Below are 57,671 nucleotides of genomic sequence, written 5' to 3' on the forward strand. Positions count from 1 at the left end.
TAATTCCTTTAATATCTTGTATTTCTCTTCTGCAGAGTAAGATTTTTTGGACATAATAAATACTCCCCCATAAGCAGCCAGATTTTTATTTTTTAATCTGTCTACCTATAGGGGAGCATATCATAATGTAAAAGTGGGTTTTCTTTGTTATTTATAGATTTTTTTCATTATCGTTTAAACTGTTACAATTAACGTCGGTAAACCTGCCTGCTTCGCTCTATCTTCAAGGTTTCTAGCATTATTTATATCATTAAAAGCTCCTATTTGTACTTTGTATAGATTATCACTATAGGATATTGCCGCAGTAAACCCTAATGAACCCGCATATGCAGCAAGCTGATCTGCGTTGCTTCTTTCGCTAAATGCTCCTATTTGTACTCTGTAAAGTGTACCATTTCCGCTATTTCCATTAGAAGAATCTTGCTTTCTAGGCAAGGAAAATGATGTTACAATGCCATTTACATGCCCTCTAGCTATTGCAGAAATAAAGTTTGGGTCTTTCAATCTTTCTGCATCACTTGCAGTATCAATAAAGCCATTCTCTGTCAAAATAGCAGGCATGGTTGTTTCTCTTAACACATGGAAATTCGCTCTTTTTGTTCCTCTATTTTGGAAATTAGTTGCACCTACAATAGCATTATGCAAAGTTGTTTGATACGTTGTTGTAGGAGCACCAACACTAGGATAGATATAACTTTCAAATCCAGTACCGCCACCAGCATTAATATGAACAGATACAAAATAATCTGCATTCCAATTATTTGCTGCGGTTGTTCTTTGAGATAAACTTAATGAACTATCACCAGTACGACTCATTTGTATAGAAACATTATCATATTCATTTTCAAGAATATTTCTCATCTCTGTTGCAATAGCTAAGGTTAGATTTTTTTCTTGTAAGCCATTTGCGGTAGCACCAGGATCAGATCCTCCATGACCAGGGTCAATAAATATTTTCACCATGTTTTCTCACCACCTTACTAATAATTATAGTAAGAATGAAAGAATTTGCTTGTACTCAAACCTATATAAGATATTTATTCTGTACCCTTATAAATTATTTCATCCTGTTCCTGATTTCCTTTAAATGTAACAACATGGATGTTATTTTGATTATCTGAATAGTACAGTGATTTATTTATGATCGTTTGCTGATTCTCTGAGAAACTAAAGAATAGAACCTTTTTTAATTGCCCACTTTTTAATCCTTCAAGGTCCACACTATCAATGTTTGTATCATTCTGATAATCAGTCTTCGGACAAATATCAAATCTCCAAACTACATTATTATACATTTCTCCAGTAACTTCCTTATAGTCATTTCCTAAGATAGTCTTAATCTCTTCTTTTGTTTCTATGTTAGCTATTTGTTCCGTTAACTCGAGTGTAGTTTGATCACAATTATTCATTGTTTTCGCTGCATGATATTCTGTATGAAATGGCCCAATAGTTAGAATAGATATAAGCATTGTCATGATTAATAATTGCTTCGTTGGCAACAGACTTCCACTCCTTACTTCCTTCGTTTACTTTCAAAAATAGTTATATTTCATTTATATTACAAAGGTTATAAAATATTTACATCTTGAAAAAATATTTTTTTGAGTGCTTGTACCTTTCTAACAATATGAAGGTAAACAGCATTTCATGATAAAATACTCCAACCAATAGCTCGTCTGTCGCATACTCTAACAGGACATGCATACAATGAAAGAGAAGGAGGATTATGTGCATGAAAAATAAACGTATGATTGTATTCGTTGTTGTCCTACTCTTAGCTTTTATTGCATACATACAGACACCTACAGCTAGTATCAATAAAGACCAAGTATTATTCTATAGTGCGAACACTGAAGATGCAGAGGTATCATCAAGCCTTGAAGAATTATATGGTGCTCCCATCTTAGAATACAAACTAGAAGATACAAAAGAAGAAGATGGATTTCTCATTGAAACATATCGAGAATATGAAATCTATAAAGATAAAAACGGTGAAGTGGTAAAAACGGTAGCCACTGATCATACACAATTTTTACAATATGCCAAATAATACGAAAGAGTGTCCCTAACATATATTTCGTATAGGGACACTTTTTTATTTTATTCTTGCTTTTTCTTCTTTTCTTTCTCCGCACGATAAAACTCATGAAACATCTTCATTAAAGCTCTTTTTTCGATACGGGAGACATAACTTCTAGATATTCCTAATTCCTTCGCTATTTCCCGCTGCGTTTTTTCCTTTTTTAAATCCAGACCAAAGCGCCCAATGATTACTTCTTTCTCTCTATCATCTAACACATCGATGTATTCTTTTACTTTTTCTAATTCCATATTTAATTGTATCGTATTTACTACGTCTTCTGATTCTGATTTGAGAACGTCTATTAAGCTAATTTCATTCCCCTCTTTATCTTGCCCTATTGGGTCATGAAGAGAGACATCTTTTTTTGTTTTTTTCAAAGCCCTTAAATGCATAAGTATTTCATTCTCAATACATCTCGCCGCATATGTCGCTAACTTTGTACCTTTTCCTTCTGAAAAACTCTCTATCCCTTTAATTAGCCCGATTGTACCAATGGAGATTAAGTCCTCTGAATCTTCTCCTGTATTCTCAAACTTTTTAACAATATGAGCTACTAATCGTAAATTATGTTCTATTAACATATTCCTCGCATAGGAGTCTCCATTTGCCATCTGCGTTAAGTATTTTTTTTCGTCAGCCGCAGATAATGGCTGAGGAAATGCATTGTTCTTTACATAGGAAACAAGAAATACCAATTCTTTTAACAAAGCACCGATCGATAATAAGATTCCAGTCATTCTTTCCACCTCCACTTTCAAGGACAATTGCCTATACTCATTACTATGTGAAGAAGACGGATGATTTGCATGTCCATTTCAGAATAAATATAGGAAAAATCTGTTTATTTTAGGTTTGAGAGCTTCTTACTTTGGGTAAATCCATGCAAAATATGGGGTGGAGCAGCCAAATATTAACAAGCTACCTTTTATAGGAACAACTACAGGAACAATAGAATTATTTACCAATCTTTAGCTATTTTTAATGTTTTTCCTATAAAAACTTGTATAATATGAATATTAATAAAATCCAATCATGTAAGGGGATGCAGTATGGATACAAAATATCTAGATTTACTAACAGAAAAGTATGACTCTGAGGAGAAGATTGTTACTGAAATTATCAATCTAGATGCAATACTTAATTTACCAAAAGGCACGGAGCATTTTGTTAGTGATTTACACGGTGAATATCACGCATTCCAACATGTCCTTCGAAATGGTTCAGGAAATGTGAAGGAAAAAATTCGAGATTTATTTAAGGATGAGCTTACAGATAAAGAGATAAATGAATTTGCTACATTAGTATATTATCCAGAGGAAAAACTAAAAATGATGGTTAATTCCTTTGCTAAAAACCAGGATCTTGAGGTTTGGTATGCTGAAACAATAGAACGAATGATTCGCTTAGTTTCTTATGCTTCTAGTAAATATACTAATTCTAAAGTTAGAAAAGCATTACCACAAAGCTTTGTTTATATTATAGAAGAGCTTCTTTATGAGAAAAATGAATTAAATAATAAAACGGATTATTATTCTAGTATTATTGCCAGAGTTATTTCGTTAGGACAAGCAAACAAGCTTATTACGGGACTAGCTTATACTATTCAGCGTCTTGTAGTAGATCATCTGCATGTTGTTGGTGATATATATGATCGAGGACCAGATCCTGATAAAATTATGGATACTTTAATGAACTATCACTCGGTAGATGTACAATGGGGTAATCACGATGTTTTGTGGATTGGAGCCTATTCTGGATCAATGGTATGCTTAGCAAACATTATTAGAATATGTGCTAGATATGATAATCTTTCCATCATTGAGGATGGCTATGGTATTAATCTACGACCATTATTAAACTTAGCAAATAAGTATTACGAAGACAATACTGCTTTCCGTCCTAAAATGAATAGCAAAAAGGAAGATGTTTTAGGAGAGAATATTCTACAAATCACCAAGATACATCAGGCTATTTCTATTATTCAATTTAAGCTGGAGATGTCTATTATAAAAAGACGACCAGATTTTAATATGCACCATCGACTTCTTTTAGAGAAAATTAATTATGAGGAAAAAACGATTGAACTCAATGGAATAACTTATCCATTAGAAAATACTTGTTTTAATACGATCGACCCAAACAACCCTTGTGAACTCACTAAAGAGGAAGAACAAGTGATGAATAAATTATTATTCTCTATTCATCATTCAGAGAAGCTAGCTAGACATATCCACTTTTTGATGAACAATGGGAGTCTTTACTTAAAGTACAATAGTAACCTGTTAATTCATGGTTGTATCCCATTAAATGAAGACGGTAGTATGAAGGAAATGGTACTAGATGGGAAAAGTTACTGTGGCAGAGAATTACTTGACCTTTTTGAAAATCATTTGCGATACAGCTTTAGGAATTCAAAAGTAACAAATGATTTTTCCACAGATTTAGTCTGGTACTTATGGACTGGAGAGAACTCTTCGTTATTTGGAAAGAAGGATATGACTACTTTTGAGCGCTATTTTATTAAAGATAAAGCAACTCATAAAGAATGGAAAAACCCATATTATACGTTAAGAGAGAATGAAGAGATATGTAGAGCTATTCTTTGTGAATTTGGACTAAATCCTGATCAAGGCCATATCATTAATGGACATACACCCGTGGAAGAAATTAATGGAGAGAATCCTATAAAAGCCAATAGTAAAATGATTGTCATAGATGGTGGTTTTTCAAAAGCCTATCAACCAAAAACAGGCATTGCTGGTTATACGCTGCTCTACAACTCCTATGGAATGCAACTTGTAGCACATAAACGTTTTAACTCAAAAGAGGATGTATTAGCAAATGGAACAGATGTTTTATCTGTAAAAAGAGTAGTAGATAGAGAATTACAACGCAAAAAGGTATCTGAAACAAATATTGGTCAAAAACTATTAGAACAAATAGCCGACTTACAACAGCTTCTTGAATATTGTTATAGAAAAAATAAGTGATTTATTCTTAAGAGGAAGTAAGCTCTTTAGCTTACTTCCCCTCTATTTCCCCTGTTATGCAGAATCTTTCTCTACCCATAAGATTGATTGCCGACATTGAAAGATTATTATTGCCATACTCCTTCACTCCTCTATAATTATTATATTATTTTCTTCCAATTACATATAAGGAAGTATGTTCACATGTTTTCTTTTTGTTTCTTCCATTAATTTTTCAATTTGTTCTTCATGTATCATTTGTTCTTCTGATTTTGGCTTATTACGAATAGTTATGGTAAAAAACAGCATATTTATAATCACTATTATCACCTCCTACACTTATTCTTGTTCGTTTTTTTTATAGATATCGAGTGGAATGACTAGAGTCCAAATATTTACGTTTGTTCTCTTCCATTATTCTTTCTATCTCTTGTAAATGCGAATGCTCCTCTTGGGACATTTTCTTTCTGTTAATCGTTATCGTTATAAAGAATATATTTAAGGTCATATTATCACCTCCTTAGGTTACATCCATTACAATGTTTGATTTATATAACCTAATTTTTGTAACTTTAATTGATTTTCGTCCATTTGCATTTGAATGTTTTGTTGCTGCATAATTTCTGATTCTGTCCATTTCTTTTTCTGAAGAGTAATACTCATAAAAATCAAATTTAGCGTCATTTTCATTCTCCTTTTATTTACTTTTTTGTAATATTTTTCTTAAAAAAGCACACAAAAAACCGCAGAGAAGTACAGATCTGCGGTTTTTAAAAAAGGGCATATAAAAACCGCAGGACAGAATTCACCTGCGGTTGGATATACTAATTTAAGAAGAATAATTAGTAAGAGAAAATCAATTCCATTCCTTAGTGGTTGAATTCATGTACATACCATATTTAATTACTTCTACATTGTTTAATTCTGGTAAAAATTTAGTCATTTTATTCAACCTCCTTTGATTTTTTTCTTACATTGGTAAGTATATCCTTTATTTCCAATTTTGTAAACCGCTTTTTGGATATTTGGGTGCTGATATTTTTTAAAACAAAAAAACCTAAATATTACTATTCGAAAACTTCATCTCGAAAGGTAGTATTTATGTTTGTATTATTTATTCTTCTTCTAAATCATTAATTTCACGTTGTATGCTTTTCGCTTTAAACAATAGGTAACTAGAAATACTTAAAAATACAATACATGTTACCATCATAGCAGTGTTAGCGTGAGTGGTTTTCTCTGGCATTGGTATAATTACTCCCAAATAAAAAAAGACTCCTGCAGCTAATAATACAATACCAAATTGTCTAAGGTCCGCCCATTTCCGTTTTAAGGTTTTTATATTCATTATTTATCCCCCTGCTTCCTATTAGACTATGTATCTACCATAACACATTACTAGATTAGCTGACTCTATGAAATTACTAGATGGATTAACAGTATTTTACAATCAGAAATAGCTTAGCATAGGTTTTCCTTTGCTAAGCTCACTTTCCAATCATTTCATTTATCTTACTCTAATGCTTGTTTTAAATCGTCTATTAAATCACTTATATCCTCTAACCCTACAGATATTCTTACTAACCCATCTGTTATTCCCAGTTCTGCTCTTCTTGAAGCTGGTATGGATGCATGTGTCATTCTAGCTGGCACAGATATTAAACTTTCCACTGCACCTAAACTTTCTGCCAGTGTAAAATATTTCACTTTTTGTAGAAGTAATTCTGCGGAATCCGCACTTCCCACATCAAAGCTTATCATACCGCCAAAGCCTAGAGCTTGTTCCTTTGCAATAGTATGGTTGGGATGTGTTGATAATCCAGGATAATAAACTGTAGAGACTTTCGGATGATTATTTAAATAATCCACTAACTCTTTTGCATTGTTTTCATGTTCTTCCATTCGAATACCTAGTGTCTTGATTCCTCTCATTAATAACCAAGCATCCTGCGGTCCCAATACCCCGCCAGTAGCATTTTGAATAAAGTGTAGATCTTCTCCTAGCTTTTCATCATTTACCACAGCAAGACCTGCCACAACATCACTGTGGCCTCCTAAATACTTTGTTGCGCTATGCAATACAATGTCAGCACCTAATGTTAAAGGAGTTTGCCAATATGGAGTTTGAAATGTATTATCTACAATGGTTAGTATATCCTTTTCTTTTGCTAGTTGAGATACTGCTTTTAAGTCAGTAATTTTCAATAATGGATTTGTCGGAGTCTCTATATATAGCGCAACTGTATTTTCTTTCATAGCACTCTTTATTTCTTCTATATCACTGGTATCAATAAACGTTACATCAATTCCAAACTTATTCAATACTTTCGTCATAATACGAAAGGTACCACCATAAACATCGTCTGTTAATAATATATGATCACCTTCTTTAAACAGCATCATCACTGCTGTTATTGCAGCCATACCAGAGCTAAAGGCAAATCCTCTCACACCCTCTTCTAAATCCTTTATTAATTCTTCTAGTGCATGCCGAGTAGGATTACCAGTTCTTGAATACTCAAATCCTTTATGAACTCCTATCCTTTCTTGTTTGTAGGTACTTACTTGATATATAGGAACATTAACAGCTCCTGTATGATTATCTCCCGAAATTCCACCATGTATTAATTTTGTTTTTCTTTTCATGTTATATTCCTCCTTCAAAAATCCGTTTACTCATATATCGATCACTAGAATCTGGGAACACCACAACTATATTTGTTTCCTGATATGCCTGTTTTGCTTCCGTTAAAGCTGCATATAAAGCTGCTCCTGATGAGCTTCCAATTAATAGTCCTTCTTTTAAGGCTACTTGTTTAACATAGGAGAAAGCATCTTCATCTGATACAGTGTGAATGGCATCAAAATAATCTGTTTCCATATAGGAAGGGAGAAACTCCATCCCAATTCCTTCTGTTTTATGTGACCCGCTTTCTCCACCATTAAGTATAGATCCTTCTGGTTCTACTATAACGGTTCTTATTAGTTGGTTTTGCTCTTTTAAATACTTTGCTGTTCCCATAAATGTTCCACCTGTTCCAGCTCCAGCAACAAAAACATCTAGTTTTTTATCTAGCTGCTCCCAAATTTCTGGACCAAGGGTTTTATAATAGGTATCTGGATTTTCTCTATTTTCAAACTGTCCAGGTATATAGGAGTTGGGTATTTTCTTATGCAATTCTTTCGCCTTATCCATTGCACCTTTCATCCCTAATTCTGTTGGGGTATGAATAACTTCTGCTCCAAGTGCTTTCATGATTTCTTGTTTCTCTATACTAAACTTCTGTGGCACACATACGATCACTTTTACTCCCCATTTTATAGCTGCAAGAGCAAGACCTATTCCTGTGTTACCTGCAGTAGGCTCAATGATTGTTCCTTCCGCCTTTAATTTTCCAGCGATTATTGCGTTTTGTATAAACTCATATCCTAATCGATCTTTAATACTTCCACCAGGGTTGTAATATTCTAGCTTCGCAAATATCCTCACATATTCTGGAATAGGGAATTGTGTTATTTCTATCATTGGTGTATTCCCAATCATCTGATGAACATTATCATACACTTTCATCTGCTGATCCCTCCCTTTGTATTCTTTCCAGATTTTCCTTAAACTCAAGTTTATCCAATAATTAACTACCCACTATTCTTATCTATTTACTTGTATTTAAGAGTTAAAAAGAGGTGAGAGTAAATCTCTCACCCATTTTTAACTCTTTACAACTTGTTCACAATACTCATAACAAGGTTAGCAGAATGAACTGCTGCCTTTTCTAGATATTGATCAAATGAAAGATGTGATTCTTTTCCTGCAATATCAGATAAAGATCTAATGATAACAAAAGGAATTCCATATTGATAAGCAACTTGGCTAATTGCTGCTGCTTCCATTTCTACTGCTTGTAATGCTTGGAATTTCACTTTAATAAATGCAGCTTGTTCAGGCTTATTAATAAATGAATCACCTGTTGTAATTAACCCTTTTACGACAGCATGATCGCCTATTTCTTGTGCACTTTCTTCTGCAATAGTAACCAATTTCTCATCAGCAATGAAACTAGCAGGCATTTGTGGAACTTGACCATACTCGTAACCAAATATAGTTGCATCAACATCATGGTGTCGAACCTCAGTAGAGATAACAACATCTCCAACTTCTAAATCAGGGTTGAGTCCACCTGCAGATCCTGTATTTATTAATACATCTGGTTTAAATGTTTGAAGAAGTATCGTCGTACTCATTGCTGCGTTTACTTTACCGATACCAGAACGAAGCAAAATTACTTCTCTTCCTGACATCTCTCCCTCAATAAAATCAAAGCCAACAATTGTCTGTTCTTTTTTATTCGTAATATGTTCACGTAATAAACTAACTTCTTCTTCCATTGCACCGATAATTGCTATTTTCATTTGTTAACCTCTTTCTTATTGTTTTACAGCTTCCATGATCCAGACAAAATCATTCATCTGGTGAAAACTTACAGAGAAACCATTCTTCCTTAATATATTTTTTAAAACAGGAATAGTGGTATAATATTCTCTTTTCAAATCTGCTACTAAATTAGCATACCCTAAATCTTCCGCCTTTTGAATAGCAGAATAATAAGCTTCCTTTGATTCAAATATTGTATCCGCAAAAACTATTTTACCACCAACTAATAAGAAATCACTATATAACTTAATAGCAGTAGCTTTTTCTTCATCTGTTAAATGATGAAAAGCATAAGAACTAGTAAAGGTATCAGGTTTGCAATCTATGCAAAAATTCAAGAAATCCCCATCTAGTATTGTGACAAAATCTCCAACTTTTTCTACTGTTCTTTTTCTCATAGAAATAGATGGTTCAATGCCTGTTACCTGTAAACCCTTATCTAATAGCTTAATCGTTAAATTTCCAGTTCCAGTTCCAAATTCTACAACATTGCCAAAAGATCGCTCAGCTACTGCATATAAAATGTTTTGATATGAAGAAAATACCGCTTCATATTCTTTATTTTCATGTATGCTCTCATCATAAGAGTCAGCCCAATTTTCAAAGATATCTAAAAACTCTCTTCCCATATCTGTTCCACTCCCACCAAACACTATAATTCCTATGAGTATACTATGATATAAACTAAAAGATGTTCTTCTTTTAGCATAGCTATTTCATTTTTTCATCAATCTAATTTCATAGATTAAATTTAATAGAAGCAAATCCATCATTTGAACCTTTCTTCGTTTCTATATGTTTTGATTATGGTATGATAGCTTTACTTAAAGTAATCTGGTTTTCCAGTTAGTATATAAAAGAAAGGATGTAGTCAGATGCATTTTCAAATGGAAATGATAGAGGATAAGGTGGAGTTTTTTGAAGGCGATAACCTCAAAACATTGGAAAAAAGGATACATGAACAAATTGAAATAAATAAAGCTATTTTACTTACGGTACATTCTGTTAGCCATCAAACCACCTTGCTCGAAAATGGACGAATGTATTATACCGCAGTCGTTCATTTTAAAATGAAGGGGAAATAAGCAATTGTAAAAAGCCTGAACTATTTGGAATTATTACGATTGTTTTCCATATAGTTCAGGCTTTTAGTTGTTATTACCATACTCTATGAACTCTATTAAATGGATAACAAACATTTGATTCCCTCCTTTAAAATTAGAAAGGAATGAAAATATTTGAAGCTCAATGAAACGAACTTGTTCATATTGGTAACGATTATCTGATATTTAAATCCTGTACTTCTTCTACTTTTGTAGGTTTCCATCCACTTCCGTTAACCCATTCAATGTATACGCGGTATTTTTCTGTCTTATCTTTAGAAGATACGGTACCGATTGATTTTTGTGGATCTTTATTATTGTTACCAAGGAACCATACTACCATGTTATCACTGTCTAAACCAGTTGCATAGGCAATTGCTTCTAATTGTTCATTCCAATCCGTTCCTTCAGAGTAGGTAGCAACATGTTCTCCAGTTTGTGTAGTACCCACTGGTTTCCATGAAGGGTTTTCAATTGTAGTAATAACATTCGAATCACTACCGCCTTCTGTAATAATGGCTCCATCTTCCCCTATTTCCTGATCCTCATCTTCCTTATCACTTGCTTTATTGCTGTCTTTGTTATCTTTTTGGCTAGCAGCAGATTCTGCATTTTGTTGGGTGTTAGTAGTTTCTGCTGTCTCTTCTTGATCATCCTTGTTGCTAAAGATAGAATACGAGACAACTACAATTAACAGAATCACAACGATAATTAGTCCATTTAGTATGAGGTTTGTTTTCTTTCTCTTGGAGCGTTGTTGATATCTTGTTCTACTTGCATTTGTTTCCTCATTAAGTTCTTGCTTGTTCAAGGTGTTTCTCCTCCTAGTTCATGCGAAAAGTATCTATTATCTATCTCTTTTTTAAAGTTCCATTTTCACGTACTTCCAAAGCATTCATTTACTACAAGACAGTAACTTTGATGGGTCACAACTGCCTTATAGACTGTAGATATTTTAACATGTTTTTATAGAATTAGAAAAGAAAAACCAAATTTTGAGTTCTAATACCTATGAATTTCCATTTAATTCATACGTTACTTTCACCATATCGGCAAAAACGGGGTTTACTCCACCCACATCTGAAAAAACGTCTAAATTTACAGTAACTAATGCATATTTAGGATTTTCATAAGGGAAGTAACCAGCGAACCATTTGTTATGAAGCTGTTTATCCTCTACATAAACACCAGTTTCAGCGGTCCCTGATTTTCCTGCAACTGTATAAGGGAGATCTTGAAACCATCTGCCCGTACCATTTTGGTTAACCACTACTTCTCTTAATAGTTCTTGTAATCTTGAAATGGTATAAGGGGAAAGGGTATCTCCTTCTAATTCTTTCTTTCCAAAAGAGTACAGAGTAGTCCCATTTTTATATTGAATTTGAGAGACAGCCTGTACACTTTCCTTTTTCCCACCTTTAGCAATGGTGGACATCATGTTGGCGACTGCAAGAGGTGTTACTCTTACCTCGTTTTGTCCTATTCCAGTCAGAGCTACATAATTATTATCCTTTTTCTCTTCTTCCTTTAAGAAAATTCTTCCTTCTTCCTCTCCAGTTAATTGTCTAAAGTTCTCTAAGTGAAATACATCCCCTTCCCACCCAGATATATTTGTTAGCGCTAATTTGTCAGCATATTCTGCTATTAAGTTCACATTAATATCTTTTAACTCTTTCGCTAATGTACTAAATGTATTATTACAGCTTACCGCAAAACTAGTAGTGAAATCTAGCATACCATGTTGATAAACAGTGTCAGGTTCTCCATTAATTTTTTTACTACAATCAAAAGTACGATTTCCCTCGATATTATTATCCATTGCAGCTGCAGCGACTACTGTCTTAAAAACTGAGCCTACAATTTGTTGTTTTAACATATAATTGTTAATTCCATTTGTTTCATACGGATTTTCTTCACTAATATGAGGTCTTGAAACCATAGCCGCAATAGAGTTATCCTCTAGGTTTAATAAAACAAGCCCACCTTTTTTTATACCATGCTGATCTACTAGCTCTTCTGCTCTTTGTTGTAAATCAAGATCAATTGTTGTTTTTATATTTACAGGATAAAATGGATTCCCTGGTTCGACATATTTAACATTAAGGCCAAATAGAGGATCACCTTTAGCATCCACATGATACACTAATTTAGAATCTCCCTCTGGTAATAGAAATTCATCAAAGCTTTGTTCTAAACCTGTTAACCCAATAAGCGTATCATTCGATAACTCTTTATCAGTATAGCGATTTCTTAAAAGATCTGTGTTTTGACCGGTAATTCCGATTAGTTGCTCAGCAATTGTTTGATTAAGGTGAAATTTCTTTTCTACAGCGAACACTCCAGGTATCTTCAAGTTATTGATTTCATCCACTTGACTCGTTGTTAATACTAATGGTTGTTTCCCTCCGTATACAACTGGCTCTTCTGCTTCTTTAATACTATTTTTAACATTATATTCACTAGTCCCAATAATATCCGCTATTTTTTGACTATTCCAATCCATCTTATTTAAGAAAGGAAATAGTATTAATACGGCTTTCGTTTGATCAGTTAAGGATTGTCCATTTTTATCAAGAAAGGAACCTCTTCCATTATCTAATTCCATTTCTTGTGATCTTTGTTTGACACTTGCCTCTACTAAGTTCACCCCATGTTTTGAAAAATGCTCTGTCTCTACTAATTGTATTTGAACTAGTCGGGCAATAAGTAACATTAAACCTGTAATAAATAATATACCAATACCTACCGTTCTTTTTCTCCACATAAAAAACACCTCATCAACAGTGTTGACGAGGTGTACCTTTTTCAAACCAACGATAGTTGGAGAATTATTTAATAGTAAGGATTTTTACGTTCATTTCTCCACCAGGAGTTTGTACTACTACTTTGTCTCCAACTTTTTTACCAATTAAGTTTTTAGCAATTGGAGAGTCGTTGGAAATTTTCCCTTCAAATGGATCTGCTTCTGCACTTCCAACGATTGTGTATGTTTCTTCGTCTCCATCTGGTAACTCAATAAAAGTTACAGAGCTTCCTAAAGAAACTTTATCACGATCTAATTCATCTTCTGAAATGATTCTTGCATTACGAATCATGTTTTCAATTGTTGTAATACGACCTTCAACAAATGCTTGTTCTTCTTTTGCCGAATCATACTCTGAGTTCTCTGATAAATCACCAAAACTACGAGCTATTTTAATACGCTCTACTACTTCTTTACGCTTAACCGTTTTTAATTGTTCTAATTCTTGTTCTAACTTTTCTTTACCTGCTAATGTCATTGGAAATTCTTTTTCGATTGCCAAAATCTTCACTCCTTAAAAGTATCGAGCCCTTACTTTATTTATTACCGCTTTACGTATTACAAACGGCTATAAGTAAGCAACTCTTTCATTATGTATTAAAGATATTAGCACACAAATCATTTCGCGCGCTTTAATTTCTAATAGAATGAGTTTAATACGGATTGCCAAAAAAAGAAAGCATTTTCTATCAAGAAAAGGAATGTTCCTTACAGTTTTCACTATTTTATGTTATTTTTGCAAGAATATCCATCTTCTTTTCGACTTTTCCTGTAGTCCTCCATAAGAGGGAAGGGCTGCTTCACATAAAGTTTTTCTTTCATGTGAAGGCAACCCTATCATTTAAGAATACTATCTACAACACACTAATTGTTTCACAATAATGACTTTTGTTCAAGAATGGTTTGTATTTTGGTAACCATTAAATCAATTGCTACATGATTTTGGCCACCCTCTGGAATAATAATATCTGCATATCTTTTCGTTGGTTCAATAAATTGATTGTGCATTGGTCTTACAACATTCACATACTGATCAATGACAGAATCTAATGTTCTTCCTCGTTCTTGAATATCTCTTGTCATTCTTCTAATAATACGGATATCCGCATCTGTATCTACATATAACTTCATATCCATTAAGTTTCTAAGTCCTTCATCTTCTAAGATAAGGATACCTTCGACAATAATAACATCCTTAGGCTCTACATGAATACTCTCTTCTGAGCGAGTATGCATCGAGTAATTATAAACAGGCTTTTCAACCGACTCATAATTTAATAACTTTTGGATATGATTTATTAAAAGTTCATTATCAAACGCTAAAGGATGGTCATAGTTTGTTTTTAGGCGCTCCTCAAAAGGCAAATGAGACTGATCCTTGTAATAATAATCTTGTTCAAGCATAAGAATAGAATGACCTTTAAAATGATCAAAAATTGCTTTTGTCACACTCGTTTTTCCAGATCCGGAGCCACCCGCGACACCAATTACTACTGGTTTTGGTTGCATTTTTATAGCTCCTTCCTCATCATATTATTAGGATATACAGGTTTGTCTACTTTAAAAGTGACAATTTGAAGTGGATGTCTTGCAGCATCTAATTCATTTCCTTTTTCATCCCATACTTTATCAATATTCATTGTAAAATTATCTATTTCAGGACCAAAGAATTCTACTTCTTGTCCAGGTTTAAAGAAGTTTCTTTGTTGCAATGTAACCATTTTTGTTTCTTCGTTATAGTCAAGAACTAAGCCTACAAAATCAAAGGTTGTCTTTTTGCTATGATTGCCAAACATTTGCTCTTTATACCCTGGTTGTCCTTCAAAGAACGCAGGAGCAGTTTCACGATTGGCACACTTGTCTAACTCCTTCAACCAACTCTCTTTAATAACAAAATGATCTGGATCTGCACAATAAGCATCTATTACTTTACGATAAACACTAACTACTGTTGCAATATAGTGAATGGACTTCATTCTTCCTTCTATCTTTAAACTGTCAATTCCTAATTCAATCATACGAGGAATAGATTCAATTAATTTTAAATCTTTTGGGCTCATTGCGAATGGAGCATCCTCTGTTTGGAATAATGGATTTTCTTGTGTACCATTTAATGCATACAGGTCATAATCCCAGCGACAAGACTGACAGCAGCCACCTCGATTGGAATCTCGTGCAGTCATATGGTTACTTAATGTACAGCGACCAGAGTATGCAATACACATTGCTCCATGAATGAATGTTTCAATTTCAATATCCACTTTTTCTTTCATTTCTTTAATCTCTTCCGCACTTGTTTCACGAGCTAATACTACACGCTCTAAACCTTCTTCTTTCCAGTACTGAACAGCTTTCCAGTTAGATAGAGATTGTTGCGTACTTAAGTGCACTTCAATTTCAGGTGCTACTCTTCTACAAGTCTCAATGATAAGCGGATCTGCTACGATAATACCATGAACTCCTGCTTCTTTTAATCCGAGTAGATATTCTTCTAACCCTTCAATGTTTTCATTATGGGCAAAAATATTAGTAGTAACATAAATTTTCGCATTATACTTTTTAGCAAATTCCACTCCTTCTTTCATTTCTTCAAAAGTGAAATTTCCAGCATTGGAACGCAATCCATATTCTTGACCACCAATAAATACAGCATCGGCTCCGTATGCTACAGCAATTTTTAATTTCTCTAAGTTACCAGCTGGCGCTAATAGCTCTGGTTTTTTTACAATTACTCTTTTTCCATTTCTTATTTCTGAAATAGAATCGAAAACAGTTGTCATTTTATATCCTCCTTTTCTCCTTAATAAACAGTTTCTTTAAAGAAGAACCCTGTATCTAAAGATCTATTTGCTGGTTGAATGCTTTCAATCTCTGAAAGGAGATTATCTTTCTCCTCATCATACTGATCTGGATTATCTAAGTACATTTCTATAGCTTTATTGTACAGCCCTGTCACAGCAATAATATATGCCGAGTCTTTTAGTACTCCATCAATTTTGAAGGCATCAATTTCCGCATCAATCATTTCTTGTAATTCATCAATTATACAAATATCATTAGGGCTCATGATATGAGTACCATTTTCATCTTCAAAAATTGGGTATTTATTTTCTCTTTCCTTATCATGTAAGAACAAGTTTTTATCCTTTTGATGCTCTTCCATCTCTTCTTGTTTGTCTTGATATTGGAAATAGTGACCTAATAAAGAACGCTTTGATTGAAACATAGTAGTCATTCCATGAACTTGTACTTCTATTTCCACTTCTGCATGCTCCTTTGTTTCAATAACAGCATCCATGCTTATTTCTCTAGCTAGAACCGCTCTTTTTGCACCTTTTCTTCCCCAATAATTACATGTATACCAATTAGTACCGATTGTTTCCGCATTCCAGTGCAGCTTTAATTCAGGTGCAACTTCTTTAGCTATCATTAATACAGCTGGATCTCCGTATACAAGTGCATCTACCTGTACTTCTTTTAAGAAAGCAATATAATCTGTTAATTCATCTATCTTCTCATTATGGAAGATTGCATTAACTGCTACATAAACTTTTTTATTTCTACTATGAGCCAATTCAACTACTTTTTCTACATCATCTCTGTTGAATTCTCCTGCCAATCTTAAGCCAAACTTTTGTTCTCCAATGATGAACGCATCTGCACCATTATCCATTAAAGGTACAATATCACTTATCTGAGTTGGAGTTACAAGTAATTCTGGTCTTTTCATTCTGATCCCCTCTTTTTACTGATAGCAATACCATCACCTACTGGCAGAATTGCTGTATAGTATTCTTGATTTTCCATAAGCCATTTGTTATAATCATTAATTTTACGAACGAGTTGTCGAACATTTCTACTTTCTACCTTTTCTGCGGCAACTAGTCCATGAAACAAAATATTATCTGAATATATTACTCCATTGTTAGCGAGTAGTTTTGAATATAAATGAAAGAATTTTTGATATTGTCCTTTAGCGGCATCAATAAAGATAGCATCAAATGGACCATAAGCTTTTACTTCTTCTTCTATCTCTAGCGCATCCCCTTTTAATAATATTACTTGGGATTCTTTTTGAAATTTTTTCACATTCTCAACAGCAATTAGGTACCGGGTATCATCTCTTTCGATAGACACGATCTGGGAGGATGGAAATGCATCGGCCATTCTTAGAGCAGAATATCCTATAGCAGTACCGATTTCTAAAACTTTTTTTGGTTGTTGGATACGAAGAAGCTGCAAAAGTGTCTCTATTCCAATTAGCTCCATTATAGGTACATCTTGTTGCTTCGCATATTCTTCTATTTCCATAAATTCCTTTTTTCTATCTGGAATCATCTTTTCAATATATTCCAATATTTGGTCATTCTGCAAGAAATGAGTCCCTCCTAGCTTAAGCTTAGCCCCTACCCTTTTAGCCCTCTACCTAAAAATAGTTAGCTTCTAATGAATAGAACCTAACACTTGACGTAAAATGAGTACATAACTGGCTACTCAAACAATATATATACGTAAAAACACTTGTACTATTTTATCATAAAATAAGTAGGAAAGCTATTAAAACTGCTTCCCTACTTTTATCAAACTATCTTAATTATTTCCTGTTATATATTTTGCTTTTAACTCATTATGTTCGTTTAAGCTTTTCGAGAAATATACTGTTCCATCTTTTGCAGCAAGAAAATAGAGGTACTCTGTTTCATCTGGATGTAGAGCAGCTTCCATTGAATCGGTTCCAGCATTTGCAATTGGTCCTGGTGGTAGACCAACATTTTTATAGGTATTATACGGAGAGTCTACTTCTAGATCCTTATATAATACTCTATCCTTGTGCTCACCTAATGCGTACAGTACTGTTGGGTCTGTTTGTAATGGCATTCCTTCTGCAATTCGGTTATAAAAGACACTCGCAATTTTCTTTCTATCCACATTTTCCGTTGCTTCTTCTTCAATTAAAGAGGATAGTGTTAAAAATTGGTGTACAGTCAATTGATCTCTTTCTATATCTGTTTGATAAGCACTAATTACACTTTGTGTTTTATCTAACATAACAGCAACGATAGACTCTAATGAAGGATTTTCTTCGTAATAAGAATAAGTAGCAGGGAATAAATAACCTTCTAATGGATACTTTATATTCTTTGCCCAAATATCTGTAGTGATAATATCTGGATATTTCCCCATTAGCTGTTGGATAAATGCTTCATCATTTAACTGATTCCAAATATCCTCCGGGTTTTGTTTGGTTTTCTCTGCAATAATATCTGCAATTTCTCTTAACTGCTTCCCTTCAGGAATGGCTAATGTAAATACTGGTTCTTGCATAATTTTCCCTGTTTTTAGACTATCAATGATCTCTTCCATTGTCATAGAAGGTGTCATATGATATTCTCCTGCCATAAAATCTGTTTCATTTTTAAACTTTACATAATACTTAAATACCTTTGCATTTTTTACTATTCCGTTATCTTCTAAGGTTTGAGCAATAGTTGTAACTCCTGATCCTATCGGTATATCAACAACTACTTCTTTATCACTGTTTGGATCAACAGGTTTTAATGATGAATGAATATATAAGTATCCAGAAACCCCAATAATTGCTACTAACAATAGAATACCAAGAGTAACCATGATTACTATTCTTCTAACAACTTTTGCTTCTTTTTGTCGTTCCTTCATATTTTCTAAAAATAACTCTTTGTTGCTCTTGGGAGTATTATTATCTTCTTTATATTTCGTCAATCTATTCCCTCCTTGAAACCAATAAAACATTTTTTACATATCTCGACTTATTATACTATATTCTGATAGGGATGTTGAAATTTTTATCAAAAACAGGAGGTAGATTTGTTGCAGTCTTACCGTATTCTGTAAGAGCATATAAAAAAGAGGACCACTCTGGTCCCCCTTTTCATATTATTCTTCTTCTTGTTCAGCAAGGAATGTATTTAGCATTTCTTCTACTAAATCCCACTCTTCTTCTGTTTCGATCGGAGAAAGTTCTCCATCGCCTGTTTCTTGATTTGGAATAAAAGATGATGCATGAATATCAATATCTTCATCTTCTTGGTCATCTTCTCCAATTGGATAGTACAGTACATATGATTTTCCGAATTCATCAGATTCAAATGTAAATAATATCTCACATAATTGCTCGTTGCCTTGCTCGTCTACAACGGTAATTGTATTAGTTTCTCCGTGTTCCATTATTTCACCTCATTATTTTTGGCTATCAAGATATCCTTGAAGGATAATAGATGCAGCCATTTTGTCTATCACTTTCTTGCGTTTTTTCCTACTCACATCTGCTTCTAAGAGTATTCTTTCAGCAGCCATTGTGGTAAGACGTTCATCCCAGAATACAACTGGAAGTCCAAATTTTTCTTCTAGAAGCTTACCATAATATTGACTTGCTTCTCCTCGAAAACCAATACTTCCATTCATATTCTTAGGAAGTCCAACCACTATTTTACCTACTTCATGCTCAACAATCAAGGAAGCAATTCGATCTAAGCCAAATTCTTCTTTCTCTTCGTCGATTTTAATTGTTTCTATCCCTTGTGCTGTCCATCCTAAAGCATCACTAACAGCTACTCCTACTGTTTTTGAGCCTACATCCAAGCCCATTAATCGCATTTTGTTATCCCTCTCGTTGCTGTTTTAAGTAAAACTTAACTAATTCCTCAATAATTTCATCACGCTCTAATTTGCGCATAACATTGCGTGCATCCATGTGACGGGGAATGTAAGCCGGATCCCCTGATAATAGATAGCCAACAATTTGATTAATAGGGTTATAACCTTTTTCTTGAAGTGCATCATAAACCTGGTAGAGGACTTCTTTTACATCATGTTCATATGGTTCTTCTGGAAAATTGAACCTCATTGTTTTATCGAATGAGCTCATTTAAGCAACACCTCATTTTTTTATCGAACAATTTCTGTTAAGAGTTATCTACATTTTACACTACTTGTCCGCAATATCAAATTGATTTGACGTATTCTTCAACAAATTGTAATGCAGACTCTAATTTAGATGGATCTTTCCCTCCAGCTTGGGCCATATCTGGACGACCACCGCCGCCGCCTCCACAGATAGAAGCTACTTCTTTCACAATCTTCCCAGCATGGAACCCTTTATCCATTAAATCTTTCGTTACACCTGCAATAATATTTACTTTTCCTTCATTAGCACTACCCAGCACTAGCACTACAGAACCAATTTTTTGCTTTAGTTCATCTGCCATTGTTCGTAGGTTGTTCATATCCGTATTCGGTATAGCAGCAGCTAATACAGGTATATCATTTATCATTTTCACTTGATCTACTATGTTACCTGCTTCAATATTGCTTAGTTTTGCTGCTAGTGATTCATTTTCACGTTGAAGTTGTTTGATTTCTAAAAGCAGGCTATCTACACGCGTAGGTACCTCTTTTATGTTTGTTTTCAATTTACTCGCTGCATCTTTTAATAAATGAATTTGATCATTTAATTGTTGATATGCAGCTTGTCCAGTTACCGCTTCAATACGTCTAGTTCCTGCACCTATACCCGACTCGGAAACTATTTTAAATAATCCAATTGCAGAAGTGTTGTCAACATGACAGCCTCCACATAATTCTAAACTATAACCACCAACTTGCACTACACGTACAACTTTTCCATATTTCTCGCCGAATAGAGCCATTGCCCCCATTGCTTTTGCTTCATCAATATTTTTGTAGTCAATTTGGACAGGGATACTTTCCCAAATTTTCTCATTTACAATTGTTTCAATTTGTTCTAATTCTTCTGCTGTAATTTGACCAAAATGAGAGAAGTCAAAACGTAATCGATCTGATTGCACAAGAGATCCAGCTTGATTTACATGTGTACCTAGAATATCTTTCAATGCTTGATGTAAAAGATGTGTAGCAGTATGATTTTTAACAATTTTAGAGCGATTCTTGCTGTCTACTTTAGCTACTATTGCATCATTCACCATTACTGCACCAGTTTCAATAATCCCCTTATGAAGATTCTGACCGTTTGGTGCTTTTTGAACATCTTGTACCTTAATCGTAACATTATCTGATACTAAAATACCTTTATCCGCAATTTGACCTCCACTTTCAGCATAGAAAGGTGTTTGATCTAAGATAAATTGTATTTCATCTCCAGCTTCAGCTGTTTGTACTTCTTCCCCGTTTTTCAATAGAGAAACTATTTTTGCTTCTATCTGACCTTTATCATACCCGACAAATTCACTACTTACTTTAATGTTGCCAAGAACTCCACTTTGTACTTGCATACTGTCTACTTCTTGACGAGCCTTTCTAGCACGATCTCTTTGGCTATCCATCTCTTTTTCAAAACCTGTATGATCAATAGTCATTCCTTGTTCTTCAGCATATTCCTCCGTCAATTCTACAGGGAATCCATAGGTATCATACAAGCGGAATACATCTACACCAGCAATAACATGATTTGAAGATGCTTTCGCTTTTTCCATTACCTCAGAAAGAATTGCTAAACCTTCTGATAATGTTTCGTGAAATCTTTCTTCTTCACTCTTCATTACCTTTTGAATGAAATCTGATTTCTCTTTTACAGTTGGATAGTAATCCACCATAATTTCTGCTACAACAGGAACTAATTCAAACATGAATGGTCGATTAATATTAATTTTCTTCGCATAGCGAACTGCTCTTCGAAGTAGTCTTCTTAATACATATCCTCTTCCCTCATTTGATGGCAATGCTCCATCTCCAACAGCAAATGCTACTGTACGAATATGGTCTGCAATTACTTTAAATGCTTCATCTACTGTAGCATCTTTTCCATATTGTACTTGAGCAATCTCTTCAGTTGCACGAATAATTGGCATAAATAAATCCGTATCAAAGTTGGTTGGAACATCTTGAACAACAGAAGCCATACGCTCTAAACCCATACCTGTATCAATATTTTTCTTTGGTAGTGGCGTATACGTTCCATCTGGGTTATGGTTAAACTCAGAGAATACAAGATTCCATACTTCTAGATAACGATCGTTTTCTCCACCTGGATATAATTCAGGATCATTGATATCATCTCCATATTCTGGACCTCTATCATAAAAAATTTCCGTGTTCGGACCACTAGGGCCTTCCCCGATATCCCAGAAATTTCCTTCTAAACGAATAATACGGCTTTCTGGAACACCAATTTTATCTCTCCATAATACATATGCTTCTTCATCTTCAGGATGAACAGTAACAGATAGCTTCTCTTTATCAAAACCGATCCATTTTTCGTCTGTTAGAAACTCCCATGCCCAGTCAATCGCTTCTTCTTTAAAATAGTCACCAATAGAAAAATTACCTAGCATTTCAAAGAAAGTATGGTGACGCGCTGTTTTCCCAACATTTTCAATATCATTTGTACGAATAGATTTTTGAGCATTCGTAATTCTTGGATTATCTGGAATAACTCTTCCATCAAAATATTTCTTTAATGTTGCTACACCACTATTAATCCATAAAAGGGACGGATCATCATGAGGAACTAGTGAGGCACTTGGTTCAACAGCATGTCCTTTTTCTTGAAAGAAATCTAAAAATTTTCTTCTTATTTCAGCTCCAGTTAATTTTTTCATACTCTTCCTCCTGTAAAACTCTTCTATGTATTTTTTCTAAGTTAAAGCTTTTTTGCATAAAAAAAACTTCCATCCCTGGACAGGGACGAAAGTATCACTCGCGGTACCACCCTGATTATGGATTAAAAATTCTATTTTCTATCCATCTCTCAAATTCCTTAACGCGGAAAACGGCAGGGATTAGCTGCATTCCAGAACTAGCTTTCAATTATTCTTCACCTAGAGTTCCTTTCAGCCTTGAGAACTCTTCTCTAAAAAGTGGGCTATAATCTACTTGTTTCTATCAACACTTTAACTGAATATTCTTCTTCAATCGAATTATACTGATTATTAGGCAGTATTGTCAATATGAGTATTATTATACCTTTTCATGTTGTTCTTTGCTTCCAAAATGTTTCTTGAAATGAAGAATGGCAACTTTAGCAATAGAAAGAATTGGTACTGCCACTATCATACCAATGATTCCACCCACCTCTTCACCAAGTAATAGAGCAAACATTATCATTAAAGGATGCATATGGGTACTCCTGCCCACTATATAAGGTGAAAGGATATTTCCTTCTAAGAATTGAAGAATGATGATAATTATTATTACAATGATTAACATTTTTGTAGACATAGTAATAGCAATTATAACAGCAGGAACTGCTCCAATAATAGGACCGAAGTAAGGTATTACATTTGTAATGCCAATGATAATTCCTAACACTAATGGAAACTTCAAATCAAAAAACCAAAACAACAAACAACAAAGAATACCGATAATGGTACAGACTAATAGTTGGCCTCTAATATAACTACCTAGAGATGTATTTACATCCTTTAAAAACAGAGATAGACTACGTCTCCATTTCTTTGGAGTCAATGCAGTAGATGCTTTTTTTACTACTTCTATGTCTTTTAGCATATAAAAGGAAATGAACGGAATGAGCATAATAACAATAGACGAATTAATAAAACCCATTGCTCCATTCATAATTTTATTTAGTAATGCTTCTAGTTTTATTTCCACATGGTTAATCCCATTATCCACTTTCTCTTGGATATTAACTGGCCAGTTTTCCATTCTATCCTGAATAGATTGAATTAAATGCTTATAATTACGCGCTAGCTCTGGAGCATCATCTGACAATGCTTCTAATTGCTGAATGAGAACTGGAATTCCTTTGTATATTCCATATCCAATTCCACCAAAGAAAATAATATAAATCAGCGCGACTGCAAGCCCTCTATGAAATCCTTTTCTATGTAATAGTTCTATAATTGGGTGTAACAAATAAGTAATAAATGCTCCGATGATAAATGGAGAGACTACTTTTGTAAGAAGACTTAAAATAGGTAGCCATATTGGAGCTAATTTAATAAAAACAAACAGCACAATAAATAGTAATAGAGTAAATCCTAATCGATAATACCACTTGATTCTTATATCCATTAAAGCATCCCACCCTCGAGTTTTATTTTGAGAGAGAGAAGGGCTAATTATACATATTTTTTCTACTATTAAGAAACTATTCTAAAATTTATTCATTAAAAAACCTGTAGCATTTATAGGCTACAGGTTTCATCAGCTTTAAAACATTTTCATCATTTTTCTTTGCATTTTCTTCATTTGTTTTGAATTCATTTTATTATTTTTCTGCATATAGTTTAATGCAACCATTCCTGCACCAAACGCTATAGCTGTATTCATTACTTTTCCCATTCTTCAGCACTCCTTTTTTTGAGGGAAGAGCGCCTCCAAACTAGAAAAATCTAGCTTAATCGACGCTCGTCTTCTTCAAATAAATCATCTAAAGAACTTAAGCTACCATCTTCTTCCACCTGATGAGTGTGAATGATACCTTTTGTTAAAGATAGTTCAATAAAACAATTCCAGCAGTAATACTGATTGATTCCAATTTTTCCAATATCTTTACTTTGGCAATTAGGACATTTAAGCATATGGGAACACCTCGTCTTTATCACACTTTAAGATTATTCCATGTAAGAAAATCCTCTAGTGTTGGTATTCCCATTTTGTCCTGCAATTGTTTGAAATATACCAAAAAAACAGGTAGGAGTTGGCATATTTTTAAATTTTGATTCCTGTCAGATGGAATTACTGCTGTTGTTTCCTTCCTATTATTTCTCTTATTTAAAAAAACATGACCAACAAACATTGGCAATTATTTATGAACAAAAGAAATACTGCTTAAGAAAGTTTTCTACTGTTTTACAGAGACTCTTCCTCTTCCCAAAAGTCGTATGGTGTAATATTTTCCATTCCGATCATTGGATCGATTTCATTTATTCTACCTGCATAAAGCAGGGAAGTATTTTCATTACTGAGATCCGTGCTTTCATCCATAGCTCTATTGCTATTAGAGGTATCAAATGCTTCTCGCAATTTTTCCTTTAATGTAGTTTGTCTATTCAGCTCATCATTACGATTGACCCCAATCTCCATCGCTTCCAGTTCACCACATAAAATTAAAAATTGCTTGCTTCTTGTTATTCCTGTATAAAGAAGATTACGTCTTAACATTCGATAATAGCTTTTAACAACAGGCATTATCACAATAGGAAACTCACTCCCCTGTGATTTATGAACAGAACAGCAATAAGCATGGGTTATCTGATTTAAATCCTGCCTTGTATAGGTAGCTTCTATTCCATCAAATGAAACAATCACCATATCTTGCTTTTCAGTATTTTCTTTCGCATAAAAGATAGAAACAATTTCTCCCATGTCCCCATTAAAAACATTACTCTCTGGTTGATTCACTAACTGCAGTACTTTATCCCCTATCCTGTACTTTGCATCTCCAAATTGCAGCTCTTTTCTTGTTCCATCAGGATTTGGATTTAATATTTCTTGCAAAATGACATTTAGTCGGTCAATTCCAGCTGGTCCGCGGTACATAGGTGCTAGCACTTGAATATCCATTGGTGCAAAACCTTTTTGTTTAGCATTTAATACAATTTTTTCAATCGCTTGTGCTATTTGATTCGAGCCACACTTAATAAAAGAGCGATCTCCTTGTGGCTTAAGTAAATTTGCTGGTAACCGACCATTTTTCATTTCATGTGCAAGTTCAATGATAGAAGAACCTTCAGCTTGTCTATAAATATCTTTCAGCTTAACAGTTGGAATAGATCCAGAATCCAGTAAATCCTTCAAAACCTGACCTGGCCCAACTGATGGTAATTGATCTTCATCACCCACCATAATGACTTGTATATGTTCAGGTAATGCTTTAAATAATTGATGTGCAAGCCATATATCTACCATAGAAGTTTCATCCACAATAAGAATTTTACCTTCTAGTAAGTTTTCTTCATCACGATCAAACGCGCCTGAACCATTCCATCCTAATAATCGGTGTATGGTTACTGCTGGTAAGCCCGTTGATTCAGCCATCCGTTTTGCGGCTCTTCCAGTTGGTGCAGCAAGAATAAAGGGATAAGGCTCCTCTTTCTTATAATCATTTGGGTCAAGTGAGCAGCCATGTAGCTCTCCATATAGCTCAACAATTCCTTTAATAACCGTTGTTTTCCCTGTTCCAGGTCCACCGGTTAACATCAACATAGGTGACATAAGTGCCGTTTGAATAGCTTCACGTTGGGAAGGGGCATATTGAACACCAATTCTGTCTTCTAGGTTGCCTAAAGCAAGAAGAAATTCAGATTCTGGAAATTGATCTTTATATTCACTTTGTTCTAATATTCTTTTAATATTTCGGATAAGACCTTTTTCTGAAAAAAATAAGGATGGCAAATAAATTTTCTTGTCTTCTACTATTATCTTTCTTTCTTCTTGTAATTGAATAATTTGACTCGCAATATCAGCAAATTCAATTTCTTCTTTTTTATTATCCTCCAACAACTGCTTCACTTGCTCTAATAAATACTCTGCATGCAAAAATACATGTCCCTCTTGATTGCTTGTTATTTCTAATATGTATAGACATCCTGCTTTTAATCGGTCAGGATGATTCCCAGTAATGCCAATTTGATAACCTAAATCATCCGCCTTACCAAAACCGATTCCTTCTATATCCTCTACCAATTTATAAGGATTTGATTGGACGATATCTATCGTTTGTTCTTTATACATTTGATAAATCTTCATAGACAGCTGTGGTCCAAATCCATATTGATTAAGGGAAATCATGGCTTGTTCTAATCCCTGATTTTTCATTAATGTGTCATAAAGAACTTTAGCTTTATCTGGAGGGAGTTTAGGAACGGTATCTAGAATGGAAGGCTGATTCATAATTTTGGATATCGCTTCCTCGCCTAATGTTTGAACAATATTTTCCGCTGTCTTTAAACCTATTCCCTTAAATAAATCACTAGAAAGATAAGCAATGACTCCTTGCTTTGTTTGAGGTAATTCTTTGCGGAAGGATGTTACCATTAATTGCAATCCAAACCTAGGATGTTCTTTGAAATCACCATAAAACGTATACGTTTCATCTTCATTTATTTTAGGTAGATACCCTGTTATAACAGCCTCTTTATCATTATAATCGTAATTGGTTTCATCTACTCTTATACGTAGAACAGTATAGAGATTATCTTCATTATGAAAAATGGTTACTAGGTGTCGACCTTTCACATACTTTTTCTCGTTTTCAAAAAGATCCAATGTATCCTGCTCATTCATCTTACTCCCTCCTTTCTCTTCTCCTTAATTTTGCTTATTCCCCTTCCATAATCTGTTTGCCGTACCCAGCAAGCATATGATCAGGTTGAACTTCTAATGCTTTATTAAACATCTCCATTGCTTTTTCTTTATCTTCTTTAAAGCCAAAAGCTACACCTAAGTTATAATAGGCATCTGCATGCTCTGTATCAATTGCGATACAATGCTTTAATTGTACGATTGCTTCATCAATATACTCATTCTGGGCTAAGCATAAACCTAATTGAAAGAACCCTTCAGCATCTTTATTATTTAATTCTACTGCACGCTGGAAATAAGGAATAGCCAGCTTGCTTTTTTCTATTGCTATGTAAGTCATTCCAAGCATAAAGAAATTATCACTATTATCTAATCCCTTTGATAAAGCTTCTTCAAACATCTGCCTTGCTAATTCAAACTTTTCCAATTCAAAGTATACGTTACCTGCACTATAATAGGCTGCTGCGGTACTATCATCTATCTCAATAGCTTTCTGATAGAAAGTTAGTGCCCGTTCTTGATCTCCGAGTGCAGAAAGGACATTCCCAAAGTTCACATAAGACACAGCATTTTGGGGATTTTTCTCGATTTCATCCATAAAGAACTTCGCTGCTTCCTCCCATTTTCCTTCTTGCATATATTGAATTCCTAATTGTTCTTTATTCATTTAAAAAAACACTCCATTCTTATCGATTAGTATAGCATATTTTAACGGTATTTTTTTCTGAACAAAAAAGAAGAAACTAAATGCACACCTTCAATTGGTCTGACATTTAGTTCCCCATAATTATCCTACATACGTTAATCTTTCTTCATTACGAAAGACTTTATCAATGGTTCCTCCACCTAAGCACTCTTCACCATTATAGAAAACAACTGCTTGTCCAGGTGTTACTGCTCTAATTGGTTCATGAAAAATAACTTTCACTGTATTCTCATCTATTACTTCAACATTTACTTTATTATCAGGCTGACGGTAACGGAATTTTGCTGTACATTCAAAAGACTTGCCTATAGAATCCTTTGATACCCAACTTACATCCGTTGCTACAATACTATCAGAATATAGCATTTCATGTTCGAATCCTTGACCAACATATAAAACATTTCTCTCTAGATCTTTTCCTATTACAAACCAAGGGTCTCCGCTTCCACCAATTCCTAAGCCATGGCGCTGTCCAATCGTGTAATACATTAATCCATCATGTCTGCCCATTACTTTTCCATCAAATGTTTCCATATTCCCTTTTTGTGCAGGAAGAAATCCGCTTAAAAACTCTTTGAAGTTTCTTTCCCCAATAAAGCATATTCCAGTACTGTCTTTTTTCGTAGCAGTAGCTAGATTAGCCTCCGTTGCAAGCTCTCGAACTTTTGATTTTTCCATTCCACCAATTGGAAACATTACTTTACTTAATTGCTCTTCCGTAAGTTGATTTAAGAAGTACGTTTGATCTTTGTTATCATCTTTTCCTCTTAGCATTTTCACTTGGCCGTTTTCTCTAACTACCTGTGCATAATGTCCAGTAGCTAAATAATCTGCACCTAAGCTCATGGCATGCTCCAGAAACGCTTTAAACTTGATTTCCTTATTACACATAACATCTGGATTAGGAGTTCTTCCCGCTTTATACTCATCTAGGAAATAAGTGAATACTTTATCCCAATACTGCTTCTCAAAATTAACAGCATAATATGGAATTCCTAATTGATTACAAACACGGATTACATCTTCATAATCCTCTGTCGCCGTACAAACGCCGTTTTCATCGGTATCATCCCAGTTTTTCATAAAGATACCAATAACATCATAACCTTGTTCTTTTAATAACAGTGCTGCGACGGAAGAGTCTACTCCTCCTGACATACCCACAACAACACGTGTATCTTTTGGTGCTTTTTCCACTTTCTTTTCCCCCTAAACCCTTCCCCACACTCTTCGGAAGGGAAGGTTTTTAATGAGTAAGTCGATGAATAATTTTTACTAATTCATGACCCACTTTTTCCATTTGTGTTTCTGTATTATTTAATCCAAAACTAAACCGTATGGAATTTTTTGTTCGCTCGACATCCCCAAACATACTAACTAATACATGTGATGGTTCAATAGAACCTGCTGTACATGCAGAACCACTTGAAGCTGCAATTCCTGCTAAATCTAGATTTACTAACATTGCTTCCACGTTAGTACCAGGAAAGCTTAAGTTTAAAACATGTGGCAATGAATTTTCAACTAATCCGTTTTGGCGATACGTAATATTATTATCTTTCAAAATGCTTAGAATCATTTCTTTGTATTTTTGATAGGTTTCCCGTTTAGCCAAACGTTCCTGTTGTGCAATCTCTACTGCCGTTTTAAAGCCTTCTACAGAAGGTACGTTTTCTGTTCCCGCTCTTCTTTTCTTTTCTTGCTCTCCCCCGAATAACTGTGGAGTGAGTTTAATACCATTTTTCACATATAAAAAACCAATTCCCTTTGGTCCGTTAATTTTGTGAGAAGAAACAGACAACATATCAATATGTTGCTTTGTCACATTGATCTCTTCTATACCATATGCCTGGACAGCATCAGTATGAAACACAGCAGAATGATCCTTTAATAAGTTACCAATTTCTTTTATCGGTTGAATGGTACCTACTTCATTATTTCCATACATAATAGTCACAAGAATGGTATCATCTCTTAACGAATCTTTCAGTTCCTGTAAATCAATCTGTCCGTATTCATCTACTGATAAATAAGTTACTTCAAAGCCTTTTTTCTCTAATTGTTCACACGCGTGAAGGACTGCGTGATGTTCAATGGAAGTCGTAATAATATGTTTCCCTTTTCTAGTTTTGCTTTCGCAAATACCAAATATAGCATAATTGTCCGCTTCTGTTCCGCCACTTGTAAAAATAATTTCATTTTCTAATGCCCCTATACTTTTGGCCATGACACTTCTTGCATTATCTAAAATGCTTCTAGCTTGTCTTCCAAATGAATGAATGCTGGAGGGGTTTCCAAACTGACTTTTCATTGTCTCATACACATTTTCTATTACTTTAGGATGCATCGGAGAAGTTGCTGCATGATCTACATAAATTTGTTCCAATTTAAACACCTACCAGTTTGTCTTGTCATTTTCAACCTATCATTAGATATAGAACATATATCCATCTGTATTATCATCTTCATTGTAATTCGCTAAATCTTCAATAGTTGTAGAATCTAACACATCTTTCACTGCATCACGTATTTTCATCCATAATGCCTTTTTAGCTGGTTCCTCATTTTCAATACCTTCTACTGGGCTTATCGGTCCTTCTAAAATACGAATAACATCCCCAGCAGTAATCTCATTAGGCTCACTTCCTAACACATAGCCTCCGTAAGCTCCTCTAATACTGCGAACATATCCTGCATTACGTAAAGGTGCTACTAATTGCTCTAAATAATGCTCAGATAAATCATTAGATTGCGCAATTGTTTTTAAGGATATTGGTCCTTCACCATGTTTCTTTGCTAGTTCCATCATAATGGTTAATCCGTATCTTCCTTTTGTTGAAATCTTCATTATTTTGCCCCCTGTTTACTATACTCTCTAATCTCTATCTGTTTCTTTCTACTTAGTTTACTTAATAAATAAATGGTAAGTTTCTCGCATTGTGGTATACTCCAACCTGCGATTTTTCCAATTAGAATGGCATAAATGATGGTCCCGAAAAATACAGGTCCTCCTAATAACCAGCCGATAAGTAAAACCATCGCTTCCATTAGCAATCGAGTTATTGCAATACTCCAGCCTAATTTCTCAGAAAGAATAATCATTAAGCTATCTCTAGGACCTGCACCCAATTTAGCAGAAATATATAATCCAATTCCGTATCCCATGATTATTAGTCCTAACAAGAACATAATTCCTTTTCCAATGATAGAAGGAGGGGTTTGCATAAAAGGTAGAAGTAAAAAAGCATCAATGAAGAGCCCTACCAAAAACATATTGAGAATTGCTCCAACTGCAGGTATTGTCTTCGCTAACAAGGAAGCCGACAATAGGACAAAAAAGCCGACAATTATCGCCCAGCTCCCGATGCTCAAACCAAATTGATAAAATAATCCGATGTTTAGAACATCCCAAGGTGCTGAACCTAAATCAGCGGTTATTACTAATACAATACCAAATGACATGATTAACAGCCCAATAATAAAGATGATTAATCTTTCTAAAGGTTTATCTACATTAACTAGAAATTTCATTTACTACTCCCGCTCACATACTTAATTATTTAATTGATTTCTCTCTATATAAGATGACATTATGCATTATAGCATAATTCTGGGTGCTTTGGTGTGAATGATTCTTTCCTTATTCTCATTATAGTATCAGGATATCCTATCTATTCAATTGGATTTAGATATTTTTAATTATATAATTTTTATTTAATACCTCTAAGCTATAAGAGCAATTTCATTACATCCTTAATAACAACATTATTTAAGCTATCTTTTTACGATAACCCTAAAAAAAACAGACAATAAGAGTGGAAGTAATCCTCTACCGTCTGTTTCTATATCACCTATTTATTATTTACTATTCAGAAGATTTAAAGTAGATAAGGTCATAATTTTGATTCCATGTAACATACTTTCTAATTTAAAATGCATATTCGGATGATGAAGACCTGGTTGCAAGTCAGTACCAAGTCCAATCATGGTGGTCTTAATATGATCACTCGCCATTGTATAAAAATGAAAATCTTCTCCCCCAGGAGTAACTGGCGGGTTGACAAGCCCTTCTCGCCCTAAAACATCCACTATACTTTGCTCTACCATTTTTTCCATCCATTTATTTGGTTTAGCAGCAGGCATTTCGGAGACCATTTCTAAGTCTACTTGAGCACCATTTGATTCTCCTGCTTGAATAACGGATTTTTCTATCTTTTTAATAAGCTCTTCCATTACCTCATTGGTTTGCGCTCTCACATCTAAGCCAAACTCTGCATAATCAGGTATAGTATTAAAATTCTTTCCTCCTGCTTGTGCAAAAGTCATTTTAGCAGATGCCGGAACTACAGGGTTTAGTGGAATTGATCTTACTGCCATATTTATTGCAGTCAAGCTATCGATTACATTAACACCTAAATGATGTCTTGCTGCATGTGCTTGAACTCCAGTAATTCTTCCTTTAAATGTAGCTGCTGCTCCATGATAGATAGCAGCCGAACTCTGACCAAAACGCATTTCTTGAATAGGACGTAAATGAAGACCTAATAGCAAATCTACATCCTCTAATAATCCTTTATTAATAAAGGATAAAGCACCTTCTCCTTTTTCTTCTGCAGGCTGAAAAAAACACTTAATCTTACCGTTAACAGGAATATTTAACTCTTTTAAACATTTTATGGTATATAAAACAATGGTCATATGTGCATCATGACCGCAAGAATGATTTGCTTTCCATGTTCCATTTACATTTTGCCAGAGTGCATCCATATCTGATCGAAGACCAATAACCGGACCAATGCCTTTTCCCCATTCTCCTATAATACCTGTCTGATCTGATAAGGTTTTATTCTTGATTGCTAGCTTATCTAATTCGTTTTTTATAAATGTAGTGGTATGGACTTCTTCCCAACTAATTTCAGCATGATGATGGAGATATTCATATGTTTTATAAATATTGTCTATTTCTCTCTTTACCCAATTATCTATACTATCTAGCATTTTCAACCCCCAGTTTTTTTAATATATAGTAATGATCATGTTGATTTGTTTTTTGGAATGCCGTAATAATATAATCATGTTGAAATAGATCTTGAAAGCAATTTCTTAAAATAAAACGCCAATTTTCTGCAAGCTTACTATCTTCTTGTTTTATTTTATGTATGTTACTAGGAACCGGAACTGCATAATAAGTTTCGCTCAAGGATAAGGGTTTAGTTAACGGTAACGGAATAGAGAATGTCTGTTTCTTTTCCTCTAAAAGTAGAAAGGGTTTTATGTTTTTATCAGCTGGAATTGGCCTATTCAATGATTGAGTTAGATCCCACTCTAATAAGAAACTTATCTGATGGTAATCCACTATTTAAGGCATCACTCATATCTCCATAATGATTCGGATAATAGCTTTTTACATATCCACCTAACTTATGTATATTTAGATAAGCATTTCTTGATTCTAATGGATCAAATGTCCAAACTATTTTTCTATAACCCTTTTGTACTGCCAATTCTTTTTGTTTGGTCTTCAAAAGGTAACCTAATCCACTATTTATATTATCCTCTCTCACTGCCATCATATGTGATACAAGGTATATTTCTGTCTGTTTATAACCTGGGAAGCCATAACAGAAACCAACTAATTGATCTATATCAAATGCGCCAATCAAAATACCACCATTATGACAGGAGGCAATAAGATAGGGATAGGGTGTGGTATTAGTATGTCCCCAAATTTGATATTGGAAATCCACTACTTTTTGAATATCAATTTCACTAGTTATTTCCCTTATCTCAAATGAACACAATCCTTTCACATTCCCTTCCTATATTTTTACGAGGTATACACCTTTTTGTTTAATAAGTGTTTTTGAATCACTTCTTCATTTAGCTCATATCCAATTCCGGATGATGTAGGAACAGAAATTTCTCCCGGAGAAGAAAGTGTTACCTCAGGAACAATAATATCTTCCTGCCAATATCTGTTGGAAGCAGAAGTGTCTCCTGCTATCGTAAAGCCTGAAAGAGATGTAATGGCAATATTATGCGCTCTTCCAATACCACCTTCTAACATTCCGCCACACCAAACAGGAATAGCATGACTTTGACATAAATTATGAATTTTTTTCGCTTCTGATAAGCCACCAACTCGACCAATTTTTATATTAATAATCTTACAGCTTCTTAACTCAATTGCTTTACGAGCATCCTCTGCAGAATGAATACTTTCATCGAGACAAATAGGTGTTTTTATCTCTTTCTGTAAAACAGAATGGTCAATTATATCATCATATGCAAGTGGCTGCTCAATCATCATTAAATTCAATGCATCAAACTTTTTAAGATGTGAAAGATCTTTTAAAGAATAAGCTGAATTGGCATCAGCCATTAGTGGAATATCATAGCCAAAAGTTTCTCTAATTTTTGTTAAAGGTTCTAAGTCATAACCTGGTTTAATCTTAATTTTTATTTTTTTATAGCCTTCTGCTAAAAATCTTTCTACCTTAGAAAGTAGCTGTTCTGTTGTTGCTTCAATCCCAATACTCACTCCTACATCAATAGTAGGTTGAGTTCCTCCCAATGCCCTAGCAAGTGGTATTCCTTTTTCCTTACTATATAAATCCCAAACAGCACCTTCTAATGCAGCTTTAGCCATATTATTTCTTCTTATTGGAGAAAAGATGGTTGATACATCATCTGGATGTTGGATTTCGTGTTTAAAAAGCATTGGTATAAGAAATTTCTCTAGCATATATGACACTGTTCCTGTTGTTTCTTCACTATAGGTTGGATCAGGTAATGCAACTGATTCACCTAACCCAACATGATTCTTACCAAACAGTTTAACAATTAGAAAATCTTTCTCTTTCAACTTACCAAAGCTTGTTTCAAAGGGGTTTACTAATGGCATTTTCACGGTGTCCACTTCTATTTTATCTATTAACACGAGTCGTTCCTCCTTTTTACACTCTTATGAACAGTTGTTATGATTTATCTTTTTTAAAACCTGCTAGTTTTTCGTATATGGCGCCTAATTTTTTCTCGTCGCCCGCTTCAGTAGGATGGTAATATTGTGTACCCTTTAATTTCTCTGGTAGATATTCTTGATCAACCCATCCACCAAAGGTTCCAATTGGATAATCATGTGGATAAATATATCCTACATGTCCTAGCTTTTTACTGCCTGCATAGTGGCCATCTCGTAAATGCATCGGAATATCTCCCACTTTTCCATTCCGTATATCAGCTATTGCAGCATCTAATGCTTTATATGCAGCATTGGATTTGGCGGATAAGCACATTTCAACTACCGCTACAGACAATGGGATGCGTGCTTCAGGAAGACCTAATCTTTCACTAGCAGTTACAGCAGCTAGTACGTTGTTGCCGACAGAGGTTTTAGCAAGTCCGATATCTTCATAGGCTATTACTAATAACCTTCTATTAACTGCAACTAAATCACCTGTTTCTAATAAATGAGCTAAATAATAGAGAGCTGCATCTACATCACTACCTCTAATACTTTTCTGTAGGCTTGATAAGAGATTATAAAAATGTGAGCCCTTTTTATCTCCATATACGCCAACTTTATCAATCATCTTGTCGATTATTTCATCTTTAATCATAAATATGCCTTCTTCCTTTACAGAAGAATAAACAATCGATTCTAATAAGGTTAGAGACTTTCTTGCATCTCCATTTGTACCATTTGCAATTTTCTTGATTTGATCACTTGAGATATCGATAGAAAGCTTGCCAAGACCTCGTTCTTCCTTTAATGCTCTGTATAGTAATTCTTCTATATCATGGTCAGATAACCTTTTCAATTGCTTAATTTGACCACATCTACTTCTAATGGCTGGATTAACATCATGATATGGATTTTCTGTGGTGGCACCAATTAAAACAATATCTCCTCTTTCTACATGTGGAAGAAGATAATCTTGCTGTGCTTTATTAAAGCGGTGAATTTCATCTAAAAAAAGAATAACCTTACCTGTCATTCTTGCTTCATCCACTACTGCTTCAACATCTTTCTTGCCACTAGTGGTTGCATTTAATGCAATAAAAGGCAAATTGGTTGTGCCTGCAATGGCAAAAGCAATCGATGTTTTTCCGATTCCTGGCTCTCCATAAAGAAGCATAGATGGAACATACCCATTTTTTATCATCTTATATAAACTACTATTTTCTCCGATAATGTCTTTTTGTCCAACTAAATCGTCTAAGTTCTTTGGTCTCATACGATATGCAAGAGGTTCTCCGTTCATGCCATTCACATCCTTTTAACTATGCCCATATTATAACGTAATACAATAAAGGAAGCATTATGTAGACACATCACGTTTTTGGAATAATAGAAAAGAAATGCTCATAAAAACAAGATAATATATGATAAGGATAAGAACAGAAAAGGATAAAGTCATTCCCTCAATGAGAGGCACTCCATCGATATACCTTGTTAGGTCCGTATTCGCAAAAAGTAGATATTTTGACCACACGAACCAGTTCGCTAAAATATTTGTTACTGTATTGCCTACAAACATTAAAAATAAAGAAACTCCAATAGCAAGTGAACTGTTTCGAAAAACAGTGGAAATCATGAATGCCATTGTTGCTAGCATAAAAATAGGAATCGATTTAAATACAAAATATTTTATAGTGAAAAATAGCATACTTACTTCTACAACACTTCCATTTTTATAGTCTAAATATGGGTAAGAATTCTCTGGCATTCCAAACAAAATAACACCAAGTAAAAAGGAATAGCCAAAAAGAACCAATAGAAAAATACTATTAAATAATAAAATGGTTATATACTTAGATAACAATATTTTAGACCTGCTAATAGGTCTAATAAGTAAAAGTTTTACTGTACCCCAACTAAATTCGTTTGCCACTATTCCACCTGCAATAATAATGGTAAATAATCCAGCCAAAATGATTAAATTTGTACTATCTGACAAAAAACTCCAAACAGAATAATTGGTATTTGTTGAAATATCATGATCTATCCTATAGTTATTCATGTCTATTTGCTTTTGTAGGTACTCTTTTTTATCTTTAGAAAGTGCTGTGTTTTCAAGTTCATCCTGAAAGGTGCTATTTTCAAGCTGTAAGCCATATATCCAATTTTCATTATCTGGTACTTGAATTCCACCTTCCTGATAAACAGAAAAAGCGGCATACAAAGAGACTATGATTAATAAGGTGACCACCATAATCCAGGTTGAACTTCTTTTCCTTATTTTCATCCATTCATTTTGAATTAACTTAATCATGTATTCTCTCCTTCCTTTAAAACTTCAAAAAATCGTTCTTCTAATGACTGTTCCTTTACCCTTACACCATATATTTTGACTTCACTTTCTACTAGTAACTTAATTAATTCTGGTACTTGTTCTTTTTCAACTGTCATTTGTAAAGTAGAATGTATAATTGATACAGGAATACTTGGATATGACTCTTCTAATATGTTTTTTCCTTTTAAAGGTTCATGAACATCAAACTCATATAATGCTGTAGTAGACTTCATTGTTAATTCGCTTACTGCCTGTACATCTACTAGTTTGCCATTTTGAATAATAGCAAATCGATCACACATCATTTCCATCTCTGATAGCAAATGACTGGATACAATGATGGCCATATTTTTTTCTTTCGCTAATTTTCTTAAATAATCGCGTATCTCTCTTATTCCAGCGGGATCTAGTCCATTAGTTGGTTCATCTAATATTAATACCTTTGGATCATGCAATAAACTTTGAGCAAGGCCAAGTCTTTGTCTCATCCCTAAAGAATATGTCTTTACCTTGTCATGAATACGATCTGTTAAGCCTACCAATTCTACTATTTCGCTTATTTTCTCTTTTTTGATACCATTCATCATTCTTGCATAATGGATGAGATTATCATAGCCTGATAAAAACTTGTACATCTCTGGATTTTCTACGATGGCACCTACATTCTTCATCGCTTCTTGATAATGTGTTTTCACACTTTTATTTAGGATGAATATGTCTCCTTCTGTTATGCTGATTAATCCAACTATCATGCGAATAGTAGTTGTTTTCCCAGCACCATTTGGACCAAGTAATCCAAATACTTCCCCTTCTTGTATTCCTAGACTTAAAGACTTAATAAGGGTGGTTCGATTAATTACTTTTGAAACATTGACTAATTGAACTATTTCCATGCTTACTCTTCGCCTCCTTCTTTTTGGTTTTTTCTATATTGTACAACACAATAAAACATATCTACCTACCTTTAACAATAAAAAGGCGATATACACAAAACAACCGTGTATATCGCCTTAAAATTCATTCTTATTTCTCGTCTTTTACTCGTTTAATGATAATATCATTTAAAAGCTCTTTTACCACATGACTAGCCATTATTAATCCAGCAACTGAAGGAACAAATGCATTAGAAGAAGGTGGCATTTTTGCCTTACGAATAGGAGCATTATCTTTTCCAACTACTTTCCTTACTTCTTCTCTAATAACAATTGGACTTTCATCCGAGAATACTACATTAACACCTTTACGAATTCCTTCTTTACGAAGTCTTGTACGAATAACCTTTGCAATGGGATCTGTATGAGTCTTGCTAATATCTGCAATTTGAAAACGGGTAGGATCCATTTTGTTCGCAGCACCCATACTAGAGATGATTGGAATATTTCTTGTTAAGCATTCTTTAATTAAATGAATTTTATATGAAATGGTATCAGAAGCATCCACCACATAGTCTAATCCATATCCAAAAATTTCTTCATATGTCTCTTCCGTATAAAACATTTTCAATGCAATGACATCACATTCTGGATTAATGTCAGCGATACGCTCTTTCATAATATCCACTTTTGGACGTCCAACAGTAGATAATAGGGCAATAACTTGTCTATTTACATTAGTGATATCCACATCATCTTTATCAATTAGAATTAATCTTCCTACACCAGAACGTGCCAATGCTTCTGCTGCGAATGATCCTACTCCGCCTATTCCTAGTACAGCAACTGTACTGTTTTTCATTGTTTCTAAGCCCTCTTTACCGATGGCTAATTCATTTCGTGAAAATTGGTGTAACATCAGGTCTTCAACTCCATCTATTTTCATTCTTGTAATTACGTTTACTTATTCCCTTATAAGAAATAATCATTCAAAAATTCCATACCTTTTGAAATATACCATAATTTAATGGACGCTACCACTGTGATTATTAAAACACATCGGTTTAATAGGGTATTTTTTAATGGAACTTGGGCTGAACTCATATAGTAATCCGTAAAGATGATAAAACATAGAATTCAATGAAGCCATAAAAACAAAGTCTTCCCTTTTGCTTATACCAAAGACTCGTAGGGGAAAATGCTAAGTCTTCTCAAACGCGCCAAGGCTCGCTTGTCTTCCACTGTATTCTACGCTATGTCTAAATACAGTATTAAATATAAAAGACCCCTAATCACAGGCAGTTCATTCGAAAACTGCCTATGATTAGGGGGGTGTCATTTATTCAAACAAGTATGTCGTTGCCTCTTTATTCATAAAATATTATTTCTTTTCTATTAGCATTATCTTATTTTCTCAGCTTAGAAAACTAATGAGGCATCATAAGTGTACTAATTATGTGTCGAACACTATTTATATTATTTTTTAATATTTAATGCTAAGTGTAAGTCTGTTAATTGATTATCACTTACTTCACTTGGAGCATTTGTTAATAAGCAACTAGCACTAGCTGTTTTCGGGAATGCGATGGTATCACGAAGGTTTGTGCTTCCTGATAACAGCATGATTAAACGATCTAATCCAATTGCAATACCGCCATGTGGTGGTGTTCCATATTCAAAAGCTTCCAGTAAGAAGCCAAACTGTTCATATGCTTCTTCTTTTGAAAAGCCAAGTAAGCTGAACATTTTCTCTTGAATGTCTTTTTCAAAGATACGTAAAGATCCTCCACCCAATTCATACCCATTAAGAACAATATCGTATGCTTGTGCCTTAACTGCTTTTGGATTGCTATCTAAAAGTTCAAGATCTTCTCTTTGTGGCATAGTAAATGGATGGTGAGCGGCATAATAACGACCTTCTTGTTCGTCATATTCAAATAATGGCCAATCTGTCACCCATAAGAAGTTAAATTTGCTTTGATCAATAAGATCTAAATCTTTTGCTATTTTTAAGCGAAGTGCTCCTAACGCATCTGCTACAACACTCTTTTTATCAGCAACAAATAGAAGTAAGTCTCCTGCTTCAATAGCTAATGCTTGTTCAAAACCTTTTTGCTCTTCGTCTGTTATAAACTTAGAAATTGGGCCTTTTAATCCTTCTTCATCCACTTTTAACCATGCAAGACCTTTAGCACCGTAAACTTTTACAAAGTCTGTTAATGCATCAATATCTTTACGAGAATATTTTTCGCTAGCTTGCTTTACGTTAATAGCCTTTACTTGTCCACCAGTCTCAATAGCAGAAGCAAAAACCTTGAAGCTTGAATCCTTCACAATCTCAGATAGGTCAACTAGTTCTAGTTCAAAACGAGTATCTGGTTTATCTGATCCGTATCTTGCCATAGCTTCATCGTAAGGCATTCTTTGGAAAGGAAGTGTAACTTCTACTCCTTTTGTTTGTTTCATGATGGTAGCCATCATAGATTCCATCATGCTCATGATATCTTCTTGGCTCATAAAGCTAGTTTCTATATCAAGCTGTGTGAATTCTGGTTGACGGTCTGCACGTAAGTCTTCATCACGGAAACAACGGGCGATTTGATAATAACGTTCTACTCCACCTACCATTAATAACTGTTTGAAGATTTGTGGAGATTGTGGAAGTGCATAAAACTCTCCTGGATGAACACGACTTGGTACTAAATAGTCACGTGCACCCTCAGGCGTACTCTTTGTTAAAATAGGAGTTTCTATATCTAAGAATCCTTCGCCATCTAGAAAATCTCTCATTACTTTTGTCACTTGATGACGTAATTTTAATGTTTCAAAAATAACTGGTCTTCTCACATCTAAATAACGATATTTTAAACGAATGTCATCTGCTACTTCTGTTTTATTATCAATAACAAAAGGTGGAGTTTTTGCTTCATTAATAATCTTTATTTCAGAAACAATAATTTCGATTTTACCTGTATTAATATTTTCATTAACTGTTCCTTCTTGTCTTGCTACTACTTGTCCTTTAATGTCTAGTACAAACTCATTACGAACCTTTTCCGCAATAATAAGTGCTTCTTGATTAATTTCTGGATTAAACACTACTTGTACAATTCCAGTACGGTCACGCAAATCGATGAATATCAGTCCACCTAAATCTCTACGCTTCTGAACCCATCCTTTTAGGACTACTGTTTCACCAATTGCTTTCTCTGTTACTTCTCCACAAAAATATGTTCTTCCAAACATGATTGATCCTCCCTTTATCTTTTATCCATTTACCATCTATTTTTAGAAAGCACTAAAATCACTAAGAGCTTCTACTAATTTGGTGATATCAATTTCTTTTTGTTCGCCTGACTCAAGATTTTTTACATTAATTTTATTATTTTTCAGCTCATCTTCTCCTAGAATGGCAACATATTTTGCATTTAGGCGATCTGCCGCTTTAAATTGTGCTTTTACTTTACGGTCCAAATAATCTCTTTCACAGGAGAAGCCTGCTTGTCTTAATTGATAAAGTAAACCAACTGTATAATCCTTCGCTTCTTCCCCAAGAGATACTAGATAACAATCTACTTTCTTCTCGATTGGTAATTCAATGTTTTCTGCTTGAAGAGCTGAAAGTAATCTTTCAAGACTCATGGCAAATCCAATTCCAGGTGCCTCTGGTCCACCAAGCTCTTCTGTTAATCCATTGTATCTTCCACCACCACATAGTGTAGTGATTGCGCCAAACCCTTCTGCTTCACTCATAATTTCAAAAGCAGTATGGTTATAGTAGTCTAATCCACGAACTAAATTAGAATCAACCACATATGGAATATCAAGAGCGGATAAATACTTTTGTACTTTTTCAAAATAGCTTTTAGACTCTTCATTTAAATAATCTAAAATAGACGGAGCTGTTTTCATTAATGGGTGCTCACGGTCTTTTTTGCAGTCCAGTATTCTCATTGGATTTTTTTCTAATCTTGTTTGACAATCCTGACAAAATTCTCCAATACTTGGTTCGAAATGTTTAATTAACGCTTCTCTATGCGCTTGTCTGCTTTCTTTATCACCAAGACTATTGATGACAACTTTTAATTTAGATAATCCCATTGTTTTATAAACAGAATAAGAAAGTGCTATTACTTCTGCATCAATGGCAGGATCTTTACTTCCGATTGCTTCTACTCCAAATTGCACAAACTGTCTAAAACGTCCTGCTTGCGGTCTTTCATAACGGAACATTTGCCCCATGTAAAAAAGCTTGATAGGTTGAGCTGCAAGTCCATGCATTTTGTTCTCAACGAAAGAACGAACAACAGCGGCAGTTCCTTCTGGTCTTAAAGTTAAGCTTCTTTTTCCTCTATCTTCAAATGTATACATTTCTTTTGTAACGATATCTGTTGTATCTCCAACACTTCGAAGAAATAATTCAGTATGCTCGAAAATCGGTGTACGGATTTCACTATATTGATAGCGAGCACAAATTTCTTGGATTTTTTGTTCTATATACTGCCATTTCTCTACCGTTCCTGGTAGGATATCCTGAGTTCCTCTTGGTATATTAATTTGCATATATGTATCCTCCTGTTACTAGAAAATTGGGCATAAAAAAATCTCGTCCCTTGTATGCAAGAAGCATACAAGGGACGAGATTTATCCCGTGGTACCACCCTAATTGAAGAATAATAATTATTCTTCCTCTTTACAGTTAACGCCTGTATACGTTTCTACCTACTAATGAATATATGTTCAGAAGAAAGCCTTCAGAGTGTTCTTTCTCAAAGTCATCATGTAGAAATGCTTTCAGCCTAGACATTTCCTCTCTTGTCATGTGTTTCTTTGTTACTTTTCTCTATCAACAGCTTCATTTGTTTATTGTATTATTATTTAATTAATAATAAATAGGAAGTTATCTAATGTCAATAGGATACAGAGAAATTCAAGGTCTTTTTAATATTTCCCCAATTGCTTCTTTAATTTTTTCACGTCTCCTAAGGAAAGGCCGAATTCTGAAGCTAACTCAACAGCATTATTATTCCCTTCCTTTTCCATAAAATCATGAAAATCTATTCCTAGAAGTTTGGAATCTGCTCCACTTGCTGCTATATGCTTTTCACCAAATCTCATGTAATTCACCCTTTTTTCTGTTATTTTTTTATAGTATTACCATGAGTACGTAAAAAATTTCATATAACATCCATTTTCTTGTCTAAATTTGATTAACGAAATAAGGTATAATTCAAAGGAGAAATTTAACGGTAAAAAGAAACCATAATAGGCGTCAATAAAAGGTAAACCACAAAACATTCATTTATAACAGAAAGGAGTGTTCCTTATTTGACGAAGAAAGTAGTAATAGTCTGTATTTGGATCAGCTTGCTAATATCATCCTTCTCGCCCCTAATATCCGCTCAGGAAGAAATAAAAATTACTACGAATGTAATTGTAAATGTGAGAGAAGGTCCTTCTTTAGAAGAAGCCATTGTTGGGAAACTCGAGATTGGAAAAGAATATACGGTTGTACAAGAAACGGACGGTTGGATAGAAATTAAATTAGAGAATGCTATGAATGGTTGGGTTGCAGCTTACTTAGTAACTAAAAATACGAATGCACCACTTACAAAGACAAGTTTTCAAGAAGAAGATCGTGCAACAATCTTAGAGGATGGATTAAGATTAAGAATGGGACCTGGGACTTCCTATCAAGTCATATCCACCTTAAGAAAAGGGACAGAAGTAACGATTATATCTATCGACAGTGATTGGATAAATGTATTAACAAGCGAAGGGAAAGGTTGGGTTCACGAAGATTACTTAGAAACCTCTCACCGTACTGAAGAAACTAGTGCTATATCTTCAAGCATACAGGAAACAGAATTAGATGTTTCTAATGTGAAATCTGCCATTATCTTAGAAGATCAAATTAATGTAAGAAATGAGCCTTCTACTAGTTCAGACATTATTGGCAAAGTCGCAAAAAACACGGTAATTCATGTTCTAGAAGAGCAAGGTGATTGGGCAAAAATACAATACTCAGGAAATAGTGGGTGGATTTATAAAAATCTTCTTCGTTATGAGTATACGGAAGCCGAAATTGGAACTAAAATAAACAAAACCATTTCTATTATCTATAACCAGTCCAATATCCGCTCTAGTGCTTCTTCATCCGCTCCAGTCATACAACAAGCTTCAGCAGGAGAAACTTTTCAAGCTGTGGAGTTACTAAATGATTGGTTTAAGATAGAGATTTCTAAAGGAGAATATGGCTATATTGCTGATTGGATTGTGAAAGAAGTGGACCAAGAAATTCAGCTAACAGATGAATCTGGTTCTTCTGATTTAACGAATAAAATAATTGTTCTAGATCCAGGTCATGGCGGAAAAGACAGTGGTGCTATAGGAGCATTAGGTAATCTAGAAAAAAACTTAACAATCAATACAGCACATTTACTTGGAGAAAAGCTTGAAGCAGCAGGAGCCAAAGTCATTTATACTAGAACAGATGATACATTTGTTACCTTACAAAATAGAGTAGCAATCAGTCAGTCTTATAAAGCAGATGCTTTTATTAGTATTCATTATGATAGTATTGAAGATAGTAGTGTACATGGCATTACAAGCTATTACTATTCTTCTACTCAAAAAAAATTAGCTACAAGTATACACAAAAGTATTATGGATTCTTCTGGTTTAAAGGATAGGGGAGTAAAACAAAATGATTATTTTGTTTTACGAGAAAATAGTCAAGCAGCTTCTCTATTAGAATTAGGGTATCTAAGTAATCCTTCCGAAGAACAAGTAATAAGTAACGCGCAGTACCAAGAAACGATTTCCACTGCTATTTATCAGGGCCTCGAAAACTATTTTAACGTTCCTTAACAATCTTTTATACAACAATCGAGTAGGAGACTAGTCATTATTTGACTAGTCGACCTCTCACACCACCGTACGTACGGTTCCGTATACGGCGGTTCAACCTTTTAAGTATCGTTGCTCATAAAGTAAGGAGATATCTTTGAGTCTCCATTTTATGAGCCTTTCTTTTGTTATTGCTCGTTGGAGAATTTCACTTCGTGATAATCTCCAATATCCCTTTCGGGAATTTGCTAATTTCATGGCGTCATCATGATTAATTCCATACTTACGAAGCATCTTATATTTTGTCTTTGGCTTCTTCCATCTCTTCCATATGAGTTGTCTCAATCGATGGTTTAACCATTTCTGAGTTTCAAAAATGAAGTACTTCATTCTCGAAACCCCATAGTAGTTAATCCATCCAGTTGTGATTTGGTTAATTTTCTTCACTATTTCCTCAAAAGTTCCACTCTTTTTACGGCTTGTATTCTTCTTTAGCTTCTCTTTGAATCGTTGCTTGGCCGACTTACTTGGTCGGCATCCAACTTTCCCATTAAGTTTTGAATGTTAGAGCCAAGGAATGTTCCGGAAGTTGCACCACAAACCTTACTTTTCTTTTGATTAATTGTTAATTGTAATTCATCCTCGATGAATTTTGTTATACTCTCCATTACTCTCTCTCCAGCTCGTATACTTTTCACGTAGATGACAAAGTCGTCCGCATACCTAATAAAACGATGTTCTCTCTTTTCTAATTCTCTATCTAGTTTATTTAAATAGACATTTGCTAAAATAGGAGATAAAGGTCCACCTTGCGGAGCTCCATCTTTCGTTTCAATATAGATATCTCGTTCTAAGATCCCTGAGCGTAGGAATTTCCATATTAATTTTAAGACAATTTTATCTGATATGAATTCTTCTAAATACGCTCTTAGCCTTTGATGATGTATTGTATCGAAGTAACTTTTCAAGTCACAGTCCACTACTACTCGATAACCTTGTTCGTAATAGTGTTCTGCTGATTTGATAGCTTGGTGGGCATTTCTACCTTTTCGAAATCCAAAACTATGTTCTGAAAAGTGTGGGTCTACAATCGGTTCAATTACTTGAAGAATAGCTTGTTGGACGACTCTATCTAAAACGCAAGGAATTCCTAGATATCGTTTAGAACCGTCCGTTTTTGGTATGGCAACTCTTTTGACTGGTTGAGGTTGGTAAGTCCCATCTTTCAATTTCCTTTTAAGAGGTTCGTAATATTTCTTCATGTGTGACTTTAATTCTACTACTGTAATTCCATCAACCCCTGGTGCACCATTGTTTGCTTTTACTTTCTTGTATGCTTTCCAGAGATTATTATTTGCAATAACTTTATCGATTAAATTGATACCATCCTGTTCTTTCATATCCATATTGATATTCCTACGCACTCCTATTTCTCCTTTAGTTTCCAACTTATCTCTCCATAGGTAGCCATCTTTTGGTCTTTACCACGATGTTTTCTGCGATTATATGGAATATCTATACCTCCTTGTTTTCCAAGATTTAAGATTGTTCAGTCCTTCATTTCCGAAAGGAAACTACTATGACGTCTGCTGACTTCTCATGATTCATCAAATTATCACTAACTTGATTGTTAATTCAATAACCCTCACGAGACCTCCCCGGGTAAGCACAACCACTTTCCTCTCATGTAACTGCTAGATTTACTGTATGGGATTCGGGCAGTATTGGACTTTGTTTTGTTTAGCAAACTCATCCGTCCCAATTCAGCCTTGTATCTAGTTTCTGTTCGTCAGTTCGAGATTTTGCGTCCGACTTCCTTCAGATTCCACGTCACCATGGACACCCTTGTCTTTCGCTAACAGTTCCTACTGCCAAGTCTGTAGTGGACTTTCACCACCGAGTAGTTGCGCATGCCGGGCGCACTAAAAAAACAGTTTCCCCTCTTAGTTGAGGGAAAACTGTTTTTTCGTTATTATTACTTACTGTCGAGTATTAAGGTCACTGGACCATCATTTATTAAATGTACGTCCATCATTGCTCCAAATCTACCTGTCTGTACTAGTAAGCCTTGCTGTTGTAGTAATTCATTGAATTGATGATATAGAGATTTGGCGTAATCTGGCTTTGCAGCATTCATAAAATTTGGTCTTCTGCCCTTTTTCGTTTCTCCATATAAAGTAAATTGAGAAACAGATAAAATGGAGCCTTTTTCATCTAAAATGCTTCTGTTCATCTTTCCTTCTTCATCTTCAAAAACACGTAAATGGGCAATCTTATCCGCAAGATACTTTGCATCTTCTACCTTATCATCATGTGTAATGCCTACAAGGAGAACAAACCCTTTTTCTATTTCTCCTACCACTTCACCATTCACTTCTACGCTAGCTTGTCTAGATCTTTGCAATACGACTTTCATTATTATTCCCCTTAGTTCATGATTCTTCGCACGGAATATACTTCTGGTATTTGCTTGATTCTTTCTACTATTTTATGAAGGTGATTAACATTTAATATCATAATACTCATGGTTATTGTCGCTACTTTATTCCGATCTGATTTACCAGAAACAGCAGATATATTCGTTTTCGATTCATTGACCGCTTGAAGTACCTCATTTAACAAGCCTCTTCTATCATACCCACTAATCTCAATTTCCACATTATATTCTTTACGATTATTTAAATTTGTTTCCCATTCGACTGGAATAAGACGGGCTTTTGCATCTTCTGTATCAATGTTCGTACAATCTGCTCGATGAACAGAAACACCTCTACCTTTCGTAATAAACCCGACAATTTTATCGCCTGGCACAGGATTACAGCAACGAGATAAGCGAATAAGTAAATTATCAATTCCTGTTACTCTTACGCCTGATCCACTTTTCTTACTAGTAGGGAATGACTTTAATTCTGCCACAGCATTACTTATGGTAGAAGTTGCTTCTGCATCTCTTTTCTTTCGCCATTTTTCCGTAAGTCGATTTGCCACTTGTAAAGCACTAATTCCGTTATACCCAACTGCTGCATACATATCGTCTTCAGTCTGGAAATTGAACTTTTCAATAACAGCTTTTATATTTTCAGGAATTAGAATTTCTTTTAAGTCAAAATCCATATTGCGGATTTCTTTCTCAACCTGTTCTTTTCCTTTTTCAATATTCTCTTCTCTACGCTGTTTTTTGAAAAATTGTCTTATTTTATTCTTTGCTTGCGAGGTTTGAGCAATTTTTAGCCAATCTTGACTTGGCCCATAGGAATGCTTACTCGTATGAATTTCAATGATATCCCCTGTTTTCAGCTTATAATCAAGTGTTACCATTTTTCCATTCACTTTAGCACCAATGGTTTTATTACCAATTTCAGAATGTATTCTATAAGCGAAATCTATAGGCACTGAACCATAAGGTAATTCAAACACATCACCCTTTGGTGTGAATACGAAGACCATATCTGAAAATAAATCGATTTTTAAGCTTTCCATGAATTCTTCTGCATTAACAATATCATCTTGATACTCAAGGATTTCTCTAAACCATGTTAATTTTTCTTCTAAGGAAGATCCTTCATTAACAGATTTTCCTTCTTTGTAAGCCCAGTGTGCAGCAATTCCGAACTCTGCAATCTGATGCATTTCCTGTGTACGAATTTGTACCTCTAAAGGGTCTCCTTTAGGCCCTATTACTGTTGTGTGCAAGGACTGGTACATATTCGCTTTTGGCATGGCAATATAATCTTTAAAGCGACCAGGCATAGGTTTCCATCTTGTATGAATGATACCAAGGATTGCATAACAATCTTTAATACTATTTACGACAATTCGTACAGCTAATAAATCATATATTTCATTAAACTGCTTGTTTTGCAGGACCATTTTGCGATAAATACTGTAAATATGTTTCGGTCTACCTGAGATGTCCGCTGTTATATTAACTTCTTTTGTACCTGCCCGTATATCTGAAACTACTTCGTCTAAATATTGCTCTCTTTCAGCTCTTTTTCGTTTCATAAGATTAACAATTCGGTAGTACTGTTGAGGATTCATATAACGTAAGGCAGTGTCTTCTAATTCCCATTTAATAGTTGATATCCCTAATCGGTGGGCAAGAGGTGCAAATATCTCCAATGTTTCATTTGAAATGCGGCGCTGCTTTTCTGCTGGTAAATGCTTTAGTGTGCGCATATTATGCAGTCTATCTGCTAGCTTAATTAAGATAACTCGTATATCTTGAGCCATTGCAACAAACATTTTACGATGATTTTCAGCTTGCTGTTCTTCATGCGACTTATATTTAATTTTCCCCAATTTCGTTACGCCGTCAACGAGCATGGCCACTTCATTGTTAAAAGCACTACTGATATCTTTTAATGTAATCTCAGTATCTTCTACAACATCATGGAGAAAACCTGCAGCAACTGTAGAAGGATCCATTTCCAAATCAGCAAGTATTCCAGCAACTTGTATTGGATGAATAATATAAGGTTCCCCAGATTTTCTATATTGTTCACGATGAGCATTTTTAGCAAATTCATAGGCCTTTCGAATAAACAAGACATGCTCTTCGTTTAAATACCCTCTTGTCTTATCGATGACTTGTTCGGCGGTTAACACTTGATCATTCGCCATGTAATCACCTTTCATAATTCATTTATATTAGTACATAAATCCGATGTTCGACATTCTTCTATTTGATATAACTGATAACTTGAAAATAGAATATAATCAACTTTAGAATGATTATTACTATTATCGAAAAAAAATGGTCGATTGTAAAGAGTTTACAGGTAATTTATGTGTAGGAAGAGAGAAAAATGTCGAAAACACTCGATTTTTAATTAAAATATTGTTTTTATTGAAAAAGAAGCACTAAATATGATATGTGCCTTCAGATAGTAGACAAGTTTCTAGTTAGAAATAAAGGATTAAATAGGTATATTAAAACATTCCGATGTATAGGGGCTGATTTCCGTTACAGGAATTCGCTTTCCATGAGGGGAGCGCCGAGCCGCTTCGTCGCTTGCTCACCTGCAGGGTCTCGGACTGTCTCGCATATCCTGTAGGTGTCTCCCCTTCCAATCCAATCAACTGTTAAAAAAATTTATTATTCTTTCTAAATCACTATTTTAATAAACGTAAAGAAGCACCAAAAAAATTAGTGCTTCTCACGTTGTTCTTTTAATATTCCATTAACGTTAAAATATTATAACCATCTAGGTTTTTGCGGCCTTCTAAGTAAGATAGCTCGATTAAAAAGGCAATTCCAGCTACTACTCCACCTAGTTCTTCTACTAATTTAATAGTTGCATCGATTGTTCCACCAGTTGCAAGTAAATCATCTGTGATTAATACTCTTTGACCTGGTTTAATAGCATCTTTATGGATTGTTAGGACATCTTTACCGTATTCTAAACCATAAGATACTTTAATTGTTTCTCTTGGTAATTTTCCTTCTTTACGAACAGGTGCAAAGCCTACTCCTAAGGAATAGGCAACTGGGCAACCTATAATAAACCCTCTTGCTTCAGGTCCAACTACAATATCGATTTGCTTTTCTTTTGCATAAGTAACGATTTGATCTGTTGCGTATCTATATGCATCGCCATTATCCATTAAAGTGGTGATATCCTTGAAACGGATCCCTTCTTTTGGCCAATCTTCAACGATAGTAACATATTGTTTTAAATCCATTCTTTTATTTCCTCCTCATTATAGACGGAATTTCCTAGAATAAGATCAAACCAATTTTTCAGCTGTTCATATGATGAATATATCAACTCATTTTCTAGCTCAAACTGTGTCTGTTTCTGTTGAAAAGAGAGTGATTCTGTTAAATCTCTTTTCGGGACATTCTTATTTAGTGAAATAAACCCATCCTTCATTGTAACAAAATTCAATTCAAAAAACACCTTTGACATAAAATCAATTGTTTCTTTACTCCAACCTTGTCTTTTAGCAAGCTCTGTACCATATCTTGCTAAATGAAAATTACTTTGTTTTGCTAAGAATGCATAATACCACTTAAAATGATCTCGCGTCGGTAGTGTACTGAAGAAATCACTTTGTGTTTTATAAAACACCGTATATATTCTATCAGGTTTTCCGTTTTGCACTAATGTTTTTAATAATTCTAAATTTGTTGGTATATCTACTAATACTAATATCTTACCATTACAGTCAAAAGAGTTTGCTTCTTCCAATGTTTCAATCATCACATAACTTTCACTTTTAATCTGTGACATAGAGTCTTTATTAAAGTAAATCCATGTGGCCTCTTTTGGAATTACTTCATGTAAAGAGATTATTTTTCTAATGCCTCGATAGTCAAATAGCTGCCAATGCTCTACTTGGAGATCTTGAATAAAGATTTGCGCTTTCTTTCTATTATTCCATTCATTGATAGATAATTGACCTAAGACAGAAACTTTTGCAGTCGGTGCAATATGATCATGTAGCTCTCCTAAACCAAAACCAATACCATCTAAAAGATGCTCTGCTTGTTTTAATTGAAGCTTTAAGTGATTATTGTTTGCTCCTATTTTCCGCATATTTTCCAGTTCTAATTGATTTATAACAATTTTTGGTTTCACATTATCCACACCAAATGGAGCAAGCTTTTGTAAATCTTCAATAGAGTCTAAAGATATCTCATGAATAGAAAAATGACCATCTACCATTGTGAGTGGTGTTAAATCTTCCATAGATAACTGCTCAAAGGCAAGTTGATTTAGGTTATTCCTTAGTAACTCAACATGCTCCAAATTTAACGTCATCCCCGCAGCCATAGGATGTCCCCCAAAGTGAGGAAGAATATCTCTTGATAAAGATAAATTTTTATAGAGATCAAAGCCTGCAATACTTCTAGCAGATCCCTTAGCTGTTCCTTTTTCTGCATCAAAACATAAAACAATGGTCGGTCGATAGAATTTTTCTACCAGTCTGGATGCCACAATCCCTACGACTCCTGGATTCCATCCTTCTTTTCCCACAATTAGCACTCTATTATCCTCTAAAGGATACTTTTCTTCCACTTGTCTTATTGCTTCTTCTGTTATTTGATTGACGATTGCTTGTCTTTCTTTGTTTGTTTCTTCCATTTCAAGCGCTAACTCTTCCGCTAGCTCTTTATCATCTGTTACCAATAGCTCTACGGCTGGATCTGCACTTCCAAGCCTGCCAATTGCGTTTATTCGTGGCCCAATCATAAAACCTATTGTTTCTTCATCTATTGTTAATGGATCTATTTTCATTTGTTTGTAAAGTGCATGTAATCCAATATTATCTGTTTCTTGTAAAGCAATAATCCCTTTTTTGGCTAGTAATCGATTTTCTCCTGTTAAGGAAACTAAGTCAGCTATTGTACCAATAGCTGCAAAGGGCAATAGATGATGCGGGACACTTCCAAGTAATGCATGTGCTACCTTAAATGAAACACCAACTCCTGCTAGCTCATGAAAAGGGTAGGAACTCCCTTCTAATCTCGGATGTATAATGGCTAACGCTTCTGGAAGAACAGGTCCAGGTTCATGGTGATCTGTTATAATGAGATCTATTCCTAATTCTTTTGCTACCTGGGCTTCATAAACAGCAGCTATACCTGTATCCACTGTGATGATAAGCTCTATTCCAATACTCTTTGCATACCGAAAAGCCGTTTCATTTGGTCCGTATCCCTCTGTAAATCGGTTCGGAATATAAAATTGAACATTAGCACCTAATTTCTCTAGGGTCTTTAACATAACCGTTGTGCTTGTAATACCGTCCGCGTCATAATCCCCAAATATTAAAATTGGTTGCTGATCGTCTATAGCTTTCTTTATTCTAGCGACAGTTATATCCATCCCTAATAATAAAAACGGATCATGAAACTCTTCTTTCTCTGATTGTAGAAAAGCTTTTGCTTGATCAAATGTATGGTAGCCCCTATTTATTAATAGTGTTGCTACAATAGGTGTTATCTTTAATTTATCTACAAATTCCGCTACTTTCTCTTTACTAGTTTGTTCCTTCTCAATCCATCTAGTTTTTGATCGTAACATTTCATCACCTCAATTAAATCATTATACAAGTTATTCTTGATACTTTTCAATAATAGACAAATGGAAAAGACTCGAGCAAAAAAGAAAGGATACTAACATTTAGGTTATAAAACTCACCTAAAGTTATTAGCATCCCTTACTTTCTTTTATTCTAAAATAGGTTCTTCTATTGGTTGTTCACCCTGTTTTTCTTCTAATAATCTTTTTTGTTTTTCCAATTGTTTCACTTTTCTTTGCAAGGTGTAAATTCGTATAAAGCCCGCCGAGCCAATAATAAGCCCCCCAAATAAAACAGAAATTAATATAACCAATATTAACGGCCATTGCCCTTCACCAAAAAGATAATTCACTGTTACAGAATCAACATTTATAACTGCAAAAATAGCTACTATAAGTGCAAAAATAAGTCCAAATATCATACTCCATTGTATTCTCATCATACCCCTCCTTTTCTCCTTATTATTAACCAGTTCCCTGTTTCCTACTAATTCAAAACGTAAAAAATATAATTTAGATGTAGATTTCCTGGTTTTTATTATAAGAAACACGAAACATAATATACAACGAAAAAAGTCATTTATTTCCTAAAAGATAAATGACTTTTCCCCTTTATACTTGTGGAATATCTGAATCTGGACGCTTTTCCTTATAAGTAATTAAAACACCCTTCTTCTTCAATTCTTTTTTCTTCCACACATACCATAATTGTGAGGCAATAAAAATAGAAGAATATGCTCCTCCAACTAGACCAATTAATAATGCAATAGAGAAGTTTTTAATAGACTCACTACCGAACAGTAACAATGCAACAACACATATAACAACCGTGATAACGGTATTCAGTGAGCGTGCAAATGTTTGCCTAATACTTACATTGATGATGTCTTTAATTTCTTGTGCTGTTTTAATACGCTTTTTCTTCACAAGATTTTCTCTAATTCGGTCAAAGGTAACGATTGTATCATTAATAGAATATCCGACAATGGTTAATACAGCTGCAATAAAAGTGATATCCACTTCTAAGCGGGTAAAGCTGAATATAACAATAATGAAAAATACATCATGTAATAATGCTACAATGGCAGCCATAGCCATATAAATCTCAAAACGAATCGTTACATATAAAATGATTCCTATTGAAGCAAAAATAAGTGCATAAAAAGCATTCTTCGCCAACTCTTTCCCTACCGTTGGAGAAACTGAGCTTACACTTGGATCATTTCCATATACTTCTTTGAAATCTGCTTTAATCGTATTAATTTCTTCTTGGCTCAAATCTCCTTTAATTCGGATAGCAGAAGATTCATTATTATCTCCAGACAATACAATATCATCTGCTTGAATATTTAATTTATCTAGTTCTTGTTCAATCTCATTCGTTGTTAATGATTTATCTGCCATTATTTCGATACGAGAACCACTAGAAAAATCAATTCCTAAGTTTAATTTAAAAATAAACAAGATAACAATCCCGATTCCAATTAGAACACCTGAAATAGCGAAAAATACATTTTTATATTTAACAAAATCAATACGATCAAATTTGGTTGGTAGTGTTAAGGTGTCATAATTCTCACTAATGTGCTTGATATCCTTTTTACCGACACCAAACCAGCTAGATTTTTTATCAAACCATCTACTATTCACTAATAATCCTAGCAACAATCGAGTTCCATAAACAGCAGTTAAGAAACTAACTAAAATACTAATAATTAATAGTGTGGCAAATCCCTTAACAGAGCTAGTACCGTAAATAAATAAAACTACGGCAGCAAGAATAGTCGTTAAGTTAGCATCAAATATAGTAGAAAGTGAATTCTTATTTCCTGCTTGATATGCAGCTTTCAAAGACTTGCCAACTCTGATTTCGTCCTTAATACGTTCATAAGTGATAATGTTAGCGTCGACTGCCATACCCACTCCGAGTATTAAAGCAGCGATTCCTGGTAGTGTTAAAACACCATTGATTAAATCAAGTACGAGTATGTTTAAATAAACATAGATAGATAAACTGACAATAGCGACAAGACCTGGTAATCGATAGTACAGAAGCATAAATACAAAAACTGCTCCTACTCCAATAATCCCAGCTAATACCGTTTCTTTTAATGCCTGGTCCCCAAATTGAGCCCCCACACTTGTAGAGTACTCTTCTGTTAACTTAACTGGCAGTGCACCTGCATTTAATAGTTCTGCTAAGTTAGTAGCTTCTTCTAAAGTAAAATTCCCTGTAATAGAAACAGTATCAGAGTTAATTACTTCACTAACCATTGGTGCTGATAAGTATTTTGGATCTGCCTTTACTGCTTCAGCAGCATAAGAGTCTCCCTCTTCAAAATCAAGCCAGATAACTAATGGATTACCAATTACTTTCTCTGTAATTTCTTTAAACTTATTAGCATCTTTTAATTTCAAAGATACGCTAGGCTTATTATACTGATCGAACTCTTGACTCGCTCCACCCTGAACTAAATCAGTACCATCTAATAATTGATTATTCTCAATGTCTCTAAATGTTAAGTTAGCTTCTGTAGAAAGTAATTCACGAGCCTCATTCTGATCCGTAACGCCAGCTAGTTGAACCCTAATTCGATCATTACCTTCAATCTGTATACTAGGTTCACTAACTCCCAACACATTAATCCTTTTATCTAATGCTTGTACGGTACTATTCAGCACATCTTCATTGACTTTCTTTCCGTCGAGAGTTTCTACTTTATAAAGTACTTCAAATCCACCTTGAAGATCTAATCCTAAATTTATGTTTTTAAGAATATCCTTTGTTGTTCCTCCCATTAATCCTGCAGCCAATACAATGATCAATAAGAAGGCAACAATTCTACTGCGTTTAACCATTATGTAATAATCCTCCTCGTGATATACCAAACAGAAATACCTCTAAACCTAGCTAAAAAGGCATGAAGATTGCCTTAAACTAGAGTTCTACTATCAAACCATTATCATAGTTAGTTTAGTTCCTCACTTCTTCCCCATAATCGTCTATTTAAAAAAATATTTCTACTTCTTCATTCAGAATAAACTCATTATGAAACAGTTTATTAAGCATGTCAATTTTTGTAGAAAAACTACAAATTATTTTAACAATTGCTTTTTTTCTTCATCTGTTAATACAGAAAAAAAGTCTACCGATTTGTAAGCCTCAATCGTAGCAAAGTTCATATATTCAGCTACTTTCACATGGAGAATATCTTGTACTATTTCCGCAATACGTATATCTTCAGATGGTTTTTTCCATTTTTTCTTTGTTAAATACTCCCACAGCTCTGTTTCACTAATTGTGTCATATCCAAGTAAATGAAATTCTTCCAGTTTGCTTGCTAGTACTGGTTTAACCTGGCAACGAAAGGGTTCATATAAGTGCTTTGATGACATGTAAATACAGCTCCTTCAGATTCTATTATTATACTATTATAACGTAGACATTTTTCCTTGTATGAATTAGTTGATAACTTTCGTGCCGAATTTGAACGATAAAGTGAATAGTGAAAAATCCTAGTCATGCTTTGTCCACTTCATTGCATATAGTTAATTGTATAGTATTATTCGTTATTTGAGAAGGCAGGGAATAGAATGTCTAAGTTTTTTAAAGGTACCATTATTTTACTAATAGCTGGATTTATTACAAGGGTATTAGGATTCATTAATCGAATTGTAATTGCACGATTTATCGGAGAAGATGGTGTTGGCCTCTATATGATGGTGTACCCTACTATGATCCTTGTTGTTACTATTACACAACTTGGGCTACCTGTAGCTATCTCGAAAAACGTAGCAGAAGCGGAGGCTGCTGGGAATTTAGCTAAAATTAAGAGTATTTTAATCGTTTCGCTTAGTATAACACTGGGGCTAACTATATTATTTACGCCGTTATTGTTTCTGTTGGCACCATATCTTTCGCAAACTTTATTTACAGATGAACGAACTTTACTCCCTTTACTAGCTATTACACCTATCATTCCTATTATCGCTATTTCATCTGTTTTAAGAGGATATTTTCAAGGAAGACAGAACATGAAACCAAGCGCTATATCACAAGTTATTGAACAAGTTGTTCGAATTGCGTTAATTGCAGTTTTAACTAAAGCTTTCTTACCATATGGTATTGAATATGCTGCTAGTGGTGCTATGTTAGCTTCTGTTCTTGGTGAACTAGCTTCCTTAGTATTCTTACTCACTTTTTTCAAATGGAAAAAATCATTTCGCTTACGAAAAAAATTC

At 34.4% G+C, this 57,671-nt stretch carries 56 protein-coding genes, 1 pseudogene and 2 other annotated features (1 of these 59 running past the window's edge); of the genes and pseudogenes, 5 read left to right on the top strand and 52 right to left on the bottom strand.

All coding sequences use genetic code 11. The annotated features are described in order from the left end of the window. Window positions 1–174 precede the first annotated feature (174 nt). Window positions 175–963: an N-acetylmuramoyl-L-alanine amidase gene (locus F9279_RS15400; RefSeq protein WP_152114599.1), complete on the bottom strand. Its 789-nt coding sequence runs from the start codon at window positions 961–963 to the stop codon at window positions 175–177. A gap of 74 nt (window positions 964–1,037) precedes the next feature. Next, window positions 1,038–1,499: a hypothetical protein gene (locus tag F9279_RS15405; RefSeq protein WP_152114601.1), complete on the bottom strand. Its 462-nt coding sequence runs from the start codon at window positions 1,497–1,499 to the stop codon at window positions 1,038–1,040. Between the two features lie 233 nt (window positions 1,500–1,732). Here F9279_RS15405 and F9279_RS15410 point away from each other — a divergent pair, with 233 nt between their 5' ends. Beyond that, entirely contained in the window at window positions 1,733–2,050 is a 318-nt protein-coding gene (locus tag F9279_RS15410; RefSeq protein ID WP_152114603.1) for a hypothetical protein, read from the top strand. 50 nt (window positions 2,051–2,100) lie between these two features. Here the strand turns inward: F9279_RS15410 and sigK are convergent, their stop codons facing one another. Continuing rightward, entirely contained in the window at window positions 2,101–2,820 is a 720-nt protein-coding gene (gene sigK, locus F9279_RS15415) for an RNA polymerase sporulation sigma factor SigK (RefSeq protein ID WP_152114605.1), read from the bottom strand. 312 nt (window positions 2,821–3,132) lie between these two features. Between sigK and F9279_RS15420 the strand changes: the two genes are divergently transcribed. Continuing rightward, on the top strand, window positions 3,133–5,073 hold the full coding sequence (locus F9279_RS15420; RefSeq protein ID WP_152114607.1) for a fructose-1,6-bisphosphatase: 1,941 nt from the start codon (window positions 3,133–3,135) through the stop codon (window positions 5,071–5,073). A 159-nt stretch (window positions 5,074–5,232) separates the two neighbouring features. On the opposite strand, the gene F9279_RS15425 is transcribed toward F9279_RS15420, so the two are convergent. The 8 genes from F9279_RS15425 to F9279_RS15460 form a co-directional block, all read right to left on the bottom strand. Beyond that, window positions 5,233–5,373, bottom strand: a complete 141-nt coding sequence (locus F9279_RS15425; RefSeq protein WP_152114609.1) for a YrzI family small protein — start codon at window positions 5,371–5,373, stop codon at window positions 5,233–5,235. Window positions 5,374–5,410: 37 nt separating this feature from the next. Further along, window positions 5,411–5,560 (bottom strand): YrzI family small protein, encoded by a 150-nt coding sequence (locus F9279_RS15430; RefSeq protein ID WP_152114611.1) that lies wholly within the window; start codon window positions 5,558–5,560, stop codon window positions 5,411–5,413. A gap of 26 nt (window positions 5,561–5,586) precedes the next feature. After that, the gene (locus tag F9279_RS15435) at window positions 5,587–5,736 is read right to left on the bottom strand and encodes a YrzI family small protein (RefSeq protein WP_152114613.1); all 150 of its coding nucleotides are present in this window, start codon (window positions 5,734–5,736) and stop codon (window positions 5,587–5,589) included. A gap of 430 nt (window positions 5,737–6,166) precedes the next feature. After that, window positions 6,167–6,400: a YrhC family protein gene (locus tag F9279_RS15440; RefSeq protein WP_152114615.1), complete on the bottom strand. Its 234-nt coding sequence runs from the start codon at window positions 6,398–6,400 to the stop codon at window positions 6,167–6,169. Window positions 6,401–6,564: 164 nt separating this feature from the next. Next, window positions 6,565–7,698, bottom strand: a complete 1,134-nt coding sequence (locus F9279_RS15445) for a bifunctional cystathionine gamma-lyase/homocysteine desulfhydrase (protein ID WP_152114617.1) — start codon at window positions 7,696–7,698, stop codon at window positions 6,565–6,567. 1 nt (window position 7,699) lies between these two features. After that, on the bottom strand, window positions 7,700–8,623 hold the full coding sequence (locus tag F9279_RS15450; RefSeq protein WP_152114619.1) for a PLP-dependent cysteine synthase family protein: 924 nt from the start codon (window positions 8,621–8,623) through the stop codon (window positions 7,700–7,702). 146 nt (window positions 8,624–8,769) lie between these two features. After that, window positions 8,770–9,462, bottom strand: a complete 693-nt coding sequence (mtnN, locus tag F9279_RS15455) for a 5'-methylthioadenosine/S-adenosylhomocysteine nucleosidase (protein WP_152114621.1) — start codon at window positions 9,460–9,462, stop codon at window positions 8,770–8,772. A 15-nt stretch (window positions 9,463–9,477) separates the two neighbouring features. Then, window positions 9,478–10,113 (bottom strand): class I SAM-dependent DNA methyltransferase, encoded by a 636-nt coding sequence (locus F9279_RS15460; RefSeq protein ID WP_152114623.1) that lies wholly within the window; start codon window positions 10,111–10,113, stop codon window positions 9,478–9,480. Between the two features lie 246 nt (window positions 10,114–10,359). On the opposite strand from F9279_RS15460, the gene F9279_RS15465 reads away from it, so the two are divergent. Continuing rightward, a complete protein-coding gene (locus F9279_RS15465; RefSeq protein ID WP_152114625.1) occupies window positions 10,360–10,569 on the top strand; it encodes a DUF2536 family protein in 210 nt (69 codons plus the stop codon). Between the two features lie 193 nt (window positions 10,570–10,762). Here F9279_RS15465 and F9279_RS15470 read toward each other — a convergent pair whose 3' ends face one another. The 32 genes from F9279_RS15470 to F9279_RS25245 form a co-directional block, all read right to left on the bottom strand. Further along, window positions 10,763–11,398: a YrrS family protein gene (locus F9279_RS15470; protein WP_152114627.1), complete on the bottom strand. Its 636-nt coding sequence runs from the start codon at window positions 11,396–11,398 to the stop codon at window positions 10,763–10,765. A gap of 198 nt (window positions 11,399–11,596) precedes the next feature. Next, window positions 11,597–13,351: a peptidoglycan D,D-transpeptidase FtsI family protein gene (locus F9279_RS15475; protein ID WP_152114629.1), complete on the bottom strand. Its 1,755-nt coding sequence runs from the start codon at window positions 13,349–13,351 to the stop codon at window positions 11,597–11,599. Between the two features lie 64 nt (window positions 13,352–13,415). Continuing rightward, complete coding sequence (gene greA, locus F9279_RS15480; protein WP_152114631.1) at window positions 13,416–13,892, bottom strand: transcription elongation factor GreA; 477 nt, start codon at window positions 13,890–13,892, stop codon at window positions 13,416–13,418. A gap of 371 nt (window positions 13,893–14,263) precedes the next feature. Further along, the gene (udk, locus tag F9279_RS15485; protein ID WP_152114633.1) at window positions 14,264–14,899 is read right to left on the bottom strand and encodes a uridine kinase; all 636 of its coding nucleotides are present in this window, start codon (window positions 14,897–14,899) and stop codon (window positions 14,264–14,266) included. Window positions 14,900–14,901: 2 nt separating this feature from the next. Then, the gene (locus F9279_RS15490) at window positions 14,902–16,170 is read right to left on the bottom strand and encodes a peptidase U32 family protein (RefSeq protein WP_152114635.1); all 1,269 of its coding nucleotides are present in this window, start codon (window positions 16,168–16,170) and stop codon (window positions 14,902–14,904) included. A 20-nt stretch (window positions 16,171–16,190) separates the two neighbouring features. Beyond that, window positions 16,191–17,120 carry a peptidase U32 family protein gene (locus tag F9279_RS15495; RefSeq protein ID WP_152114637.1) on the bottom strand — a complete coding sequence of 310 codons (930 nt, stop codon included), beginning with the start codon at window positions 17,118–17,120 and terminating at the stop codon, window positions 16,191–16,193. Next, window positions 17,117–17,764 carry an O-methyltransferase gene (locus F9279_RS15500; protein ID WP_226793577.1) on the bottom strand — a complete coding sequence of 216 codons (648 nt, stop codon included), beginning with the start codon at window positions 17,762–17,764 and terminating at the stop codon, window positions 17,117–17,119. Before F9279_RS15500 ends, F9279_RS15495 begins: the two co-directional genes overlap by 4 nt. Before the next feature lie 216 nt (window positions 17,765–17,980). Continuing rightward, window positions 17,981–19,132, bottom strand: a complete 1,152-nt coding sequence (gene mltG, locus F9279_RS15505) for an endolytic transglycosylase MltG (RefSeq protein ID WP_226793579.1) — start codon at window positions 19,130–19,132, stop codon at window positions 17,981–17,983. Between the two features lie 174 nt (window positions 19,133–19,306). Continuing rightward, window positions 19,307–19,597, bottom strand: a complete 291-nt coding sequence (locus F9279_RS15510; protein ID WP_152114641.1) for a DUF1292 domain-containing protein — start codon at window positions 19,595–19,597, stop codon at window positions 19,307–19,309. Window positions 19,598–19,609: 12 nt separating this feature from the next. After that, entirely contained in the window at window positions 19,610–20,026 is a 417-nt protein-coding gene (gene ruvX / locus F9279_RS15515) for a Holliday junction resolvase RuvX (protein ID WP_152114642.1), read from the bottom strand. A gap of 4 nt (window positions 20,027–20,030) precedes the next feature. After that, window positions 20,031–20,297, bottom strand: coding sequence for an IreB family regulatory phosphoprotein (locus F9279_RS15520; RefSeq protein WP_152114644.1), 267 nt, complete (start codon window positions 20,295–20,297; stop codon window positions 20,031–20,033). A 76-nt stretch (window positions 20,298–20,373) separates the two neighbouring features. Next, a complete protein-coding gene (alaS, locus tag F9279_RS15525) occupies window positions 20,374–23,007 on the bottom strand; it encodes an alanine--tRNA ligase (RefSeq protein WP_152114647.1) in 2,634 nt (877 codons plus the stop codon). Window positions 23,008–23,085: 78 nt separating this feature from the next. Then, window positions 23,086–23,303, bottom strand: a binding site (T-box leader). Between the two features lie 62 nt (window positions 23,304–23,365). Continuing rightward, window positions 23,366–24,442: an AI-2E family transporter gene (locus F9279_RS15530; RefSeq protein WP_152114649.1), complete on the bottom strand. Its 1,077-nt coding sequence runs from the start codon at window positions 24,440–24,442 to the stop codon at window positions 23,366–23,368. A 138-nt stretch (window positions 24,443–24,580) separates the two neighbouring features. After that, a complete protein-coding gene (locus tag F9279_RS15535; RefSeq protein WP_226793582.1) occupies window positions 24,581–24,712 on the bottom strand; it encodes a DUF3918 family protein in 132 nt (43 codons plus the stop codon). A 50-nt stretch (window positions 24,713–24,762) separates the two neighbouring features. Beyond that, a complete protein-coding gene (locus F9279_RS15540) occupies window positions 24,763–24,951 on the bottom strand; it encodes a hypothetical protein (RefSeq protein ID WP_152114651.1) in 189 nt (62 codons plus the stop codon). Window positions 24,952–25,222: 271 nt separating this feature from the next. Then, window positions 25,223–27,658 carry an ATP-dependent RecD-like DNA helicase gene (locus F9279_RS15545; protein WP_152114653.1) on the bottom strand — a complete coding sequence of 812 codons (2,436 nt, stop codon included), beginning with the start codon at window positions 27,656–27,658 and terminating at the stop codon, window positions 25,223–25,225. Window positions 27,659–27,692: 34 nt separating this feature from the next. Next, on the bottom strand, window positions 27,693–28,343 hold the full coding sequence (locus F9279_RS15550; protein WP_152114655.1) for a tetratricopeptide repeat protein: 651 nt from the start codon (window positions 28,341–28,343) through the stop codon (window positions 27,693–27,695). 120 nt (window positions 28,344–28,463) lie between these two features. Continuing rightward, window positions 28,464–29,579: a tRNA 2-thiouridine(34) synthase MnmA gene (gene mnmA / locus F9279_RS15555; protein ID WP_152114657.1), complete on the bottom strand. Its 1,116-nt coding sequence runs from the start codon at window positions 29,577–29,579 to the stop codon at window positions 28,464–28,466. 49 nt (window positions 29,580–29,628) lie between these two features. Next, window positions 29,629–30,768: a cysteine desulfurase family protein gene (locus F9279_RS15560; protein WP_152114659.1), complete on the bottom strand. Its 1,140-nt coding sequence runs from the start codon at window positions 30,766–30,768 to the stop codon at window positions 29,629–29,631. A 42-nt stretch (window positions 30,769–30,810) separates the two neighbouring features. After that, window positions 30,811–31,230, bottom strand: coding sequence for a cysteine metabolism transcriptional regulator CymR (gene cymR / locus F9279_RS15565; protein WP_152114661.1), 420 nt, complete (start codon window positions 31,228–31,230; stop codon window positions 30,811–30,813). Beyond that, window positions 31,230–31,913, bottom strand: a complete 684-nt coding sequence (locus F9279_RS15570) for a YczE/YyaS/YitT family protein (RefSeq protein ID WP_152114663.1) — start codon at window positions 31,911–31,913, stop codon at window positions 31,230–31,232. Before F9279_RS15570 ends, cymR begins: the two co-directional genes overlap by 1 nt. Window positions 31,914–32,240: 327 nt before the next feature. Next, the gene (locus F9279_RS15575; RefSeq protein WP_152114665.1) at window positions 32,241–33,380 is read right to left on the bottom strand and encodes a M20 peptidase aminoacylase family protein; all 1,140 of its coding nucleotides are present in this window, start codon (window positions 33,378–33,380) and stop codon (window positions 32,241–32,243) included. Then, window positions 33,370–33,687, bottom strand: a complete 318-nt coding sequence (locus F9279_RS15580; protein ID WP_152114667.1) for a hypothetical protein — start codon at window positions 33,685–33,687, stop codon at window positions 33,370–33,372. The genes F9279_RS15575 and F9279_RS15580 overlap by 11 nt, the downstream gene beginning before the upstream one ends. Beyond that, a complete protein-coding gene (locus tag F9279_RS15585; RefSeq protein WP_152114669.1) occupies window positions 33,680–34,192 on the bottom strand; it encodes a GNAT family N-acetyltransferase in 513 nt (170 codons plus the stop codon). Before F9279_RS15585 ends, F9279_RS15580 begins: the two co-directional genes overlap by 8 nt. Before the next feature lie 17 nt (window positions 34,193–34,209). Next, entirely contained in the window at window positions 34,210–35,322 is a 1,113-nt protein-coding gene (menC, locus tag F9279_RS15590; RefSeq protein ID WP_152114671.1) for an o-succinylbenzoate synthase, read from the bottom strand. Between the two features lie 37 nt (window positions 35,323–35,359). After that, window positions 35,360–36,646 carry a replication-associated recombination protein A gene (locus tag F9279_RS15595; RefSeq protein ID WP_152114673.1) on the bottom strand — a complete coding sequence of 429 codons (1,287 nt, stop codon included), beginning with the start codon at window positions 36,644–36,646 and terminating at the stop codon, window positions 35,360–35,362. A gap of 57 nt (window positions 36,647–36,703) precedes the next feature. Further along, window positions 36,704–37,657, bottom strand: a complete 954-nt coding sequence (locus F9279_RS15600) for an ABC transporter permease (protein WP_152114675.1) — start codon at window positions 37,655–37,657, stop codon at window positions 36,704–36,706. Continuing rightward, complete coding sequence (locus F9279_RS15605; protein ID WP_152114677.1) at window positions 37,654–38,571, bottom strand: ABC transporter ATP-binding protein; 918 nt, start codon at window positions 38,569–38,571, stop codon at window positions 37,654–37,656. Before F9279_RS15605 ends, F9279_RS15600 begins: the two co-directional genes overlap by 4 nt. Window positions 38,572–38,701: 130 nt before the next feature. Next, the gene (locus F9279_RS15610; RefSeq protein ID WP_152114679.1) at window positions 38,702–39,469 is read right to left on the bottom strand and encodes a ThiF family adenylyltransferase; all 768 of its coding nucleotides are present in this window, start codon (window positions 39,467–39,469) and stop codon (window positions 38,702–38,704) included. A gap of 557 nt (window positions 39,470–40,026) precedes the next feature. After that, a complete protein-coding gene (gene aspS / locus F9279_RS15615; RefSeq protein WP_152114681.1) occupies window positions 40,027–41,796 on the bottom strand; it encodes an aspartate--tRNA ligase in 1,770 nt (589 codons plus the stop codon). A gap of 42 nt (window positions 41,797–41,838) precedes the next feature. After that, window positions 41,839–43,113, bottom strand: a complete 1,275-nt coding sequence (gene hisS / locus F9279_RS15620) for a histidine--tRNA ligase (protein WP_152114683.1) — start codon at window positions 43,111–43,113, stop codon at window positions 41,839–41,841. Between the two features lie 67 nt (window positions 43,114–43,180). Further along, window positions 43,181–43,409, bottom strand: a binding site (T-box leader). A gap of 82 nt (window positions 43,410–43,491) precedes the next feature. Continuing rightward, a complete protein-coding gene (locus tag F9279_RS25245; protein ID WP_193224595.1) occupies window positions 43,492–43,668 on the bottom strand; it encodes a hypothetical protein in 177 nt (58 codons plus the stop codon). Window positions 43,669–43,878: 210 nt separating this feature from the next. On the opposite strand from F9279_RS25245, the gene F9279_RS15625 reads away from it, so the two are divergent. After that, window positions 43,879–45,420, top strand: coding sequence for an N-acetylmuramoyl-L-alanine amidase (locus tag F9279_RS15625; RefSeq protein WP_152114685.1), 1,542 nt, complete (start codon window positions 43,879–43,881; stop codon window positions 45,418–45,420). 93 nt (window positions 45,421–45,513) lie between these two features. On the opposite strand, the pseudogene F9279_RS26085 reads toward F9279_RS15625, so the two are convergent. The 9 genes and pseudogenes from F9279_RS26085 to F9279_RS15670 all read right to left on the bottom strand — a co-directional run. After that, window positions 45,514–45,852: pseudogene (locus tag F9279_RS26085) on the bottom strand (group II intron maturase-specific domain-containing protein); the annotation flags it as partial. A gap of 38 nt (window positions 45,853–45,890) precedes the next feature. Then, window positions 45,891–46,823 carry a group II intron reverse transcriptase/maturase gene (gene ltrA / locus F9279_RS15635; RefSeq protein WP_319020772.1) on the bottom strand — a complete coding sequence of 311 codons (933 nt, stop codon included), beginning with the start codon at window positions 46,821–46,823 and terminating at the stop codon, window positions 45,891–45,893. 551 nt (window positions 46,824–47,374) lie between these two features. After that, window positions 47,375–47,815 (bottom strand): D-aminoacyl-tRNA deacylase, encoded by a 441-nt coding sequence (gene dtd, locus F9279_RS15640; protein WP_152114691.1) that lies wholly within the window; start codon window positions 47,813–47,815, stop codon window positions 47,375–47,377. 11 nt (window positions 47,816–47,826) lie between these two features. Continuing rightward, entirely contained in the window at window positions 47,827–50,022 is a 2,196-nt protein-coding gene (locus F9279_RS15645) for a RelA/SpoT family protein (RefSeq protein WP_152114693.1), read from the bottom strand. Window positions 50,023–50,571: 549 nt separating this feature from the next. Next, the gene (locus F9279_RS15650; protein ID WP_152114695.1) at window positions 50,572–51,084 is read right to left on the bottom strand and encodes an adenine phosphoribosyltransferase; all 513 of its coding nucleotides are present in this window, start codon (window positions 51,082–51,084) and stop codon (window positions 50,572–50,574) included. Continuing rightward, a complete protein-coding gene (gene recJ / locus F9279_RS15655) occupies window positions 51,075–53,432 on the bottom strand; it encodes a single-stranded-DNA-specific exonuclease RecJ (protein ID WP_152114697.1) in 2,358 nt (785 codons plus the stop codon). Before recJ ends, F9279_RS15650 begins: the two co-directional genes overlap by 10 nt. A 146-nt stretch (window positions 53,433–53,578) precedes the next feature. Further along, on the bottom strand, window positions 53,579–53,869 hold the full coding sequence (locus F9279_RS15660) for a lipopolysaccharide assembly LapA domain-containing protein (protein WP_152114805.1): 291 nt from the start codon (window positions 53,867–53,869) through the stop codon (window positions 53,579–53,581). A 172-nt stretch (window positions 53,870–54,041) separates the two neighbouring features. Continuing rightward, window positions 54,042–56,288 carry a protein translocase subunit SecDF gene (gene secDF / locus F9279_RS15665; RefSeq protein ID WP_152114699.1) on the bottom strand — a complete coding sequence of 749 codons (2,247 nt, stop codon included), beginning with the start codon at window positions 56,286–56,288 and terminating at the stop codon, window positions 54,042–54,044. Between the two features lie 237 nt (window positions 56,289–56,525). After that, window positions 56,526–56,825 carry a post-transcriptional regulator gene (locus F9279_RS15670; RefSeq protein ID WP_152114701.1) on the bottom strand — a complete coding sequence of 100 codons (300 nt, stop codon included), beginning with the start codon at window positions 56,823–56,825 and terminating at the stop codon, window positions 56,526–56,528. A 198-nt stretch (window positions 56,826–57,023) separates the two neighbouring features. On the opposite strand from F9279_RS15670, the gene spoVB reads away from it, so the two are divergent. Then, window positions 57,024–57,671: the 5' end (the start) of a stage V sporulation protein B gene (gene spoVB / locus F9279_RS15675; RefSeq protein WP_152114703.1), read on the top strand. Its footprint extends 897 nt past the window's final position; only the first 648 of its 1,545 coding nucleotides appear in the window; it begins with the start codon at window positions 57,024–57,026; its stop codon lies beyond the right edge, outside the window.

This window comes from Bacillus sp. B1-b2, assembly GCF_009183415.1.
Taxonomy (GTDB): Bacteria; Bacillota; Bacilli; order Bacillales; family Cytobacillaceae; genus Niallia.

Excerpts from the sequence above, each read along its gene's own strand:
- F9279_RS15460 (WP_152114623.1), bottom strand. The coding sequence starts at position 10,113 with ATGGGAAGAGAGTTTTTAGATATCTTTGAAAATTGGGCTGACTCTTAT.
- F9279_RS15520 (WP_152114644.1), bottom strand. The coding sequence starts at position 20,297 with ATGAGCTCATTCGATAAAACAATGAGGTTCAATTTTCCAGAAGAACCA.
- hisS (WP_152114683.1), bottom strand. The coding sequence starts at position 43,113 with ATGCAAATTAATATACCAAGAGGAACTCAGGATATCCTACCAGGAACG.
- alaS (WP_152114647.1), bottom strand. The coding sequence starts at position 23,007 with ATGAAAAAATTAACTGGAGCTGAAATAAGAAGAAAATTTTTAGATTTC.
- cymR (WP_152114661.1), bottom strand. The coding sequence starts at position 31,230 with ATGAAGATTTCAACAAAAGGAAGATACGGATTAACCATTATGATGGAA.
- F9279_RS15605 (WP_152114677.1), bottom strand. The coding sequence starts at position 38,571 with ATGGAAATAGTTCAATTAGTCAATGTTTCAAAAGTAATTAATCGAACC.
- F9279_RS15490 (WP_152114635.1), bottom strand. The coding sequence starts at position 16,170 with ATGACAACTGTTTTCGATTCTATTTCAGAAATAAGAAATGGAAAAAGA.
- F9279_RS15595 (WP_152114673.1), bottom strand. The coding sequence starts at position 36,646 with ATGAACGGAGAACCTCTTGCATATCGTATGAGACCAAAGAACTTAGAC.
- F9279_RS15435 (WP_152114613.1), bottom strand. The coding sequence starts at position 5,736 with ATGACGCTAAATTTGATTTTTATGAGTATTACTCTTCAGAAAAAGAAA.
- F9279_RS15430 (WP_152114611.1), bottom strand. The coding sequence starts at position 5,560 with ATGACCTTAAATATATTCTTTATAACGATAACGATTAACAGAAAGAAA.
- mtnN (WP_152114621.1), bottom strand. The coding sequence starts at position 9,462 with ATGAAAATAGCAATTATCGGTGCAATGGAAGAAGAAGTTAGTTTATTA.
- udk (WP_152114633.1), bottom strand. The coding sequence starts at position 14,899 with ATGCAACCAAAACCAGTAGTAATTGGTGTCGCGGGTGGCTCCGGATCT.
- F9279_RS15440 (WP_152114615.1), bottom strand. The coding sequence starts at position 6,400 with ATGAATATAAAAACCTTAAAACGGAAATGGGCGGACCTTAGACAATTT.
- F9279_RS15610 (WP_152114679.1), bottom strand. The coding sequence starts at position 39,469 with ATGTTACACCAATTTTCACGAAATGAATTAGCCATCGGTAAAGAGGGC.
- F9279_RS15540 (WP_152114651.1), bottom strand. The coding sequence starts at position 24,951 with ATGCTTAAATGTCCTAATTGCCAAAGTAAAGATATTGGAAAAATTGGA.
- F9279_RS25245 (WP_193224595.1), bottom strand. The coding sequence starts at position 43,668 with ATGAGATTTGGTGAAAAGCATATAGCAGCAAGTGGAGCAGATTCCAAA.
- F9279_RS15450 (WP_152114619.1), bottom strand. The coding sequence starts at position 8,623 with ATGAAAGTGTATGATAATGTTCATCAGATGATTGGGAATACACCAATG.
- F9279_RS15645 (WP_152114693.1), bottom strand. The coding sequence starts at position 50,022 with ATGGCGAATGATCAAGTGTTAACCGCCGAACAAGTCATCGATAAGACA.
- dtd (WP_152114691.1), bottom strand. The coding sequence starts at position 47,815 with ATGAAAGTCGTATTGCAAAGATCTAGACAAGCTAGCGTAGAAGTGAAT.
- F9279_RS15495 (WP_152114637.1), bottom strand. The coding sequence starts at position 17,120 with ATGAAAAGACCAGAATTACTTGTAACTCCAACTCAGATAAGTGATATT.
- F9279_RS15510 (WP_152114641.1), bottom strand. The coding sequence starts at position 19,597 with ATGGAACACGGAGAAACTAATACAATTACCGTTGTAGACGAGCAAGGC.
- F9279_RS15545 (WP_152114653.1), bottom strand. The coding sequence starts at position 27,658 with ATGAATGAGCAGGATACATTGGATCTTTTTGAAAACGAGAAAAAGTAT.
- F9279_RS15600 (WP_152114675.1), bottom strand. The coding sequence starts at position 37,657 with ATGATTAAGTTAATTCAAAATGAATGGATGAAAATAAGGAAAAGAAGT.
- F9279_RS15570 (WP_152114663.1), bottom strand. The coding sequence starts at position 31,913 with ATGAAATTTCTAGTTAATGTAGATAAACCTTTAGAAAGATTAATCATC.
- F9279_RS15445 (WP_152114617.1), bottom strand. The coding sequence starts at position 7,698 with ATGAAAAGAAAAACAAAATTAATACATGGTGGAATTTCGGGAGATAAT.
- F9279_RS15575 (WP_152114665.1), bottom strand. The coding sequence starts at position 33,380 with ATGCTAGATAGTATAGATAATTGGGTAAAGAGAGAAATAGACAATATT.
- F9279_RS15420 (WP_152114607.1), top strand. The coding sequence starts at position 3,133 with ATGGATACAAAATATCTAGATTTACTAACAGAAAAGTATGACTCTGAG.
- F9279_RS15530 (WP_152114649.1), bottom strand. The coding sequence starts at position 24,442 with ATGGATATAAGAATCAAGTGGTATTATCGATTAGGATTTACTCTATTA.
- sigK (WP_152114605.1), bottom strand. The coding sequence starts at position 2,820 with ATGACTGGAATCTTATTATCGATCGGTGCTTTGTTAAAAGAATTGGTA.
- F9279_RS15410 (WP_152114603.1), top strand. The coding sequence starts at position 1,733 with ATGAAAAATAAACGTATGATTGTATTCGTTGTTGTCCTACTCTTAGCT.
- F9279_RS15535 (WP_226793582.1), bottom strand. The coding sequence starts at position 24,712 with ATGGGAAAAGTAATGAATACAGCTATAGCGTTTGGTGCAGGAATGGTT.
- aspS (WP_152114681.1), bottom strand. The coding sequence starts at position 41,796 with ATGTTTGGAAGAACATATTTTTGTGGAGAAGTAACAGAGAAAGCAATT.
- ruvX (WP_152114642.1), bottom strand. The coding sequence starts at position 20,026 with ATGCGATTAATGGGCTTGGATGTAGGCTCAAAAACAGTAGGAGTAGCT.
- secDF (WP_152114699.1), bottom strand. The coding sequence starts at position 56,288 with ATGGTTAAACGCAGTAGAATTGTTGCCTTCTTATTGATCATTGTATTG.
- F9279_RS15650 (WP_152114695.1), bottom strand. The coding sequence starts at position 51,084 with ATGGATTTAAAACAATATGTTACTATCGTTGAAGATTGGCCAAAAGAA.
- F9279_RS15660 (WP_152114805.1), bottom strand. The coding sequence starts at position 53,869 with ATGAGAATACAATGGAGTATGATATTTGGACTTATTTTTGCACTTATA.
- F9279_RS15475 (WP_152114629.1), bottom strand. The coding sequence starts at position 13,351 with ATGTGGAGAAAAAGAACGGTAGGTATTGGTATATTATTTATTACAGGT.
- F9279_RS15400 (WP_152114599.1), bottom strand. The coding sequence starts at position 963 with ATGGTGAAAATATTTATTGACCCTGGTCATGGAGGATCTGATCCTGGT.
- F9279_RS15670 (WP_152114701.1), bottom strand. The coding sequence starts at position 56,825 with ATGTCATCAAAGCACTTATATGAACCCTTTCGTTGCCAGGTTAAACCA.
- F9279_RS15465 (WP_152114625.1), top strand. The coding sequence starts at position 10,360 with ATGCATTTTCAAATGGAAATGATAGAGGATAAGGTGGAGTTTTTTGAA.
- F9279_RS15550 (WP_152114655.1), bottom strand. The coding sequence starts at position 28,343 with ATGAATAAAGAACAATTAGGAATTCAATATATGCAAGAAGGAAAATGG.
- recJ (WP_152114697.1), bottom strand. The coding sequence starts at position 53,432 with ATGTTACGATCAAAAACTAGATGGATTGAGAAGGAACAAACTAGTAAA.